34 protein-coding genes (1 of these 34 cut by a window edge) are annotated in these 44,597 nt (G+C 54.9%); 19 read left to right on the top strand and 15 right to left on the bottom strand.

Annotation, left to right across the window (positions count from 1 at the left end; all coding sequences use genetic code 11):
* Nucleotides 1-1,865: 1,865 nt before the first annotated feature.
* From ACR8BF_RS21400 to ACR8BF_RS21370, 7 genes are all read left to right on the top strand, one after another.
* Nucleotides 1,866-3,068 (top strand): AAA family ATPase, encoded by a 1,203-nt coding sequence (locus ACR8BF_RS21400; RefSeq protein ID WP_179899134.1) that lies wholly within the window; start codon nucleotides 1,866-1,868, stop codon nucleotides 3,066-3,068.
* Nucleotides 3,065-4,036 (top strand): ParB family protein, encoded by a 972-nt coding sequence (locus tag ACR8BF_RS21395; protein ID WP_434746254.1) that lies wholly within the window; start codon nucleotides 3,065-3,067, stop codon nucleotides 4,034-4,036. Before ACR8BF_RS21400 ends, ACR8BF_RS21395 begins: the two co-directional genes overlap by 4 nt.
* Before the next feature lie 223 nt (nucleotides 4,037-4,259).
* A complete protein-coding gene (locus tag ACR8BF_RS21390) occupies nucleotides 4,260-5,186 on the top strand; it encodes an aminoimidazole riboside kinase (RefSeq protein ID WP_313537211.1) in 927 nt (308 codons plus the stop codon).
* Between the two features lie 159 nt (nucleotides 5,187-5,345).
* The gene (locus ACR8BF_RS21385; RefSeq protein ID WP_434746253.1) at nucleotides 5,346-6,881 is read left to right on the top strand and encodes a carbohydrate porin; all 1,536 of its coding nucleotides are present in this window, start codon (nucleotides 5,346-5,348) and stop codon (nucleotides 6,879-6,881) included.
* 67 nt (nucleotides 6,882-6,948) lie between these two features.
* A complete protein-coding gene (locus tag ACR8BF_RS21380; RefSeq protein WP_179899130.1) occupies nucleotides 6,949-8,319 on the top strand; it encodes a sucrose-specific PTS transporter subunit IIBC in 1,371 nt (456 codons plus the stop codon).
* Complete coding sequence (locus ACR8BF_RS21375; protein ID WP_434746252.1) at nucleotides 8,319-9,728, top strand: sucrose-6-phosphate hydrolase; 1,410 nt, start codon at nucleotides 8,319-8,321, stop codon at nucleotides 9,726-9,728. The genes ACR8BF_RS21380 and ACR8BF_RS21375 overlap by 1 nt, the downstream gene beginning before the upstream one ends.
* A gap of 29 nt (nucleotides 9,729-9,757) precedes the next feature.
* The gene (locus ACR8BF_RS21370) at nucleotides 9,758-10,762 is read left to right on the top strand and encodes a substrate-binding domain-containing protein (RefSeq protein WP_434746251.1); all 1,005 of its coding nucleotides are present in this window, start codon (nucleotides 9,758-9,760) and stop codon (nucleotides 10,760-10,762) included.
* 34 nt (nucleotides 10,763-10,796) lie between these two features.
* Here the strand turns inward: ACR8BF_RS21370 and ACR8BF_RS21365 are convergent, their stop codons facing one another.
* The 3 genes from ACR8BF_RS21365 to ACR8BF_RS21355 form a co-directional block, all read right to left on the bottom strand.
* A complete protein-coding gene (locus ACR8BF_RS21365; RefSeq protein WP_434746250.1) occupies nucleotides 10,797-11,987 on the bottom strand; it encodes a cytochrome P450 in 1,191 nt (396 codons plus the stop codon).
* Nucleotides 11,988-12,009: 22 nt separating this feature from the next.
* Nucleotides 12,010-12,555, bottom strand: a complete 546-nt coding sequence (locus ACR8BF_RS21360; protein WP_434746249.1) for a chorismate mutase — start codon at nucleotides 12,553-12,555, stop codon at nucleotides 12,010-12,012.
* Between the two features lie 605 nt (nucleotides 12,556-13,160).
* Nucleotides 13,161-14,072: a GNAT family N-acetyltransferase gene (locus ACR8BF_RS21355; protein WP_434746248.1), complete on the bottom strand. Its 912-nt coding sequence runs from the start codon at nucleotides 14,070-14,072 to the stop codon at nucleotides 13,161-13,163.
* Nucleotides 14,073-14,546: 474 nt separating this feature from the next.
* On the opposite strand from ACR8BF_RS21355, the gene ACR8BF_RS21350 reads away from it, so the two are divergent.
* Together ACR8BF_RS21350 and ACR8BF_RS21345 are read left to right on the top strand one after the other, a co-directional pair.
* Complete coding sequence (locus tag ACR8BF_RS21350) at nucleotides 14,547-14,756, top strand: hypothetical protein (RefSeq protein ID WP_179899124.1); 210 nt, start codon at nucleotides 14,547-14,549, stop codon at nucleotides 14,754-14,756.
* 411 nt (nucleotides 14,757-15,167) lie between these two features.
* Entirely contained in the window at nucleotides 15,168-16,736 is a 1,569-nt protein-coding gene (locus ACR8BF_RS21345) for a diguanylate cyclase (RefSeq protein WP_434746247.1), read from the top strand.
* 24 nt (nucleotides 16,737-16,760) lie between these two features.
* Here ACR8BF_RS21345 and ACR8BF_RS21340 read toward each other — a convergent pair whose 3' ends face one another.
* Nucleotides 16,761-18,542 carry a sensor domain-containing phosphodiesterase gene (locus tag ACR8BF_RS21340; protein ID WP_314985691.1) on the bottom strand — a complete coding sequence of 594 codons (1,782 nt, stop codon included), beginning with the start codon at nucleotides 18,540-18,542 and terminating at the stop codon, nucleotides 16,761-16,763.
* Between the two features lie 347 nt (nucleotides 18,543-18,889).
* Here ACR8BF_RS21340 and ACR8BF_RS21335 point away from each other — a divergent pair, with 347 nt between their 5' ends.
* The 3 genes from ACR8BF_RS21335 (at nucleotide 18,890) to ACR8BF_RS21325 (ending at nucleotide 23,502) form a co-directional block, all read left to right on the top strand.
* A complete protein-coding gene (locus ACR8BF_RS21335) occupies nucleotides 18,890-20,326 on the top strand; it encodes a methyl-accepting chemotaxis protein (protein WP_434746246.1) in 1,437 nt (478 codons plus the stop codon).
* Nucleotides 20,327-20,694: 368 nt separating this feature from the next.
* Complete coding sequence (locus tag ACR8BF_RS21330) at nucleotides 20,695-20,934, top strand: transcriptional regulator (RefSeq protein ID WP_179899120.1); 240 nt, start codon at nucleotides 20,695-20,697, stop codon at nucleotides 20,932-20,934.
* A 423-nt stretch (nucleotides 20,935-21,357) separates the two neighbouring features.
* The gene (locus tag ACR8BF_RS21325) at nucleotides 21,358-23,502 is read left to right on the top strand and encodes a sensor domain-containing phosphodiesterase (RefSeq protein WP_313537385.1); all 2,145 of its coding nucleotides are present in this window, start codon (nucleotides 21,358-21,360) and stop codon (nucleotides 23,500-23,502) included.
* 41 nt (nucleotides 23,503-23,543) lie between these two features.
* On the opposite strand, the gene ACR8BF_RS21320 is transcribed toward ACR8BF_RS21325, so the two are convergent.
* Nucleotides 23,544-24,113 carry a GNAT family N-acetyltransferase gene (locus ACR8BF_RS21320; RefSeq protein WP_434746245.1) on the bottom strand — a complete coding sequence of 190 codons (570 nt, stop codon included), beginning with the start codon at nucleotides 24,111-24,113 and terminating at the stop codon, nucleotides 23,544-23,546.
* 256 nt (nucleotides 24,114-24,369) lie between these two features.
* Between ACR8BF_RS21320 and ACR8BF_RS21315 the strand changes: the two genes are divergently transcribed.
* The 5 genes from ACR8BF_RS21315 to ACR8BF_RS21295 all read left to right on the top strand — a co-directional run bounded on the left by ACR8BF_RS21315 (nucleotide 24,370) and on the right by ACR8BF_RS21295 (nucleotide 30,423).
* Nucleotides 24,370-24,939: a pyridoxamine 5'-phosphate oxidase family protein gene (locus ACR8BF_RS21315; protein ID WP_434746244.1), complete on the top strand. Its 570-nt coding sequence runs from the start codon at nucleotides 24,370-24,372 to the stop codon at nucleotides 24,937-24,939.
* A 270-nt stretch (nucleotides 24,940-25,209) separates the two neighbouring features.
* Nucleotides 25,210-26,688: a YsnF/AvaK domain-containing protein gene (locus ACR8BF_RS21310; RefSeq protein ID WP_434746243.1), complete on the top strand. Its 1,479-nt coding sequence runs from the start codon at nucleotides 25,210-25,212 to the stop codon at nucleotides 26,686-26,688.
* A gap of 230 nt (nucleotides 26,689-26,918) precedes the next feature.
* Entirely contained in the window at nucleotides 26,919-27,218 is a 300-nt protein-coding gene (locus ACR8BF_RS21305; protein ID WP_313537176.1) for a type II toxin-antitoxin system HigB family toxin, read from the top strand.
* A complete protein-coding gene (locus ACR8BF_RS21300; protein WP_313537173.1) occupies nucleotides 27,218-27,610 on the top strand; it encodes a helix-turn-helix domain-containing protein in 393 nt (130 codons plus the stop codon). Before ACR8BF_RS21305 ends, ACR8BF_RS21300 begins: the two co-directional genes overlap by 1 nt.
* A 275-nt stretch (nucleotides 27,611-27,885) precedes the next feature.
* The gene (locus tag ACR8BF_RS21295; protein WP_434746242.1) at nucleotides 27,886-30,423 is read left to right on the top strand and encodes an excinuclease ABC subunit A; all 2,538 of its coding nucleotides are present in this window, start codon (nucleotides 27,886-27,888) and stop codon (nucleotides 30,421-30,423) included.
* 73 nt (nucleotides 30,424-30,496) lie between these two features.
* Here ACR8BF_RS21295 and ACR8BF_RS21290 read toward each other — a convergent pair whose 3' ends face one another.
* The 7 genes from ACR8BF_RS21290 to budA form a co-directional block, all read right to left on the bottom strand.
* Complete coding sequence (locus ACR8BF_RS21290) at nucleotides 30,497-30,751, bottom strand: Txe/YoeB family addiction module toxin (RefSeq protein WP_179899112.1); 255 nt, start codon at nucleotides 30,749-30,751, stop codon at nucleotides 30,497-30,499.
* Entirely contained in the window at nucleotides 30,748-30,999 is a 252-nt protein-coding gene (gene yefM / locus ACR8BF_RS21285; protein ID WP_179899111.1) for a YoeB-YefM toxin-antitoxin system antitoxin YefM, read from the bottom strand. Before yefM ends, ACR8BF_RS21290 begins: the two co-directional genes overlap by 4 nt.
* A 329-nt stretch (nucleotides 31,000-31,328) precedes the next feature.
* Nucleotides 31,329-32,642, bottom strand: a complete 1,314-nt coding sequence (locus ACR8BF_RS21280; RefSeq protein ID WP_179899110.1) for a CitMHS family transporter — start codon at nucleotides 32,640-32,642, stop codon at nucleotides 31,329-31,331.
* A 337-nt stretch (nucleotides 32,643-32,979) separates the two neighbouring features.
* The gene (locus tag ACR8BF_RS21275) at nucleotides 32,980-34,431 is read right to left on the bottom strand and encodes a flagellin (RefSeq protein ID WP_434746241.1); all 1,452 of its coding nucleotides are present in this window, start codon (nucleotides 34,429-34,431) and stop codon (nucleotides 32,980-32,982) included.
* A 205-nt stretch (nucleotides 34,432-34,636) separates the two neighbouring features.
* Nucleotides 34,637-35,410 (bottom strand): (S)-acetoin forming diacetyl reductase, encoded by a 774-nt coding sequence (locus ACR8BF_RS21270; RefSeq protein WP_313537382.1) that lies wholly within the window; start codon nucleotides 35,408-35,410, stop codon nucleotides 34,637-34,639.
* Between the two features lie 21 nt (nucleotides 35,411-35,431).
* Nucleotides 35,432-37,111 carry an acetolactate synthase AlsS gene (gene alsS, locus ACR8BF_RS21265; RefSeq protein WP_434746240.1) on the bottom strand — a complete coding sequence of 560 codons (1,680 nt, stop codon included), beginning with the start codon at nucleotides 37,109-37,111 and terminating at the stop codon, nucleotides 35,432-35,434.
* Nucleotides 37,112-37,125: 14 nt separating this feature from the next.
* Nucleotides 37,126-37,908 carry an acetolactate decarboxylase gene (gene budA, locus ACR8BF_RS21260; RefSeq protein ID WP_179899107.1) on the bottom strand — a complete coding sequence of 261 codons (783 nt, stop codon included), beginning with the start codon at nucleotides 37,906-37,908 and terminating at the stop codon, nucleotides 37,126-37,128.
* 104 nt (nucleotides 37,909-38,012) lie between these two features.
* Here budA and ACR8BF_RS21255 point away from each other — a divergent pair, with 104 nt between their 5' ends.
* Nucleotides 38,013-38,918, top strand: a complete 906-nt coding sequence (locus ACR8BF_RS21255) for a LysR family transcriptional regulator (protein WP_434746239.1) — start codon at nucleotides 38,013-38,015, stop codon at nucleotides 38,916-38,918.
* Between the two features lie 71 nt (nucleotides 38,919-38,989).
* The gene (locus ACR8BF_RS21250; RefSeq protein ID WP_013356609.1) at nucleotides 38,990-39,235 is read left to right on the top strand and encodes a hypothetical protein; all 246 of its coding nucleotides are present in this window, start codon (nucleotides 38,990-38,992) and stop codon (nucleotides 39,233-39,235) included.
* Nucleotides 39,236-39,294: 59 nt separating this feature from the next.
* On the opposite strand, the gene ACR8BF_RS21245 is transcribed toward ACR8BF_RS21250, so the two are convergent.
* From ACR8BF_RS21245 to ACR8BF_RS21235, 3 genes are all read right to left on the bottom strand, one after another.
* On the bottom strand, nucleotides 39,295-42,339 hold the full coding sequence (locus tag ACR8BF_RS21245; protein ID WP_434746238.1) for an efflux RND transporter permease subunit: 3,045 nt from the start codon (nucleotides 42,337-42,339) through the stop codon (nucleotides 39,295-39,297).
* On the bottom strand, nucleotides 42,336-43,469 hold the full coding sequence (locus ACR8BF_RS21240) for an efflux RND transporter periplasmic adaptor subunit (protein WP_179899104.1): 1,134 nt from the start codon (nucleotides 43,467-43,469) through the stop codon (nucleotides 42,336-42,338). The genes ACR8BF_RS21245 and ACR8BF_RS21240 overlap by 4 nt, the downstream gene beginning before the upstream one ends.
* 93 nt (nucleotides 43,470-43,562) lie before the next feature.
* On the bottom strand, nucleotides 43,563-44,597 hold the 3' portion of the coding sequence (locus ACR8BF_RS21235) for a sensor histidine kinase (protein WP_179899103.1). It continues 135 nt past the right edge of the window; the window shows 1,035 of its 1,170 coding nt (coding positions 136-1,170); its start codon lies beyond the right edge, outside the window; its stop codon occupies nucleotides 43,563-43,565.

Here is a 44,597-nt window from a genome sequence, read left to right as displayed (position 1 = left end):
TAGGAAGATCCGTGATGTGAACAGGCCAGAGCCGCTGTTACTCGATACAGTGGATACTATCACTCACTACAGCGGTTAATCTACTTACCATAGTGGTTATTTCTCTCGATACAGTGGTTACTTTACTCGCTATAGTGGTTAATGAACCTGTCTCAAGGCAGGCATACCGTGGCCTGGCGCTCTGCAGGGATCTTTAAGGAACTTATTAGGATCTTAAGAGGATCTGTTATTGGATCTATTCAGTGGATAACCCGGTAAAAATGCCAGCTGCAGGATGACTCAGGTTCCCTGCCTTTTCCCTGGATCATCGTCTTTCATCGCAAACGGTCAGTAAATCCCGAAAGCTGGACCTGCTCACTGTTATACACACGCTAAAAGGCCATTTACTCGCTACAGTGGTTGTTGCGTACTCGCCAGCGCGGTTGCTCTTCTCGCTATAGTGGTTGTTATACTCCCTATAGTGGTTATTCTTCTCGCTACAGTGGTTACTGACACCCTCTCAGGCCTTATGCCACAAGGCTTCAGACACTGTGGGGATCTGTTAAGGATCTCAATTTGATCTATTAGGGATCGACCCATTGGATCTGACCTGTGGATAACGGGGATAAAAGAGACAAAAACAAACTAATCGTGGAGTCGCAGATTTAATAAATTTCTTCCTGCTGTAGTGCAGTCATGATTAGCCACGAACAGTGGCTCAGCTGAAGATTAACCGTGAGGTGGTTTAACCCAAATGCCAGGTATAACTGCGATCTGCATTCACTAATGACAGATTAACGATAAGATAATTGAATTTTGATAGAAGACTCTGACGATCTGACAGTATTTTCACCCTGCATAAAATTCATTATGTTATTGATATATAATGATTTATTTTATTTTTTCATGGTGAAAAAACCCTATGATTCGACATGCGAGATCACCTCCCTGATATCACAGGGGTAGATAGAGTACTAAAACATAGGAAGTTTTGACGTGGAAGCCGACAATATATGATTTGATCAGAAACATCGGGTAATAAAGCCTGCTCACAGGAAATACGCCCATCAGCATAATGAATCTCTCTGGAAGAAGATCTGAAGTGTGAATGCCATGATTATTATGCAGGTGAAGCCAGTCACTCATAAGGGGAAATACAGAGATAACGGCCTAATGAAATTGGACTGGATACTATAGAACAAAGAATTGGAGCTTACGAAATTTCTGAATCACCGCTAACTGTATTGTTGAGAGTTCATACTCGTATTGTGATTACAAGTCCTTTGCCCTCGTTCATAAGTTTCAATGTGTTTGCTGCCAGATTAACGAAACGACTAAAGTGTTCGGGTAGAATATATTCCAATTATTTTGCTCTGACCTCCCCTGATTAAAGAACGCAATCATCCACTAGCACAAGAAAGATTGCTGCAAAGCAGTGTTAAAAAGTCGTCATCCAGCCAGGGTATGAGAGGGTCATGATACAGAAAATATGGCAAGAACAGATTAGCCAGATATGATCTACGTTAATCGATGTCAGCAGCGCCCCTTATATCAACTCACTTTACTATCAAACGCGAAAGTGTAAGCATAATGAGATGCTGTTTAAACGAAAATTTTCACCGTGCTGTTTAAGTTTTATGTAAATGATTTATAACGACTTTTATGCTATTTTCATCGTGAAAACACCCTCCGCAACACATCAGAAAACGCCATTAACCTTTTTTACTGACATGACCAGAATCCTTAGCCTTTTAAAACTCACCTGACTCTCTCTTCTCCATTTCAACATCACGGACAAGAAATCCAGGTTTTTGTCTTTTTTCTTATAAATTGGCAGGTAAACCCTTTTTGTGTAGTATGCAAAAAACATTAACGCAGAGGGTCTTATGAAGCGTGATTATGGTGGAGTGCTGGAAATGGCCACACGGGCCAATTCCATGTTACATGGATTGAGTAGCCACATTGAGCAGCAGCGTCAGGAATTTAACCAGACCGGTTTTTATCAGACCTTCTCGCGCAATGCTGTCGCGAATATGCCTTTGCTGAGTAAGCATGCTGTTGTCGCTGCCATTAATGATATGGAAGCAGCGGGCTATCAGTTTGGTAAGAAACAGACCGGTAGTACATCGCAATATGCCCTGACCATCGAAAACGTGGTCGATATCTATGCGCATCGTAAAATACCGAAATATCGCGATCGCCACGATGGTCCCTTTGTTGTCTTTGTTGTCAGCCTTAAAGGCGGCGTTTCTAAGACCGTCAGCACCGTCACACTGGCTCACGGTATGCGCGCCCATCCTTCTATGCTTCACAATGATCTGCGCATTCTGGTGATTGATTTGGATCCACAGGCATCGAGCACAATGTTCCTGAGCCACACCAACAGCGTAGGTTCCGTTCTGGAAACGGCAGCGCAGGCGATGCTTAACGATCTTGATGCAGACCAGCTTCGTGAACAATTTATTAAGCCAACCGTCATGCCAGGCGTAGATGTGATCCCGGCTTCTATCGACGATGGTTTTGTTGCCAGCGACTGGGAAGAGTTGGTAGCTGAACATCTGCCAGGTGTTGCACCTTCAGAGGTCTTACGCCGCAATGTGATTGATCGCCTGGCGGGAGATTACGATTTCATATTCCTTGATACGGGTCCTCATCTTGATTCCTTCATGCTGAATGCAATTGCAGCCAGTGATGTGTTGCTGACACCAACGCCGCCGGCGCAGGTCGATTTCCACTCCACCATGAAGTATCTGACGCGTCTGCCTGAAATGCTGGAACGTATAGAGTCCGAAGGTATCGAACCCCGACTCAAAGCTAATATCGGCTTTATGTCTAAGATGACCTCAAAACACGATCACCTGACTTCGCAAAGCTACGCCCGCGAAGTGTTTACCAAATCGATGCTGGACTGCAGCTTACCGCGACTCGATGGATTTGAACGCTGCGGAGAATCTTTTGATACGGTAATCAGCGCCAATCCTTCCTCCTATCCGGGCAGTGCAGACGCTCTGCGCAAAGCGAAATATGAAGCCGAGCAGTTCTCAAGAGCTGTGTTTGACCGCATCGAATATATCAGGAGTACCCTGTGAGCAAACCTATACAGCGCATTGGCCGCAAGTTTGGTGATTCTGCTATTGCAAACATGATTGACAGCAGCAGCCAGTCGCGCACCTTTACGCTGAAGTCGGGTGCTAAGGCGACCTTTGTCCGCCAGCTCATCCTGCATGATGATATTGAGGCCCGAACCAGCGTTGATCCAAAAATTAATGGCCGTGACCAGAGTACGCTGACGCCAGAATCACTTCAGGAAATTACCCGCACCATTACGCTGCAACAGTTCTTTCCGGCTATTGGTCGTGTCAACGGTGACAAAATTGAGATCATGGATGGCTCGCGCCGTCGTGCAGCGTGCATTCTTTCCGGTGCCAGTCTGGAAGTACTGGTCACCGCGGATGAACTGAGCCTCAGTGATGCGCGTCAGCTGGCCGCAGATATTCAGACTGCGAAGGAGCACAACCTGCGCGAATTAGGTTTGCGCTTTATGCTGATGAACGAAAATGGCATGAGCAAATCAGAAATTGCAAAGGCAGAAGGCATCTCTAACGCCAAAGTCTCACGTGCGTTCCAGGCAGCATCCGTACCCGCTGAGTTTATCGAACTCTTTCCGGTTGTCTCTGAGCTGACTCTACAGGATTATCAGTTGCTGCTTGATGTCTGGGAAGAGGCGAAAGCGGAAGCGGTTGAGGCCTCTTCACTGGTCAGCGAGATCCAGCAAAAGCTGAATGAAGATGTTTCCCTGCAAAGCACTAACGCAGATGATAAGAAAAGCGCTATCCTGAGTGGCTTCAAAAGCGCCCGTCGTCAGTTAAAAAAGCCGGTGCCCGTCAGCAAAACCGTGACAGAGAAATTGGCAACATTTTCCACGGCCAATACCTATGCACGTCGTAAGACTAATGATGAGAAGCGCACTGTCCAGTATGAATTCAGTCGTCTGCCAAAAGAGATAGCTGAACAGATCGATGCATCCATCAGACAAATACTCTCAACACTGAAGTAATCGTCATCACACGTGTGTAATGTCTGAACCGGCCGCTGTGCCGGTTATTTTTTATTCCACCCTCCACCTGCCTGTCTGAAGCATTATCCGTGCCTGACATCTTCACCCGATAAACTTCTCTGTTAATTACGCATCACTTTGGCACTGTAACGCTTGAACTCGTCACGGTTTAACGCTATAGCTAAAACGGTTTAGCTTTCGGGTTTAATTACAGGAGTCTTTTATGTCTGTTCGCGTATGGTGCCTCGGGGATGCCGTGGTCGATTTACTACCGGAAATGCCGGGTCGTCTTATGCAGTGTCCGGGCGGAGCACCCGCCAATGTCGCCGTTGGAATTTCCCGTCTGCAGGGAAACAGCGGTTTTATCGGTCGGGTAGGCGCTGATCCCTTTGGTGAGTTTATGCGACAGACGCTCAGTGAAGAGAAGGTCGATACCCGCTACATGATCGCTGATTCACAACACCGCACCTCAACCGTGGTGGTCGGGCTGGATGAGCAGGGCGAACGTTCCTTTACCTTTATGGTGCGGCCCAGTGCCGATCTGTTTCTTAAAACGTCCGACCTGCCGGAATTCCAGCGCGATGAATGGCTGCACTGCTGTTCGATCGCCCTGGCGGGAGAACCTTCCCGTACCGCGACGCTGACCGCGATGAAACGGATCCGTGCTGCAGGGGGGCATGTCAGCTTTGATGTAAATCTGCGTGAAGACCTCTGGCCCGATCAGGCACAGCTGCATGCGGTGGTCAACGAGGCGCTTAGTCATACCGACGTGGTCAAACTCTCAGACGAGGAACTTGATTTCCTCTGTCCGGGCCAGGAACCGGCTGTCAGCATGCCGCTGCTGGCCGAACGATTTGGCATTCGCTTGTTACTGGTGACGCGGGGCAGGGAAGGGGTGATCGCCTGCTATCAGGGCGAGATAACTCACCATGCCACTACGCCGGTGGACAGCGTTGATACCACAGGTGCAGGAGATGCCTTCGTGGCCGGTTTACTCTGGGGACTGGCGAAGTCAGGTCTGCCTGACGATGAATCAACGCTGACCATTTGTCTTGCCACAGCACAACGTTGTGGCGCGCTGGCAACCACCGCGAAAGGTGCCATGACAGCGCTTCCCTGGCTCCACCAGTTGGGCGATCTGGCCAGCTAATCGTCATGTAATGCTCCTGTTTTGAGAGCTATCTCACAATCACTAAACCGGTTTAGCTATTTTCATTGCAGAGGGAAATTACCCCTGGCTATGATTTGCGCCTAAACCGGTTTAGCAAAAATACCGGTGATGATAGCCTCTCCTCAGGGATATAAAAAAATGAAAAAAAGCACGTTAGCAGTCGCCCTATCTTTAATTTTAATTTCTCCATCAGTCTGGGCCGATCCCAGCATGAGCAGCATTGAAGCACGCCTTGCGGCGATGGAACTGCGACTGCAGGCAGCCGAGCAGCGGGCAAATGTCGCTGAAACCCGCGCTGAGGTTGCCGAAAAGCAGGCACAGGTGGCGGAGAAGCAGGCTCAGCAGTTGGCTACCGTGCAGCAGCAGACCCAGAATTCTACTGCTGACGTTGCTCAGCGCACCGCGAAGCTGGAACAAAAATCTGCCGATGAAGGTGGCTTTGAGTTCCACGGTTACGCCCGTTCCGGATTGCTGATGAACAGCTCAGCTGCCAAAACGCAGGGTGGCCCGACGGTCACTCCTGCCGGTGAAACCGGCGGTCACGTTGGACGTCTGGGTAATGAACCGGATACCTACGTTGAGCTCAATCTCGAACATAAGCAGACACTGGACAATGGCGCCACCACCCGCTTCAAAGCGATGCTGGCCGATGGACAGCGCACCTACAACGACTGGACGGCCGCCAGCAGCGATCTCAACCTGCGTCAGGCGTTTGTCGAACTCGGTCAGCTTCCAACGTTTACCGGCGCGTTCGATAACGCAACCGTATGGGCTGGTAAGCGTTTTGATCGTGATAACTTTGATATCCACTGGATCGACTCCGATGTGGTGTTCCTTGCCGGTACCGGTGCTGGTATTTACGACATGAAGTGGAGCGATCAGACGCGTAGTAATATCTCGCTGTATGGCCGTACCTTTGGCGACATCGAAAACAATGAAAATATGGCGCAGAACTACATCCTGTCGCTGAATAACTTTGTCGGCCCGGTGCAAATGATGGTCAGCGGTATGCGGGCGAAAGATAACGACGATCGCCGGGATATCGACGGGCTCAGGGTCAAAAGCGATGCGGCTGAAACCGGCGTACATGCGCTGCTTGGTCTGCATAACGACAGCTTCTATGGGCTGACAGAGGGCACATCGAAAACCGCACTGCTCTATGGTCATGGCCTGGGCGCAGAGGTGAAGTCGATTGGTTCTGACGGCGCACTGCTGCCAGAAGCGAACACCTGGCGGCTGGCGAGTTACGGGATCACCCCGCTGGGCGGTGGCTGGCACATTGCACCTGCCGTACTGGCACAGCGCAGTGACGATCGCTACGTCAAAGGGGACAGCTATGACTGGGCGACAGTCAACCTGCGGCTGATACAGGAAATCACCCAGAATTTTGAAATGCAGTATGAAGGATCTTATCAGTACATGGATCTGCGTCCGGAAGGCTACAACAACCGTAATGCGGTCAGCGGCAGCTTCACCAAACTCACCGTTGCACCCACCCTGAAAGCCGGTGACGTCGGTGACTTCCTTAAGCGTCCGGAAATTCGACTGTTTGCCACCTGGATGAACTGGGATCACCGGCTGGATAACTATGCCAGTGACGACGCGTTCGGCAGCAAAGGCTTTGACGCCGGTGGCGAATGGAACTTCGGCGTACAGATGGAAACCTGGTTCTGATCGGGTGGCCCCGGATGCCGGGGCCTTAAATCCACGCGGATAAAAACATAACGAGACTGAGGTGTGTATGGACTATGTAAAAATATCGCGGGCACTGTTGCCTCTGCTGGGTGGCAAAGAGAACATTGCCAGCGCAGCGCACTGTGCGACACGGCTGCGGCTGGTGCTGGCAGATGATGAGAAAGCGGACACCACGGCGATTGGCCGGATTGAAGGCGTTAAGGGCTGCTTCCGCAATGCGGGACAGCTTCAGGTTATCTTCGGCACCGGCGTGGTGAACAAGGTCTACGCCGCCTTTATCGCCGAGGCGGGTATCAGCGAATCGAGCAAGTCTGAGGCCGCGGATATTGCTGCGCGTAAGCTCAATCCTTTCCAGCGCATCGCCCGCCTGCTGTCGAACATCTTTGTGCCGATCATTCCGGCGATTGTGGCGTCAGGTCTGCTGATGGGCCTGCTGGGGATGGTCAAAACCTACGGCTGGGTTAATCCGGAAAATGCACTCTACATCATGCTGGATATGTGCAGCTCTGCGGCCTTTATTATTCTGCCGATCCTGATTGGCTTTACTGCAGCGCGCGAGTTTGGTGGTAACCCATTCCTCGGGGCGACGCTGGGCGGCATTCTGACCCACCCGGCGCTGACCAACGCCTGGGGCGTCGCAGCCGGTTTCCACACCATGAACTTCTTCGGCATTGAAGTGGCAATGATCGGCTATCAGGGTACGGTGTTCCCGGTGCTGCTGGCGGTCTGGTTTATGAGTCTGCTGGAAAAGCAGCTGCGTCGGGTTATCCCGGATGCGCTGGATCTGATCCTGACCCCGTTCCTGACGGTGATTATCTCCGGCTTCATTGCGCTGCTGATTATTGGCCCTGCGGGTCGTATGCTGGGTGATGGTATCTCCTTTGTCCTCAGCACCCTGATTGCGCACGCTGGCTGGCTGGCGGGACTGGTGTTTGGTGGGCTTTATTCGGTCATTGTCATCACCGGCGTCCATCACAGCTTCCATGCGATTGAGGCAGGACTGCTGGGCAATCCTTCGATCGGCGTGAACTTTCTGCTGCCCATCTGGGCGATGGCGAACGTGGCTCAGGGTGGGGCCTGTCTGGCGGTGTGGTTCAAAACCCGTGATGCGAAGATCAAAGCAATTTCGTTGCCCTCAGCGTTTTCAGCGCTGCTGGGGATCACCGAGGCGGCGATTTTTGGTATCAACCTGCGGTTTATGAAACCTTTTATCGCCGGATTAGTGGGGGGCGCACTGGGCGGAGCGTGGGTGGTTTCGGTTCATGTTTATATGACGGCGGTCGGACTGACGGGTCTGCCGGGCATGGCGATTGTCCAGGCTGGCTCTCTGCTGAATTATGTTATCGGCATCGCCATCGCCTTTACTACCGCGTTTGTGATCTCTTACCTGCTCAAATACAAAACGGATGCTGAATAATGGCCTCATCAACACGTCTTGCCGCCATTCTCCAGGCGGTGATGAAGGGTATGCCGAAGGCGCTTAGCGACAGCCATTATCCAGGCTGGCATCTGGCGCCGGTAACCGGGCTGCTTAACGATCCCAACGGCTTCATTCATTTTGACGGCCACTTTCATCTCTTCTACCAGTGGAATGCGCTGGGCTGTGCGCATCAGCACAAGTGTTGGGGACACTGGCGCTCAGCCGATCTGCTGCACTGGGAACATCAGCCCATCGCCCTGATGCCGGATGAGGCGTATGACCGCAGCGGCTGCTACTCCGGCAGCGCGGTAGACGACAACGGTCGGCTGACGCTGATCTACACCGGCAACGTGAAGTTTGATGATGGCTCGCGAACGGCGTGGCAGTGTCTGGCGCAGCAAAATAGCGCGGGGGGGTTTGATAAACTCGGCCCGGTCATCGCCGTGCCAGAGGGCTATACCGGCCACGTTCGCGATCCCAAAGTCTGGCGTCACAAAGATGACTGGTACATGGTGCTGGCCGCGCAGAATACGCAGCTGCAGGGCAGGGTGCTGCTGTTGCGTTCTGCCGACCTGCGGGAGTGGGAGAATCTCGGTGAGATCGCGGGCAGTGAACGGGGTGGTCTGGGTGCCGCGGGCTACATGTGGGAGTGCCCGGATATGTTTATGCTTGGCGACAGCACCTATCTGATCTGCTGTCCGCAGGGCATCGCGTCTGAAGAGAAGCGCTATCTTAACAGTCACGCCTGCGCCTGGCTGAGTGGCTCGCTGGATTATCAGCAGCCTGCATACCCGCACGGGCCGCTGAATGAAATGGATGCCGGATTTGAATTTTATGCACCGCAAACCACGCTGACCGCAGATGGCCGGCGTCTGCTGGTGGGCTGGATGGGGACGCCGGATGGCGAAGAGATGGCTCAGCCCACTGTCGCGCAGGGCTGGATCCATCAGATGACGTGTGTGCGTGAGCTGAGTTCACACAATGGGCGGCTCTTTCAGCAGCCCGTGGCGGAGCTGCAGGCGTTGCGGCAGAAAGAGCAGCACTATCAGGGTCGCGCCGATCATACACCACCGATCGGCGCACAGCGGCTGGAGCTGGAACTGGAATGTCAGGGCGACATTGAACTCAATTTCGCCGATACGCTGATCCTGACGTGGCAACAGAATGAACTGCGGCTTGCCCGTCGCAGTCTGGTGACGGGCGAATGGACATACCGTTACTGGACTGGCACAGCACGCCGGTTGCAGATCCTGTGTGATCACTCCAGCGTTGAGATCTTCATCAACGGTGGGGAAGGTGTGATGAGCAGCCGCTATTTTCCGGACCAGCCGGCACTGCTGACCCTGCGCGGGCGCGCAGAACTGCAGGCCCGCTACTGGTCGTTACGTCGCTGCATGGTAGAATAAGCGCTTGTTTCATTAACCGATGCCTTGCTGTGAGAAAAACAAAACGCGTTACTATCAGTGACATTGCTGGGCTGGCTGGCGTTTCAAAAGCCACTGCAAGCCTTGTGCTCAACGGTCGTGGCGAAGAGTTACGGGTTGCGAAGGAGACGCGTGAGCGGGTTCTGTCACTTGCCCGTGAACACCACTATCAGCCCAGTATCCACGCCCGGATGCTGCATGATGCCCGCAGTCATACGCTGGGGCTGGTGGTGCCGGAAATGACTAACCACGGCTTTGCGGCCTTTTCTCACGCGCTGGAAAATCTCTGCCGCGCGGCCGGTCTGCAACTGCTTATCTCCTGCACTGACGAAAATGCCGGGCAGGAGATGGCCGTGGTCAACAATCTGGTGTCGCGTCAGGTCGACGGGCTGATTGTGGCTTCCAGTATGCTGAACGACAGCGACTATGTCAGCCTCAGCGAACAGCTTCCGGTGCTGCTGTTTGACCGCCATATGAATCACACGCAGCTGCCGTGGGTCATCACCGACTCGGTGACGCCAACTGCTGAGCTGGTTGAAAAGCTGGCCCGCACCTCTCCGGAGGAGATCTACTTTATGGGCGGGCAGTCCGATCTCTCACCGACACAGGATCGTCTTGCGGGATTCAGAGAGGGACTGTCGCGGGCGGGCGTGACGCTGCAGCCGGAGTGGATTATTCAGGGTAACTACCATCCCGGCAGTGGCTACGAGATGTTTGCTGCACTCTGTAAGCGGCTGGGACGTCCACCTAAAGCGATGTTCACCGCCGCCTGTGGCCTGCTGGAGGGGGTGCTGCGCTACATTAGCGAGCATAATCTGCTGACCAGCGACATCCGTATCGCCAGTTTTGATGACCACTACCTCTATGATTCACTCTCCATTCCCATCGACACCGTGGAGCAGAATGTCCCGGCACTCGCACAGGCCTGCTTCTCAATGCTGACCACCATGATCGCCGGTGAAGATCCGGTTAACAGCCAGCTTATCCTGCCCGCTACGCTGCGGCTGCGTGGCTGATCGCCGGGCGCTTCTGGCCCGGCAATACCGTATCTCACCACTCGACCGGCAGGGCGCTGACGCCGCGCAGGTTGGCCCTGTGATTGCGGCGAACGCCAGCGGTCACAGGGCGCATCTCTGGCAGTCGGGTCAGCAATACCTCTAACGCCACCTCCATTTCCGCCAGTGCCAGCCGATAGCCCATGCAGTGATGAATCCCGCCCCCGAATGCCAGGCAGCGTCCTTCATTCCGGCGGATATTTACCCGCTCCGGCGAGGTAAAGACCAGAGGATCGTGATTGGCTGCGCCCAGACTCAGAAAGAACCGCGTTCCGGGGGGTATCAGCTGGCCTGCTACCTCAATTTCTTGCAGAGTGGTGCGATAAAGCATCTGAACCGAACTGTCGTAACGCAGACATTCCTGAATGGCATCGGGTATCAGCCCATGATTCTGCTTCAGGCACGCCAGTTCCTGCGGATGGTCATGCAGGGCCAGAATGGTGTTGCAGAGCATATTTGACGTTGTCTCATGACCGGCAAGAAAAAGCAGTATCACATTGGCAATAATCTCATCGTGACTCAGCCGGTCGCCATCACTGCCGCTGCGCAGAAAAAGCGACACCAAATCACTGGCGGTGCTGTGACGCCGGGAGACGATCAGTGCGCTGAAGTAACTTTCCAGCACGGAAAAAGCATCAGCGGCGGCCTGCAGATCCGCCGGGCTGATTTGTGGGTCGAAAACCTTGACCAGTGCTGAGGTAAGGCGGCCCAGTTCAGGCGCATCTGACTCTGAGACATCCAGCATCCTGCAGATAATGCGCACCGGAAGCGGAAAAGCAAACGCCTGAGCCAGATCGCAGGTGCGATGGGCAGCCAGAGCATCTACCAGTTCATTGGCTACTGTCAGCGCCATCTCCCTGAGAGGTTTAATCTCCCGGGCGCTGAATGCCTTCATGACCAGTCCTCTTAACCGGTTATGATCCGGCGGATTGAGCACCAGAAACATTCTGCTGATCCCCTGAAACAGCGGCATGTCGGCGGCATCCTCACCAAATCTTAGCCTGACACTTTCCATATAGTTCTTACCGACCCGCCGATCGTTCAACAGGGCGTCCACCACCGCATGACTGCCGCTGATGATGATCCTGTTTCCTGCAGGGATAAGCGGTCCCTGACGATGGAGTTTCCGATAAAGCGCAATAGGATTGTCAGCATAATCGGGGTTCATGAGTTCATGAAGTTGCATAGCTCACTCTGCTCCGGATGTATTAATACAGACGCTGAATGCGGGAGAGGGCAGCACAAAGGCTGTTTTTATCATTTTCACTGAGGTGGGATGCCGTGAGTTGTGACATCAGAAACGCGTTGTCATCCTGCGAGAAGGTACCGGTCATCAGGCGCTGGCTGATCGCAGTCAGGATTTGGGTATCAAGCCGCTCTATCTGCTGGCGGGTCTCGGCCAGATCCGTGACCGGGAGGTCACTGTCCGGTGATGAAAGCCAGTCAGCCCGATAGCGATACTGAATCGCTTTACTGGCATTCATCAGCGCATGAACAAACGGCCCCACGGAGTGCGGCTCAAGCCCGGCATGCTGAGCGTTCTGCAGCATATGATCCAGCACCACCTGCTCCCTTGGCAGATCCTCGACAGGCAAATGATGCAGTGCTTTGTAACCCGCTACGGCTTTCATCACCTGCATCCGTTCATTGAGCGCGGAAGACAGTGATCCAAGAGAAACAGAAGAAACCGAACCTGCAAAAACGTTACTACACATAAACAGTGAAGAGAAAAAGATTGCCACAAAGTGAGTCATTTGCCTGCTCCGTTGATAGAACTGGCACTAATTTATGCATGAAAATGTCACCTGATGTGATTATTTTGTTTTCAAAATGTGAATCGCAAGGCAGGACAGTGAGATGAAGGCAGGTAACTAATTTTGAAGTTTTTTTTTATTTTTTCGGTCATGAAAACTTCATATTGATCTGCAACACTGCCTGGTTAGCTGCTGATACAGCTGGGCTGATTTGACTCTCCTGAAGCGATCCGCATCGCGCCAGCAATTATCTGCGACGCCACGAAGGCGTTTACGCGGCGTGTTTCATCGTGCGCACAGGGATCAGGGATACGATGTGCCGCGAGTGTGGCGCTTTTAGCAGCAAAAAGAGGGTGATATGTCGGTAACTCAGGTTATTGTTGATGGTAAAAGTGTCGTGGAGTTCGTTAAGCGTCTGGGAAAACAGGCGGCAAACCGGGTAGATATGAACGGGCATAGAGGGCTAAAAACAGCACCAAAATCGCCCAGGAAAAAGTAAATAGTGCGTTTGATGCAAAATGGATCAGCGCAGAAGAGAGCCTGAGCCTGAAGCAGCGCGTTTACAGCGTTCAGGATAAGTTGATTGAACTGGCATTAGGGTGATTTTAAATAACGACATGGTTCGGCGCTAAATCAGCAGGGGTTAAAAACTGATATTTCAGCACGCAGCGCCGTCCGGCATTTTGTGCGCTTCGCAGTGAAGGCGTATTACCGGGCAAAATGGTGCCTGTCAGCAGCGCTCTCTCACCATAGTGATGATGAAGCTGCTGCAGCAAATGCTGCTGAGCGCGTGCGGCGAGTCCACGGCCCTGATAAGCAGGCATAATCACTTCATCCATGATCTGAAATCCCTCAATAAAGGTCAGTCTCCGGCGAACACATATCATCATTCCTGCCACCGTTCCCTGCCAGACAATCAAAAGCACATGTCCTCCGGCGATATCTTCCCGTAACTCCTGCCTGCTCGATGCCATCAGCTGATCACGCAGATGCGGCAACGTGTGCCAGCTGGCGCGATAGGCGTGGTTAATCGCCTGGATACAGGCGGAATAATCTTTCCGTCCGGCTTTCACCAGTGAAATGTCTTCGTCGGGGGGCGCAGCGAGTGTAGCCGGATCGCTTATGAATATCAGTTGATCGGTTAAACCGATATCCGGATGGCTTGCGGGCAACAGGATACGCAGCTTTAAGGGGTTAATCTTCTGCCACGCCTGCATGATGACAGAAGCGATCGTGTAATCGATGGGACCATCACGGGCCACGATCTCAATAAAAGGCTGGGCAGGATCGCCACCCAAATAGCGTGGCCCGGTGAGATATCGCTGGCCGTTCACCGTCAGTTCACGCTGCAAAAAGGTGTGCTGGGGCAGACCTGTTTCACGCCAGGGAAAGTTGGCAGAGAAATGATGATCGTGGCATCGGGTCTGCTCCTGCGCCAGCCAGCTGGCAACCCAGTCGCGGAGGCAGTCAGATGAGACAGGAACAGTACGGTAAAGCGACACCATATAATCCAGCATAAGATTCCTTATTGCCCGCCGTCAGTGGTCTCCTGCCTCTTTCCGCGATCTGTCTGAACCATTGCCAGTGTGCAGATGAGGCTGCTGAGAGTGTAAACGATGTGCTCTGTTAAAGACCATCTCAACCTGCCAGCCAGCGCCATTCCTTTCCTGCAGCATGAAAGCCGGACGGTATGAGGCTGAAAAGGTGAGCAGTTAAATATCATCCTTTGCGATCACGTCTTGTTGCCACTTCCGGTACTGATTTAAAAGCAGGCAGAAAGAGTTTTTCGACTCTGACCGGAGGCGAAATAGATGGTCAAATTAATTGACTAAATAAGGCAAGGTTGCCCAAAAAAATAAATGAGAAATAAAATACATAATTTTTACGTAAATATTACGGAATCAGATAATCGGCAGGCAATAAATGGATTATGCTAAAGGGGCTGTTCAATAATTATAAAATATCCGATCCTTTTAACACCCGGGGGTTACATGGTTCATATTGATTTATGCACCAAAGAGGGCGTGATGAAAGCATATGCTTTTCAGACGCCTATGCAGGCAATGACCCTGCTCGAAACCATTAAAAATGATGATTTTCAGTGGTTTAATCTGGAGTGGGACGGGCGTCGTTTTAACTGTCCACATCAGTTTATTAAAAGACTCAGCAGCCGTTCGTATATCAAAGCATTCTGGCGTTAAGCAATTTAAATGTTCATGCCTATTCATAATTACCTGTAGCTGATGCTGGTTTAATTAAACTGTTCGACGCCCATTTTAGTCGTGATGATAAATGGGGCAGACTCTGCCCCGTTATTTTAAACCTGCGGAAGCCGTTATCGTCGCGGTCGACACGAATAATAGCGCGTTCTCTGCACAGATCCTGAATCAGTTAGTTTCATTATTACCGCTTAATCATTTTCTGCTGATTAATGTCATGGCCCTCTGAACGCTGAACCCGGCTTTATGTAACGCCAGGCGATTTTGTGCTGCGCCCGGCAATACGTCGTAATTCTCACTAAATCCTCTTCTATTCGGCCCTTGACCGGAAGCGTCAACTGTTACACTTAAATGACTCTTAATCCGGATACTGACCGCAATGCCCCATGAAAAATGCGCCTTCGTTCACTGCTGACTCTGCTTTCCATTGGCGGCGTTATTCTGACTTCCGGTCTGCTGCTGAGTGCGCTGCTGCTGTTTCAGAAGGCTAATATCGAAGACAGCCTGCTTGAAGGGAACATTGCCTATGCCCGTAAACTGGCTGATACCACCGATCGTTATCTTGCGACAGCGCAACGTGAACTGGCCTGGAGTGCCTCGCAGATCAAGGCGCTGAGCAATATTGACCAACTGAAAGGGGAGACCGAACGTCTGCGAATGCAGTCGGGCTTTTTTAATTCGGTGCTGGTGGTCAATCATGATGCCATCATTGCAGCCACCTCACCCGACAGTCTTAATCTGATTGGCATAAAGCTGCACTCGGCTGCCAGCCTGCAGGCCATTGCGACCCAGAAGCCCTTTATATCTGCACCATTTACCTCTGCAGCGGGTAACTATGTGGTGTTTTTATCACAACCCTTGTTCAGCGAAGAAGGCCACTATCTGGGCTACATTGGCGGCACCATCTATCTCAAAAAACAGAGCATGCTGAGTGAGATCCTGAGTCAGCATTTTTATAACAAAGGATCAACGGTCAGCGTGGTCAGCAATGATGGACTGATTATTTTCAGTCACGACCCGGCGCTCGTCGGAACAAAGATGCTGCTCAGCCTGGCATTACAGAAGCGCCTTGCTAACACTGAAAGCGGGCACTTCACGCTGGAGAATAACGGACAGAGCTACCTGACCGGTTATGGCACGCTGCATAAAACTGGCTGGAATGTATTTATTACCGGCACTTCTGAAACGGTCAGGCATATTCTGATGCGCACGGCGGAAAGCGCAGTCTGGTTCGTTCTGGGCATTATTATTGTGACAGCGGGCGTTATTGCTTTTATGGCAGGGCGGATTGCTTCTCCACTGGAAAAGCTGGCGGACAGAGTGCGCGATGGTGGCAGCGAAGCGCAGGCGGAATCACTCGCCACGGTTAAAACCTGGTATTACGAGGCAGACCGGCTCAAAGAAGCGGTGCAGGCGCATCGCCACGCCGTTGCGGGCCATATGGCCGCGCTGAATGATGAAGCGATGACCGATCCACTGACCGGGCTTTGCAACCGCCGCGGGTTTTCGGCGCTCGCGGCGCAGTCAGACAGCGAGCATGAACAGTGTGCCATCGCTATAGACATTGACCATTTTAAAAAGATTAACGACTGGTACGGGCATGACGCAGGCGACGCAGTACTGGTTAGCCTGGCGACCTTGCTGCGTCAGCTCTGCCGCACCGGCGATATCGTCAGCCGGTTTGGTGGCGAGGAGTTTATTCTGCTGCTGCCACACACCACGCTGGCAGATGCCGCGCGCACGGCAGAACGCATCCGTGAAACTGTCAGCACCACGACCTTCCCGTTTGCCGGAACGGTGACGATATCAGCAGGCGTGGCTTTCCGGGGTGAACAGGCTGGCGATCGCGAAGCGCTGCTGCGGCGTGCCGATGAAGCGCTCTACGAGGCAAAAGCTGCCGGGCGCAATACCGTGATGATTGCCAGGGCAGAGGGCTTCCACGCCATTGAGTCGGTCAGGTAATAATCGGGGGCTGGTGGAGGAGGCTCAGCACTTACTGCGTAATCGCCAGCCGAGCCACTCATCCAATGCCGCTTCCGGCAGCGGCCTGGAGTAGAAAAATCCCTGTGCCTGGTCGCAGCCAAACTCAGTCAGCGCCGTGACGGTTTCCGCATTCTCCACCCCCTCAGCCAGCACCATGTAATCGAGATCCTTGAGCATCGAAATAATACTGCGGGCGATGACGCGCGATGCGGTGTCAGACGAAATTTCGCTAATCAGTGAACGGTCCAGCTTGATCACGTCCAGTGGCATACGTCGAAGATAGCTGATGTTGCTGTAGCCGGTGCCAAAGTCATCCAGTGAAATACCAAATCCACGAAGCTTTAGCATCTCAAGACCCTGCATTGCAGTCGGGCTTTCCAGAATCCGTTCTGTCTCCAGGCACTCAATGCCCAGCAGCGAAACCGGCAGCTTCTCCCTGATCATCCGCTCTTCCAGATCGTCGGCAAAACCGTCGCGGGAAAAATCACTGCTGCTGACGTTAATGGTGATGGGCAGCTGAATATAACTGTTACGCAGCCGGGAGAGCCTGGCGATGGCGTGCTCTGTGACCCATGTCGTCAGCTCACTGAGTAGCTCGGTCTGGCCGGCAAAAGGTAAAAACTGTGCAGGCGATAGTTCACCGTGCTGCGGATGCTGCCAGCGGATCAGTGCTTCCAGTCCAATCGGCTTGCCGCTGTGCAGACAGATTTTAGGCTGATAGGCGAGCCACAATCCCTTATCCTGGCGTATAGCCATGGCCAGGTCATGCATCAGAGTGAAATCCTGGGTGTGGCGCGTATCGGTGGCCTCACTGAAAGGCATCGAGGCCACGTTGCGGGTAATGGCCTCATGCAGCGCGCTGACTGCACGCCGCAGGATCTCCTGAGCGGGCATCTCTCCGGTGTTGAAGCTCGCTTCCCCGGTGTAGGTCATCAGTGCAACCGACAGCCCATCGCCAATATCCGCACTGATTCCGGCCAGCTCCGTTGCCACCCAGTCGGCATTGAGTCTGCTCTCCTGACGTGTCAGCAGGGCAAAGCGTCCGGTTGCAACGGTATAGAGCATCTCACCCGGCGCAGGACGCAGGCGTAGCGGCAGCAGTGTCGCCACATCTTTCAGCAGGCTTTCAACTGGCCCCATGCCCATTGAGCGCGCAAGCTCATAAGCCCGCGGCATATCAATACAGTCAATCAGCACCAGCCGCCGTGGCGTCGTGTCTCCGGAGGCGGCAAGAAACTGCAGGTCACGAATCAGACGCTGACGGTTGGGCAGGCCGGTTACCGGATCGGCAAACCCCGCCGAGTGCCAGGCATCAAGAAATGACATCACCAGTGTCGCCAGCATTTTTAGCATCGCCACCTGATCGTCACTGAAAAGATGAGGAGCCGTGTCGGTCACGCATAACGTACCCAGGATCAGACCCGTGCTGCTTTTCAGCGGAACACCGGCATAGAAGCGGATATAAGGCGCACCAGTAATCAGCGGATGTGAAGCAAAGCGGGTATCCAGCAACGTATCGGGCACGACTACAGTGCTGTCACTGTCCACTGCATGCCGGCAGAGGGAATCCTGCCGTGAGGATTGGGTGAGGGTGAAATTGTGCGCAGCCTTAACATGCTGCATCTCATCATCCAGAACAGAGATAAAGCTGCCGGGAATACCGAGTGCCTGGCTGGACAGCCGGACGAACTGTCGCAACACATCGTCACGACTTTCGTCGTTACTGCGAAGCGCATGCAGGGTTCGCGTACGGCATTCGTCGCCGCCGCTATGGCTCATAAGCATGGATTCCTCCGCACCGGCTGATTACGGCACGAAATTAAACAGAAAAATTAAAGGGTATGGTGTTATGACTACAGGCTATTTCCGAAAAAGGAAAGCGCTTTAACGTTTATTTTTGTATCGCGCTGCCCGCCACCGCTGGTCAGAATAGCAAATCCTTTTTCTTTAATGAAATATTTTCGTAATGTCGATTCTATTATTTCGTCGTTAAAAACTATTAATTTCTGAAATATCCTGCCAGTATAAAAAGCATAAACATAGTGCACGATATAATAACGCATTAAAGTAGATGATATAACTTATTTTTGTTTAATTTTAACGACACCAATGACAACATCGGGGAAAACCTCATGAATTCACTCAGGCATTTCACTATCCGGCGCGTTGTGCTGTGGATGATGATCGTTTCACTGGGCGTGGTCGCGCTGGCTGGCGGCTTCAGCAGCCAGGTGGTGCGCGACATCTATCGTCAAACCGATCGCACAGAGGCCCTGACGCAACAACTGAGCTTCCTGGCGCACAGCGCTATTGTTATGCAGAGCGGGTCGCCAGCCGATAAAAATGCGCTCATTGCATTAACCCCGGCCGATGCTGACTGGGATAGCTTTCGCACCACCCTCACAACCGCGCCAGCAGACTATGCAACCGTTGCCCGCGCGCAGCTGGATAAGGTGACGCAGCAGCTGGCTGAAACTCAGGCCCCGCTGAAAGCTGACCGTCATCGTCTGGAGAGCGTACTACTGGCAGCGCTGGTGGCAGCAGTGGCATTACTGTTGTTCTGTGACCGCTATCTGGTTGTTCACCTGGTGCGTCCGGTAGGTAAAATTCGCGGTCATTTAAAAATTATTGCCGACGGTGATCTGACGCGTGAGCCGGACGATCTGGGGCGCAACTGTGTCGGGCAACTGGTGCCGCTGGTCAAAGAGATGCAGCACAGTCTGCTACAGACGGTCAGTGCTATCCGGGACAACGCCGCCATTCTGCATCGTGAAGCAGGCGACATCGCAGCGGGTAACGCCGATCTCTCTGATCGGACATCAACGCAGGCCGCTGCACTGGAGCAGACTGCAGCCAGCATGGAGGAGATCACTGTCACCGTGCGTCATAATGCACAGAATGCGCGTGAAGCGCGTGAACTGGCCGCCAGCACCACGAATACCACGCATGAGGGTGTGGAACTGGTTCAGAGGGTATCGGCAGCCATCGCCAGCATCGCGCAGGGATCAGAAAAAATCCGGCAGTTCACCGCGACCATTAATGGAATTGCATTTCAGACCAACATTCTGGCGCTGAACGCCGCCGTAGAGGCCGCCCGTGCGGGTGAACAGGGTCGTGGCTTCGCGGTGGTTGCCAGTGAGGTCCGTTCACTGGCGCAGCGAAGTGCGGTGGCCTCTAAAGAGATCGAAGAGTTGATTGCTGATACCGTGGCACGCGTCGACGATGGCCGTCAGGCTGCAGAGAGTGCGGGTACCACCATGGCAGCCGTACTGCGCGGTGTCGGCGGCGTCAATGAACTGATTGGACAGATTGCGCTGGCCTCGGATGAGCAGAGCAAAGGCATTGCCCAGGTCACCGTAGCCGTTGCTGAACTTGACCGTGTGACACAGCAGAATGCCACGCTGGTTCAACAGGTTTCGGCGACGGCAGGTAGCCTCAGCGGCCAGACCCAAACGCTGGGCAGCGTGATTACGCGCTTTACTCTCCCGCATCAAACCGTCCCCGTGGCGAATAAAGGCGTGACACCTGCTGAGCCCAGGGGTGGCTGGGTGACGTTTGGCAAAGCATAGCCTGCTCGGGTATCAGAAGGATTCTGATCACGAAAGTTATATAGGCCGGAAATACATTCCGGGTTCAGTGTGAGGTTTTGCAAACTGAATGAACAATTATTTTTCAGGGTTTTGCCGGGTGTTGATTAACCTCCGGCTGCCGTAACGTTTAAGAAGGGGTTTCTATTATTCAGATCGATTCATGCCCTATTCGGCGATCGCTTTAAATACAATCTGCATTATTTCCTGAGCTTATAGTGATGCATCACGCTTTCACGGCAGGAAGAAACTGGCAGGCCGTTAACACTTAACTCAAATTTATGCTTTGGCCGCGGACGTACGCTTTTTCCCGGCCAGCTTACCGGAGCTCCGCAGGCGGAGAGTTTCATATGGGAAATCAGATTTTACAGCGGCCTGTTGCCGTACAGCACAACGTGCGTGAACTGCGCGTTGCCGCTGGTCTCTCTCAGGAAATTGCAGCAGAACGTTTTGACCTAAGCCAGCGCGTCTGGCAGACCAAAGAGGCATCGAAAAATCCGGCGCTGCTCAGTCAGGGGGAGTATGAACTGCTGATGCTGCTGGCCGGAGAGCATCCGCATTATGAACTGGTACCCAGGCTGAGAAAGTAAGGCCGCCAGCCTCTGTTTTCTCTTAAGTAAAGTCATCCCGGGCCGATATACTACACAAGCGAAGCGTATTTACTGCTCGTCTGACAAGCCTGGCCAGATGATTCTGGCGTGGTCCGCCATAAGCCGCTGATCCGCCACACCCTCTCTGCCAGGCCTATCGTATTCACTGGCGCTTCTTTGTCTGCGGTGCCAGCTTCATCGGGCTCAGCGCAGCAACCTGTTGCTGCAGAGTTCACTGACGGGCCTTTCTTCCGGCAGCGGGTCGGCAGCAAATTCTGCATGTCCTGTCTGAGTGAACGTGTCCTCTTTACGCTGTGTCATGCCGGCGACAGCAGATAACATCAGAGGGGAATTACGCTGAAACGTCCCGTTTATCATGATGCCGAGGCGGCTCGTCTCGACGCACTTAAGCAGTATAACCTGATGGATTCTCCGCCGACTGATGCGCTGGATCGTCTCACCACGCTTGCTGCGCGGCTGTTTCGGGTGCCGGTTGCTTTTGTGTCGCTTATCGACGAGAAGCGACAGTTCTTCGCCTCCCGCTACGGTTTAAATATCTCAGGTACCTCGCGCAACGTCGCGTTCTGTCATCATACGCTGGCGAAGGGCGATATTCTCTGCGTGCCGGATACGCTGAAAGATCCGCGCTTTCGTGACAGTCCGCTGGTTCACGGCTACCCCTTTATCCGCTTTTATGCGGGCATCCCGCTCTCTACCCCTGATGGCCATCACATTGGCACGGTCTGTCTGACCGACAGCCATCCGCGTGAACCCCTGACCGCTGAGGATCAAAAGCATCTGACCGACATTGCCGCGCTGGTGATGGATCGCATGGAGATGCATCGTCTGGAGTTACTGCGCTACACCAGTCAGCAGCGGCTTCAGGCCATCTCCACTACGTCACCTGACGCTATTGTCTGCACAGATCTGCGGCGCGGTATCACCTTCTGGAATCCGGCTGCCACGGTGCTGTTTGGTTACACAGCAGAGGAGATGAGAGGTCAGTACATCAGCGAGCTGATTCCGGCGCGCTGCCAGACTGACTACCGCAATGAACTGGCCCGGCTAACCTCTGACGAAGTGGCTATCTCGCATCCACGTTCGCTGCAGATATGGGGTGTCACGCGCGACGGTCGTGAGTTCCCGGCCGAGGTCTCTTTTTCGGGCTGGCGTGAAGACGGAGAGCGGCTGGTGGGCATGATCATCCGCGATGTCACGGCCCGCTATGAGAGTGAGGCACGACTTTGTGAGCTGGCCTCAATGGACATGCTGACGCGTCTCGCCAGCCGTAGCGCGTTTATGGACCAGGTCGGACAGCTGACCACTGCGGATGTGCCCTATACATTACTGATGACCGATCTTGATGGTTTCAAAGAGGTTAACGATACGCTGGGACATGCCGCCGGAGATGCGCTGCTGTGCCACGTCGCTGAACAGATTCGCACGGTGTGCGCGAGCGCCGTGACCGCTGCGCGGCTGGGCGGTGATGAATTTGTTATCCTGTTAGCGGGCGGCAGCGCAGAGGCCGCAATAACGGCGGAAAAACTGATTGCGGCCGTACAGACGCCGTTCCGCTATCACGACTCGCCGGTCGTCGTCGGGGCCAGTACCGGCATCGCCTCCTACCCGGAGCACGGGCGCGATCCTTCTGCGGTAATGTCCGCCGCTGACCTGGCGCTCTACCGCGCCAAAGCATCAGGCAAAGGCCGCAGTATTCTGTTCATGCCTGCGTTTCGTGAAGCGGAGCAGCAGCGCCGACGCTTTGAGCGCGAACTGGAAACAGCAGTGCGCCAGCAGCAGTTCACGCTTTACTATCAGCCGCGCTTCGAGGTTGAGAGTGGAAAACTCACTGGCTGCGAGACGCTGGTGCGCTGGCAGCATCCGACGCGCGGTCTGCTGTTGCCTGCCGAATTTATCGGCATGCTGGTTAAGAGCCCGCTTTCGGTGACACTGGGCGAGTGGATCATCCGCAGTGCTCTGACCCAGGTCCGGCAGTGGCAGGTGCGCGCGCCTCAGCTTCGCGTCAGCATTAACCTGTTTCCGCGCCAGCTGGCAGGCAACAGTCTGGAAGCGGTGATACGTGAGAGTGCTGGCGGTGATGCCGGTTTTGTTGAGCTGGAAGTGGATGAGCCATTACTGGCTGTGCTGGTACAGGATATGCCGGTTCAGATTGAAGCGGTGCGCCGTACCGGTGCCACGTTCGTGATCGATCATTACGGACGGACGCTGGGAGCGATTAACCTGCTGCGTCATAGCTTTGTAGCGGGCTTTAAAATTGATAAGTCGCTGACGCACGAGCTGGGTTCCAGCATGCGGGTACGGATGATGTTCCGGGCCATGACTGCGCTCGGCAAAAGCCTGGGTATTCAGGTGGCTGCAGAAGGGGTGGAAGACAAAGAGCAGATCGCTTTTGTCACCACCGCCGGGTGCGACATCATGCAGGGCAATGGCCTGTGCCGGCCAATGACGCCTGCGGACTTTGAGGCGATGCTGTGCGGACAAGAGCACTATCTACCCGCGGTCGCCGTCGCCAGCGGTCACGATGTCACGCCACGCTTATCGATCTGACAGAAACAGGGTGAACGATGCCAGTTCCTATGCCTGTCAGTTCAGCGTGATAGCGGGTATTCCTGCTTCAGCAAGCCGAAGATCCAGTCATCCTGCCACTGGCCATCGAGAAAGAAGTTCTGCCGCAAGGTTCCTTCCTGAATAAAACCTGCTGAAATCAGGGTCTGGCGTGAGGCTGCATTGCCTGCCGTCACCGTGGCGGTCAGTTTACGATAAGCCTGCTGCTCAAAGCAGAACGTGATGGTGGCATGCAGTGACTCCCTGCCATAACTTTTGCCCTGCGCATCTGCCGCCAGAATGAAACCAAACTCCGCAATACCGTCTCCGCGATCGATAAATCCGCAGAAACCAGCCGGCAGACCCGAAATCTTTTCCTCGATCACCAGACACAGCCAGTGTTTGCAGCCCGGATACCAGGTGGGCAGGCGGACATCAAATGAGTGGGTTCTGATCGCTTCCACGCTGCGCGGGTCGCTGATGTACTTCATCACCGATCGATCCTGACTGACCGCCAGATAGAAGGGCCAGTCTTCCTCGCGCAGCACACGGTAAGTCAGGCGTGGCGAGGTCATTTGCGCTGGCATTGCGGGTGGTAAATCTTCTGTGGACATCCTGCCACTCTCTGCGTGTCGAATCGGTAAGGCAACGGCGTAAAAATAGCACAACGTCTCTGACGGGCGTCATGCGTTTTCGCGACGCTGCAAGGGCAAGACGGAGAAGTTTTTAACCGCTTCACGGTTTCGTACGTCAGGCTTCGGTTTTTGCAGGGTATATCGGCTGTTAACGCTCTCCTGCAGGCCATCTGCTCACTTCGTTGCTACTCTTTTAGCCACATGAACTCAATTGACCCGATGAGAGTAATTCCCTATGGTTTTGAAAACGTTTGAGGCCGGAGCCTGGGCTGCACTGAAGGAGGCTGCAACCGATCCGCAGGCCGGATTTCGTTATCTGATGCTCTGTACGGTCGATGCTCTGGCGCAGCCTCAGGCGCGAACCGTGGTTCTGCGCCAGTGTGCCGACGACCACAGGATGCTGACATTTCATACGGATGTACGCAGCCCGAAGTGGCAGGAGATGGCGGCGAATCCGCAGGTCACCGTGCTGGGATATTGCCATCAGCGTCGCCTGCAGCTGCGGCTGGCAGGCCGGGTTGAGTGCTATGCGGCGGGAAGTGATGTTGCCCGGAAGGCCTGGCGTGCCTTACCGCAGCATACGCGGCAGACTTACACCGGCGGACCTCCAGGGGATGCGCGGACAACGGCTAACGAAGCGTCTGACCCGACGGCAGCGGAAACGGGAGAATCCCGCTTTGGCGTAGTGATCGTGCGGGTCAGTGTGCTGGACGCCTATCAGCTTCAGCGAAACGAAAATCAGCGCGCCCTGTTTCACTACTCCTCTATGGGCGCGTTGCAGGAAAGCAAGTGGCTCAACCCCTGATTAACGTCAGGTCAGGTTAATGGCTGATTGCGCCTCTTTTCACACACGGCATAAAAAAGATTTCACTGTCTTCCGCTTCGTTAGCTTTTTTATCTGCCGCACCGCTTAATCGATTTTAGCACCACGTTATCTTCATATAATGGCATTTTTCTGCTTTTTCCTATCTTTTGTCATTGTTTGTGCCAGGCTTTAATTAGCCTAAAAGCAGTGACTTATGCTTAAGGTAAAGAAAAGTACAAATGATCGCTCTGTATCACAGGCAGGTTAAACATGAACAATCAACCTCCTGAAAAGCCAGGGTCAGAGGGTAGCGACCAGGTCATAAGCCTGGCGGAGGAAACCGTTGAGATCTCTAAGCAGCGGGTCATTGACGGTTATGTCAGGGTTACCCGACAGGTCACTGAGCATCAGCAGAAAATTGCGCTGATGCTCCGGCATCAGACAGCGGAAATAGAACGCATTCCCAGGTCGGAACGGCTGGCTGAGATGCCGGCAATCCGTGAAGAGAATGGTGTGCTGATCATTCCGATTGTCGAAGAGGAAGTCGAAATTGTTCGTCATCTGGTGCTGAAAGAGGAGTGGCATATCCGCAAGGTTGTCAGTGATGAAGCCACAGAACAGGTTGTTTCCCTGCGCAAACAGCACGCTCACCTGACCCGAACACCCTATTCAGAGCCGTCCGAATCCATCACCGAGGAACACAACATGGCGCGTGAAACAATCGTAACAATGTTCAGCAATATCTCACTGGCAGAAGGCGCAAAGCGTAACCTGATTAAGGCCGGGTTCCTGGATGATGACATCGATATCATCTCCGGTGATCGCTTGCGTACCGAAGGTCATGAGGCCCGTCACCCCGGCTTCTGGCAACGCCTGTTTGGCAATACGCTGGAGGAGGATCAGGCCGAAGTGTATGAAGATGCGATGCGGACTGGCGGAGTGGTGCTGTCGCTGCGGGCCGATGAAGATGCGTTGCCGCGTGCCCTGGGCATCCTGGATGCACATGAAGAACTTACCGAGCGCAGCGCGGCGTTACCCGATGATGACGCGCCGGGTTACGCGACCAGCGATGGTCTGACTGCACCTGCCAGTGGAACGCTGCAGGATAATGTCGCCGTCGATCCACTCTCTACCGATCCTGCCCATCGTGGCGCTGCCCGTACTGCCCTGACCGGTGACGAAAGCGACGAGGATGTATTGCGTCTGGCCGAGGAGCGACTGGAAGTAGGTAAACGTCTGGTCAGCGAAGGGTCGACCCGCGTACGCCGCTACACTGTCACCGATCAGGTGTCACAGAACGTCTCGTTGCATGAGCAGCACGCTGAAATCTTCCGTCGTCCGGTCAGCGAAACCGGCTCAACGGCTAATGTTGACTGGTCTGAAAAGACCGTCGAAGTGGAAGAGACGCATGAGCAGCCCGTGATCAATAAGACCGCGGAGATTATTGAAGAGGTGGTGTTACGTAAAGAGGCCAGCGATCGGGTCGAAATCATCAACGATTCGGTACGCCGTCAGGAAGTGGATATTGACCATGCCAGTACGGATCCTCTCGGTGCAGACCGGATGACAGGGAATCGTACGGTGGCCGATCCGTTGCTTGAGAGCACGCGTCAGGCCCGTGATGACCACGATAGCCGCCCGTTGACGCCAGGCAGCGAGCCAGCGCATAAAGAGGGTTTCGCGGAAAAGACCGGTGATAAAATCGCCGAAGCGAAAGAGAAGGTTGAGGACAAGTTTAAAAAGCCGTAAAGCTGCTACGGTGATTGTCGCCTTTCAGGCCTGAAAACCCGTCACTGACGGGTTTTTTTGCATTAAAGAAGCTTAAAAATTGCTAGCGTCATGGAGCGCTAACATACCCATTCTTCTGTTTTATAAAAGTTTATTCACACTGTTTTCCTGAAAACAAAATGTGGCTTAGCCTTGAAGTCCCGAATTGGGACTGCTATATTAGTCCCGCCATGGGATAACAGGGAACGTCAGTGCGAATTATATCGATCGCGTCTCTCAAGCGATTCTGGGAGACCCATAATCAGGCGGAGCAGCCGTTAAGAGCATGGGTAGATGAAGTCAGTAAGGCTCAGTGGAAAACGCCGCAGGATATTAAGGATAAGTACAGAACGGCAGATTTTCTGAGCAACAATCGGGTGGTGTTTGATATTAAAGGCAATCACTACCGTTTAATTATTGCAGTGGCTTACAGGTTTCAGGCGGTCTACATAAAGTTTGTAGGTACGCACGCCGAATACGACAGAATAAACGCAAATACGGTGGAAATGTGATGGCTTATAAAATCAAACCGATTCACTGTGAAGCAGATTATGAAGCCGCTCTGTCTGCCGTATCTCCCCTGTTCGATAACGAGCCAGAACCGGGAAGTGAAGCCGGGGACTTTCTGGAAGTCATGATCCTGCTTATCGAAAAATACGAGCAGGAACATTATCCGATTGAGGCACCCGATCCGGTAGAAGCGATTAAATTCCGCATGGAGCAGATGGGGCTGACAGCGAAAGACTTAGTGCCGGCGATTGGACGCCAGAACCGCGTCTATGAGGTACTGAATCATAAGCGTGCGCTGACGCTGCCAATGATCCGGAATCTGCATAAAATGTTCAATATTCCGCTCGCATCCCTTGTAGGCTCTGCCCAATCCCAAAGGATAAACGTCCAGTAACTGAGGCCCGCCATATGCGGGCTTTTTTTTTCCTGCGGTATTTTATTGAATTCTGGACCAGCCAGATCTGTGACGGCATAAACGACAACGTCCCGGACCAGCAAGTTCTGAATCACCTCCTCGCGTTGTGAACACCGCAATCCCTGACTACCCTTGCTGTTGTTTCCATCCCCAGGCGGGCCAGATAGCCCGAACGCCGGATTTGCATCTGCAATTTTTTAGTCATTAACGGCAGGCCATCATGAATCTGCCGTGCATTATCAAACAGGGAAATCATGACAGAACAACGCAACGCCGATCATTACCGCGCTGATGAGCACATCGACCCTTATGTCTCGGTGCAGGGTGCAAGAACGCATAATCTCAAAGATGTTTCGCTGCGATTTCCCCGAAATGCCATGGTGGTGTTCACCGGGGTTTCAGGCTCCGGTAAGTCGTCCCTCGCCTTTGATACCCTCTATGCGGAAGCCCAGCGCCGGTTTATCGAGTCGGTCTCGCCACACGCCCGTCGCCTGATCGATCAGGCCGCTGCGCCAGATGTGGATAATATTGACGGACTTCCGCCTGCGGTGGCGCTTCAGCAGAGCCGGGCGGGGGCGCAGGAGCGTTCAACGGTGGGCAGCCTCACCCGAATTTCTGTCACGTTGCGCCTGCTGTTTTCCCGTGCAGGCGTAAGGCCAGAAAGCGTGCCCTTTATGACCGCCGATTATTTCTCGCCCAACAATCCTGAAGGCGCCTGTCCGCATTGCCAGGGACTGGGAAGGGTTCACACCGTCAAAACTGAGTCGATGGTGCCGGATGGCGCGCTGAGCATCCGGCAGGGTGCCATCGCCTCCTGGCCCAGAGGCTGGCATAACAAAAACCTGCGAAGCATCCTTGAGACGCTGGGTTACGATGTTGATGCGCCCTGGCAGACGCTTTCAGCCCGTGACCAGCAGTGGATACTGCTGACTGACGAGCAGCCCTCGGTGCCGATTTTTGTCGGCCTGAATGCTGAGCAGCGTGAAAAAGCGCTGGCGGCAGGCGAAGAGCCCGCCTATACCGGGACTTACACCAGTGCAGCAAAAATCGTGCTGCAGAGTTATTCAGGTGGCAGTGAGACGACGAAGAAACGGCTGGCGCGCTTTGTAACGGTGACTCCCTGTGCTGAATGCCACGGTAAAAGGCTAAACCGGGATGCGCTGTCCGTGACGTTTGCCGGTCATGACATTGCCAGCCTGAGTGAGCTGTCGGTCTCAGAACTTGCTGAGCTGTTTAAGCCTTATGCGACAGGTGCCTCCCGGGACCTGCCTGCCGAGGCGGCGCTGCAGGAAGCGGTTATCCGGATGACGTCGGATATTGCTATGCGGCTCAATCAGCTTGAAACCCTGGGTCTGGGGCATCTTGCGCCGGGGCGGCGCACCACCATGCTCTCCTCTGGCGAGCTGCAGCGCGTGCGTCTCGCAACCCAGTTAATCTCGCGATTGTTTGGTGTGCTTTATGTGCTGGATGAGCCTTCAGCCGGCCTGCATCCCGATGATGTCAACGCGCTGCTCGCGTCCCTTAAGAACCTGGTTCGCGCAGGTAATTCGCTGGTGGTCGTCGAGCATAACCTCGACCTTATCGCCGAGGCCGACTGGCTCATCGAGGTCGGCCCCGGACCGGGCACGCATGGCGGCGAAATCGTCTATAACGGTGAACCGGCAGGACTTGAAGACGTGATTGCGTCGCCTACTGCGGGTTATCTCTTCTCCCGCAGCTATACCGGGCTGCGCCAGCGTCGACCCGCAGAGAGCTGGCTCAGATTTGAACAGGTCTATTGCAACAATATCGCCGGAATGGATATCGCCATCCCGCTGGGGAGAATGACGGCCGTCACAGGCGTGTCCGGCTCTGGAAAATCGACGCTGCTGAATCGTGTACTGCCGGAAATGCTCGGACGTTTTGATAAAATGCCTGACAGTGAAGAGGGTGAGGAAGACGATCTGGTGCCAGACGTTAAAGGCAAGATTGTCAGCGGAAATGAGGCTATTGGCCGACTGGTCAGAATCGATCAGCGTCCTATCGGGCGCACACCTCGCTCAAATCTGGCCACGTACACCGGATTTTTCGACATCGTTCGCAGGCTATTTGCTGACACCCCTGCGGCGAAAGCCAAAGGCTTCAGCGCCAGCCGCTTTTCCTTCAATCTGCCAGCCGGACGCTGTCCTGCGTGTGAAGGGCAGGGACAGATTTCAATTGAGCTGCTCTTTATGCCCAGCGCCACCGCAACCTGCTCAGTCTGCGCGGGAAGCCGTTACAACCCTGAGACGCTGGAGGTGAAGTGGAACAACCTGACGATAGCGGATGTGCTTAATCTCACTGTGGACGATGCCACTGAGGTATTTCACGGCTATGACGGGATCCAGCGTTCGCTGTCGGCACTGACATCACTGGGGCTGGGATACCTGACGCTGGGTCAGCCCGCCACTGAATTGTCCGGTGGAGAGTGTCAGCGCATCAAGCTGGCCTGGGAACTGCAGCGCGTCCAGCGGACGGCTACGCTCTATCTGCTTGATGAACCCTCGACAGGCTTGCACCCGTCTGATATGGACAAGCTGTTGATTGTTCTGGATGAACTGGTGAAGCGCGGCCACACCGTGATTATGGCGGAACACACCATGCGCATTGTGGCAGAAGCGGACTGGGTAATTGATTTGGGTCCCGGTTCGGGGCTGAAGGGCGGAAAGATTGTTTCATCCGGCTCACCGGAAGAGGTCAGCAATTCTGCAGAGAGTCTCACTGCGCCCTGGCTTTCTACACAGCTGAAAAAGAGGGCGGGCGATCCGGGTTAACCGGATTGCGGTTGATGACGCCGCTGCTGAAACGGGTGTACTGAAAGGGCTCAGGGGTAAGCTCCTGAGCCCGTCAATAATGATATCGGCATGAGGCGATTAACAGAGCGTCTCCACTGACGGCATAAACCAGCCGATGTTCTGCCGTAATTCTGCGTGACCAGAAACCTGCAAGGTTATGTTTTAATGGCTCGGGTTTTCCTTTGCCTTCAAAAGGCGTCCTGCTGGTATCTTTTAGCAATTCGTTAATCTTTTTGACCGTTTTTTTATCGGTATCCTGCCAGTAAAGATAATCATCCCAGGCTTCTTCTGACCATGTCAGCTTCACTCAATAATATCCCTTTCAGTCCCGTTACCGCTTTGCAGGCTTTCGATGGAATCCATCAACCTGCGAGCATTTTTAGGTGACCGCAACAGGTAGGCTGTCTCTTCCAGTGAGTTATATTCTTCAAGCGACATCAGCACGCAGGATTCACCGTTCTGGCGGGTGATTAATATCGGCGCTTTATCTTCAACCGTCTGAACCATAGTGGCAGACAGGTTCTGTCGGGCTTCGCTGTAACTGATCGCTCTCATAGGACCTCCGTAGTAAGTAATACAAGTTATTGTACAATGATAGGCTATGACAGGGAAGCAGCAGACAGTGACAGACAAGATGTGCTTTCAGGCCTTTACTGAATCTATCCTGGAACGCGCCGCCCAGCGGGCACATACAGCCACAGTTAAGGTGATGAATTTTATCGGGCCTCCATAGGGGCAATGGGGATATTTCTGTGAGGCTACGGCCTGTCTGGCGCGCAGCACATCAGCCTGGCTATAGAGTGTAGAGAGTGATGAAGCAGAAGGCGGAGCGGTGAAGCGGATAACCGGGCAACAAAAGCCGGTTATCCGCCGGAATCAGAGGATTAACGGTGGAACAGCGGGAACGCGCCGGTCAGCAGGCCGCCCGCCATCAATACCAGACTGACCAGGATCCCCCACTTGATTGCAAAGCGCTGGTGGTCGCCGATGTCGACTTTTGCCAGACCCACCAGCAGATAGACTGACGGCACCAGCGGACTCAGCAGATGGAATGGCTGGCCGACAATCGAAGCGCGCGCAATCTCTTCGGCGGTAATGCCGTAGCTGGCCGCCGTCTGAGCGATAACCGGCAGGATGCCGAAGTAGAATGCATCATTCGACATGAAGAAGGTGAACGGCAGACTGACCAGTGCGGTGAACACCGCCAGGTAAGGCCCGAAGCTGTGCGGGATCACTGCCAGCAGGCTCTTCGCCATCGCATCTACCATGCCGGTGCCGGAGAGGATACCGGTGAAAACACCGGCGGCAAAAATCAGCGCGGTCACCGCCAGTACGTTCCCGGCGTGGGAACTGATGCGAGCTTTCTGCTCCTCCAGGGTCGGATAGTTGAGCATCACCGCAATCGCAAATGCCAGCATAAACAGGATCTGAATCGGCATTAAACCAATGACCAGCAGCACCAGCAGCACGGTGGTCAGAATGAAATTAGGCCAGAACATTTTTGGACGACGGTTGGCAGCGCACTCTTCGGCATCGCCCAGCCCCAGCTCAATGTTGTCGAGATGGTGATCTTTCATGGTCATCACGCCAAGACGCTTACGCTCACGCAGGCCAAACAGCACCGCCATCGCGACCAGACTGACACAGGCCAGCAGCATGGCTGGCAGCATCGGAATGAAGATGTCGAGTGCGTCAATGCGCAATGCCGCCGCTGCACGGGCAGTTGGGCCACCCCAGGGTGAAAGGTTCATAATGCCGCTGGCGAGGTTGACCAGACAGGTCATCATCAGCACGTTCATGCCCAGTCGGTGATAAAGCGGCAGGAACGCGGCGATAGCGATCATGTAAGTCGTCGAGCTGTCACCATCCAGTGAGACAAGCAACGTAAGCACCGCCGTGCCGACCAGCACTTTCAGGGGATCGCCGCGCACCATCCGGAGAATAAAGCGGACCAGCGGGTCAAAAAGCCCGGCATCGATCATCATACCGAAATAGAGAATGGAGAAGGTCAGCATCACGCCGGTAGGAGCCAGCTTTTTGACGCCATCCAGCATCATGGCACCCAGGCCTGCGTAAAAGCCGCCAATCAGCGCAAATATGGTTGGTATCAGGATCAGCGCAATTAAGGCTGACATACGTTTGGTCATGATTAAATACATGAAGCAAACGACCATCGAAAAACCCAGTATTGTCAGCAAAAGAACAGCCCTCGCATGGCGTAAAAGTAATGGAACGGTGACATAAAGGCAGGAAAATTCAGGTTATTACTTAGCGTGGTAACAATTAACCTGTTGTTTTAATTAACCCTGCACTCAAGGATGATATTAAATTGTTGTCAGGATTTAGCATTTCTTTAACAAAAAGGGTGATCACGATCATCTTTAAACAAATCTTAAACGAGTTTGTGTGACTGGGATCAAAGCGTGATGGAGTGTAACCGGGAATTTCGGGCCAGCAGGGGGAGGAATCAGACGGGCAGGGGAGTATAGAAACAGGGTAAACGGCTGTGGCAGGACGCTCAGCCGGTTAAAAGTATTAACTGCCTAACAGCTGAATGATCATTTCAGGTGTTTTGTTCGCCATTTTACTGACGGCAGTCTGGCCCTGCTGAATAATCTGGTTACGCGCCAGCTGACTGGCTTCTTCGGCATAGTCCGCATCCTGTATGCGGCTGCGTGCCGCTGAGGTATCCACGCCCTGTTGTGCCAGCACATTACGGTTTGATTCGTAACGGTTAATTTTTGCGCCATAAGTGGACTGATAGCCACTGATCTTCGCCAGCGCACTATCCAGCGCCTTCATGGTGCTGGATATGTCATCACTGTTCAGCAGCGTGGTATTGTTCAGTCCCAGGGTTTTGGTATCTGACGGGGTAGCGGGGATGCTATCCGACTGCACCGGCTGACCATAATCGGCGCTGGTGACCACTTCCAGAGGGCGACTCTCATTTGGCGGCGTTGCAGGCACGCCTTTAGGTTCAGGCAGGTTTCCCCAGGTCAGATTACCGGTGAACGAGCCATTGCCCACCACCACTACAATCAAATCTTCGTTCACAGTATCCAGCGTGATGCGCTCAAGCGGGTGACTGGTGAGAGTCCCGTTGTTGAAATCGCCGCTGGCGACATCTTCATAGCGGTCGCCGTCACCGCTATAAGTGATGTTCATGCCGTTATAAGTGCTGCTGTTACTGCCCGCCAGCGCCCAGCTCGGGCCACCTTCCAGCAGTTGCGAACTGTCATACGCGGCACCGCTGCCAAAACCGTTAGTGCTGGTCAGCAGGTTAGTATCGGCGGTAGCCGCATTCGTAATGCCTTTGCTGGCCCAGGTGTAATCGGGCGCAGCGCCATCCAGCGGTGTACCAACCAGATGTTTACCGTCGCGGGTAAAGAGCTGGAGATCGTCATCCAGATTCAGCGAGTCGATGGTGATGCTTATCGCTGTCGAGCCTGCCGGAATGTAGGCCAGCGGGATCACGCCAGAGGTAAAAGAGTAATTCTTGCCCGGAACCGGAAACTTCGTGTTGATAGGATCAACGTTACCCAGTTTCGCGGGGGGCAGATCGGGATTATTGGTCGCCAGCGGATAACGGCCGAAAATCTCGGTGTGATCCGCGATGTCGTTGATGCCTGCCAGAATCTGCTGATAGGCACCGTTGACACTCTGCCGATCCGCGTCCGATAGCGTGCCACTGGCTGCCTGAACCGACAGCGTGCGGGCCTGGATCAGCAGATCGACGATGCTGCCCAGGCCTCCGCTGGCGGTCTGGGAATAGCTGATGGCGTCATTGAGGCCGCGCGCCACCACCGCATCGGCATTGATATTGGCCGTCATGCGGTTGGCAATCGCCTGACCCGCTGCGTCATCTTTTGCACTGTTAATCCGCATCCCTGATGATAGCCGTTCAACCGTTCGTCCCAGAACAGAGTCAGTGCTGTACCGCGTTTTGTTCGTAATGGCGGCGGGTTCGTTATGGTTGATCGTTAACATGGTCGCTTCGAACAGGGAAAGGAGTCTCTGTTTTATCGGCAGGATAATAAGCAGCTTTACTCTGTGCGGCGATGAAAACGCAGGGCTGGCGCGCTTAAACGGTCAACAGGCTGATGGCTAACCGTTTTTAAGATAAAAGAAATTAATGTTTAAACCGGCGCTGAAGCAGAGCCTGCTGCGCCGGGACGCAGCAGGGGAGGGCAGATCAGTTAAAGACCATGCCGCCATCAATCAACAGTGACTGACCGGTCATGTAATCGGAGTCGGGACTGGCCAGATAGGCGACGCAGGCCGCCACATCGTCCGGCTCAGACAGACGCCCCAGTGTAATGCGTTTCGCAAACTCCTCCGTGCCATATCCGGCCGGTTTTCCGGCGGCTTCAGAGATCTGCCGGTCTATCTCTTCCCACATTGGCGTTCTGACAATGCCAGGGCAGAAGGCGTTAACCGTGATACCGGCTGGTGCCAGATCGCGCGCGGCAGTCTGGGTCAGGCCGCGCACGGCGAACTTACTGGAGCTGTAAACCGCCAGTTCCGGATTGCCAACGTGCCCCGCCTGCGAACAGGCATTGATGATTTTGCCGCCGTGACCTTCTGCTGCAAACGCTTTGATCGCGGCCTGCATACCCCAGATCACCCCTTTAACATTGACGTTGTAGACCTTGTCGACCACTGCTTCGGTGATCTCAGCAATCGGCGTGGAGGGCGCAATCCCCGCGTTATTGACGATGACGTCAAAGCCGCCCAGCGTACGACGCGCCTCTTCTACGGCGTCCATCACCTGATCGCGCTGTGAAACATCGACTTTCAGCGCGATCGCTTTGCCACCCTGCTGGTTAATCTTCTCTGCAACCTGGCGGGCGGTTTCCTGATTAAAATCGGCCACCGCGACCGCCAGCCCATCTTTCGCCAGACGCAGGGCGATCGCTTCACCAATGCCCTGGCCTGCGCCGGTCACAAATGCCACTCTGTTTTTCATCATGATGTCCTTTTTGAGAAATTAAAGAAGCTGGCTCAGATGCAGCTGACCCATCAGCAGCGGGTTGTCGGCGTAATCGACCGGCACAGCCACCACCGCAGGACCCTGAACATCCATCGCTTTACGTAGCGTCGGCTCCAGCTCTGCCGCGCTGGTCACCGCAAAGCCCGCTGCTCCAAACGCTTCAGCATAGGCTTTGAAATCAACCGGACCAAAATTGACGCCCGAGACGCGGTGATATTTTTTCTCTTCCTGCATCGCCACCATGTTGTAGGCGTTATCGACCCAGACGATGTGCAGAATATTGGCTTTTAACCGGACAGCCGTTTCCAGCTCCATGCTCGATTGCAGGAAGCCGCCGTCGCCTGAAACCGACACCACTTTGCGCTGCGGGTCGACCAGCCAGGCACCAATCGCCCAGGGTAGTGCCACGCCCATGGTCTGCTGACCGTTGGAGATCATGATCTGACGAGCGCGGAAGCTGTAGAGATAGCGGGCGATCCAGATATGGAAGCTGCCCATGTCGACGGTAAGACTGACATCGCTGTTAATGATGTCCTGCATAGCGCGCACGATGCGTAGCGGATGCAAGGCAAATTGGTTGAGACTGGCACCCTGCATCGCCAGCAGTTTGCGTTGCTGCTGACGATCCTCAAGGATGCTTGCCGCTTCTGATGTCAGCTGCAGCGGAGTAGTAATGCGCGCCGCCAGTTTACGCACCGTGGCAGCGATATCGCCCACCAGTTCTGCATCCGGCAGATAGCGGTTGTCGGTCTCTGCGGGTATCACGTCAATGTGAATCAGGGTCGCGTTACCGCTGTTCCACATCGCCGGTTCATATTCCACCGGGCTGTAGCCGATGGTGATAATCAGGTCAGCCTGTTGCAGCAGGCGATCGCCCGCCTGGTTGTTGAACAGTCCGACGCGTCCGGCAAAGCGAGAGAAGTGATCCTGTCTGACCGCACCCGCAGCCTGATAGGTGCTGGTAACAGGAATGTGACTGCGGGTCAGCAAATCGTGAATCGCTTCGCTGTTTTCCGACTGGCTCGCCATTAATCCCAGCAGAATGACCGGATTTTTAGCCCCGGCAATCGCCTCGCTGACCGCATCTATCATCGCATCTGGTGCGGCACCCAGCACCGGACGACCTTTGCTGCTGAGCGCTTTGCCGGTGACCGGCTGGTCAACAATATCCTGTGGCAGGCTGATAAAGGCCCCGCCGCCCCGGCCATGCTCGGCGTGGCGAAACGCATTCGACAGACATTCAGAGAGCGCAGAGGGATCGGTCACTTCAACCGCATATTTGGTGATCGGGCGAAACATTGAAACGGTGTCCATACTCTGATGAACCTGCTTGGCGCTGTCGGAGCGTTTCACCTGGCCGCCGATAGCAACCACCGGATCGCCTTCGCTGGTAGCGGTGGCCATGCCGGTAATCAGGTTAGAGCAGCCCGGCCCTGACGTAACCAGCGCCACACCCGCGTTGCCGGTGAGACGGCCCACTGCGGCGGCCATAAACGCGGCATTGGCTTCGTGGCGAACCGGGATGGTCTGAATGGATGAGTCCAGCAGCGAGTCAAAAACCTTATCGATCTTTGCACCTGGGATGCCAAAGACATGCTGGACGCCCTGCGCCTCAAGCTGCGAGACCACCAGGTCTGCGCCGCAGGTCCAGAGCGTAGTATCGGTTGGAGTTTTCATCGTCATTCCTCTGATTAGCTTTCTACCGCACGGATCGCGGCGTCAAGATTGGCGGGGTTCAGGTCGGCATTGAGAAAGTCACTGTCCTGCGGCAGATCCACGACCAGCTTGCTGATGGCACCAAAGGTCAGGGTGCCCTGTTCCAGCGCGTAATCGAGAATGTGGCCGCCGCCTTCGCGGTCGTCGGTGATAAAATGTTCGTGATAGCCCGCAACGTTAATGCCCTGCATATATTGTGGTGTCCGGAATCCGATCAGTTCGCCCGCGCGCTGGCGGAAGGAAAAGGTCGGCTGATCGCCCAGCACTTCCGGCATGGCGCGATAGGGACGGCACTGGCACGGCACGGTGCGAGTATCAACGCGGCTGAAACGACCGCTGATGCGCAGCGCGCAGAACTGGTTATCGGAGGTGATTTCGCTGTCGATCACCCGATGGATTTCCTCACGCGACAGGGGGCGGTCAAACTCAAACAGGTGCTGCGGTTTGAAGAAGGTCATTACCGCAAACGGGGTTTTCTGCGACGGATCGGCCGGGTGCGCGCTGCCATCTGAGTGCAGCTGATAGACCTTGCTGTCAAACGCAATCATTTCGCCATCCAGCCGGTTAAAGGTACCCAGGCCGAAATCACCTTTGCGCAGCAGGTCAGCAATCCGGACGTTGCCGTCGTATACGCCGCTCAGCAGCGCACTCATTAAAGAGGTCTGATAGATAACGCTTTCTGGTGCATCCTTAGAAAGTGTTAAGACAGTATGTTTTAGTTGATCCTCACAGGAACAATCAGTTACACAATTGCTCATTGAATGCCTCGTCGATTAACCGTTAAGCCGTGTTAACCTAATGGTGAACCGATTCAGTCGGTGGGTCCAATAGCGAAACCTGTTAACTTTGAGACGTTTTTGATATGGAACTTCGCCATCTGCGTTATTTTGTTGCCGTAGCCGAGACGCTTCACTTCACCCGGGCCGCTGAAATGCTGGGAATTTCTCAGCCGCCGTTGAGTCAGCAGATATTGCGGCTGGAGCAGGAAATTGGCACACCGCTGCTGAAGCGACTGACGCGCGGAGTAGAACTCACCGAAGCGGGGGAAGCGTTTCTGGCGGATGCCCGACAGATTGTGCAGCTGGCCGATCAGGCGCTGGAGAACGCGCGCGGCATTGCGCGCGGGATCAGTGGTCAGTTGTCGCTGGGGTTTGCCAGCTCAGTAGCGTTTAATCCACGCATTTTCACCCTGATCCGTCAGTTTAAAGAACGTTATCCGGCGATGGAGTTGCTGACCCGCGAAGAGAATATGTCTTTGCTGATGCAGGATTTGCAGGAAGGCTTGCTGGATGCGGCCTTTATCCGGCTGCCGTGCGAAAGCAGCAAGGCCTTCAATCTGCGCGTGATCTCTACCGAAAAAATGCTGATTGCGCTGCCGCGTTCCCATCCCCTCAGCGGCACGCCCACCGTGCCGCTCCCGGCGCTGGCGGGCGAAACCCTGATAATTTTCCCGCGCGATGTCTCGCCGAGCCTGTATGAGCTGATTGTCACCGCCTGTCTGCGGGCCGGCTTTTCCCGCCACACCTTCCAGCAGGCGCCGCAGATCACCACCTCGCTGGGCATGGTCGCGGCGGGCTGCGGGATTGCGCTGGTTCCGGAGTCCATGCGTTGCGTCGATAACCCCGACGTGAGCTTCTGCGAGATCGAAAACAACACGCTGTTTACCGACGTGGCTTTTGCCTGGCGTCGGCTTCATCCGTCAAAAGCGGTGCTGCATCTGCTGGCGCTGCTGGCGGCCCAGCCTGCGGCACCCGACAATGCGGGTTGATAAGCACCAGCTATTGTACTGAAAACAATAACCAACTGGCGGCGCGGGGCCGGGATGCCAATAATCGGTGCATGACTACATACCGCGTAAGAGTCGGGTATCACAACCCGTCAGCCCTGACATTCAGGCAACTGGATGAAATTCTGGAGCCGCAGCGATTCTGGAGAACAGATTCGGCGGGCGGCCAGTTCCGCTATTTCATGGAGTATGAGTACCAGTCTGACGTGCGTGACCTTTGTTCGGTCTGCTCGCTGGCCTACAGTCAGGCCTGTAAAGTCAGAAAGTGCCCACTGATACTGGTCGAGGTGATGAACTGAATGTGTCCGGCAATTCCGCTGCGCAGCCAGGATTGCCGGACATTGTTTTAATGAACGCTTTAACGTCGACGGCGCTCCATCATCAGACTTAACGCAGCAGGCAGCACCGTAAGCGTCACCAGCGTGCCGCTGACCAGTCCACCAATAATCGCCAGTGCCATTGGCCCCCAAAAAACCTGATGGGCGATGGGGATCATGCCAAGGATCGCGGCACAGGCGGTCAGCAGGATGGGACGCGCCCGGTGATGGGCAGCCTGTCGTATGGCTTCACCGGCAGGCAGTCCGGCATGGGTGTTCGTATCCACTTCACTGATCATGATCACCGCGTTGCGAATGATGATCCCCGCCAGCGCAATAATCCCCAGCAGCGCCACAAAACCCAGCGGTGTGCCAGCCGGTAGCATCGCGGATACAATGCCGGGCAGGCCAAACGGAGCCATGCTCAGCGCCAGCAGCATGCCTGAGAAGCGTTGCAGCTGAATCATCAGCAGTACCAGCATGGCGCAGATCGTCACTGGCAGCAGGGCAAAGACTGAACCGTTGCCTTTATCCGATTCCGCAGCGACGCCGCCTTCCTCAATGCCATACCCGGCAGGGAGTGATGCGCGCAGCGCGGCGACATCGGGCGCGAGCTGTAGCGAGACACTTTCAGCCCGCTGACCGGGCGCGATATCGGTCTGCACCGTGATGTAAGAGAGTCGCTGACGTCGCCAGATCACCGGATCATCCACACCCCAGTTCAGGGTCGCTACCTGGCGCAGTGGAATTTTCTGTCCGCTGGCGTTGGTGATCATCAGTCCTTCCAGCGTGTCCGTGTTCTGCCGTTCCGTATCATTGCTGCGCAGTACCACATCGATCAGCCGGTTGCGATCGCGCAGCGTGGTCACGACGCTGCCGGACATCAGAGTGTTCAGCGCGGTGGCGATGGTGTCTGATGAGAGTCCGGCCGCGCGCGCTGCGGTCTGGTTCACTGCCAGCGTCATGACGCGTTCTGGTTCCCCGGCCGTGAGATTGACCCCACGTGTTAACGGCGAGCGGGCGAGCACTGCCGCCAGCCGATTAGCGGCCTGTCGTACCTGGGCATTGTCCGGGCCGGTAATGCGGTATTTCAGCGGCCAGCCGACCGGTGGGCCGAGCTCCAGCGGTGAGACGCGGGTGGTGATGTCATTAAAATCGGCTGCCAGTTTTCGTTCCAGCCGGCTGCGCAGCCGATCGCGTACGTTGAGATCTTTCGCTACCACAACCAGCTGTGCGATGTTTTCATTATCCAGCAGCACATCCATCGGCAGATAGAAACGTATTGCACCTGAGCCAACGTAGCTGGTGAAGTTCGCCACATCCCGGTCATTCTGGAGCATTTTTTCAAGTTGTACGGTACGACGCGCGGTTTCCGCCTGGGCCGCATTGGCGGGCAATGTCAGGCTAACCAGCAGTTCGGGACGATCTGACGCCGGGAAAAACTCACCCTGCATAAACGTGGTGGCATAAAGGCTGGTCAGCAGCACCGCCAACGCTATGCCCATCGTCACCAGTCGGTTGTGCAAAATCACCTCCAGCAGCCGGTGATAAGCGCGCATCAGCACGCCCGGCTGCTGGTGGGCCTTGATGTGCTTTGCCGACAGCAGCCAGCAACCAGTGAGTGGAGAGAAGATGACCGCGACCACCCACGAGCAGAGCAGTGCCAGCGCGACCACCACAAACAGCGAATAGCAATACTCTCCAGCACTCGAAGCAGCGAAACCGACCGGAATGAAACCGGCAATCATCACCAGCGTACCGGTCAGCATCGGGAATGCGGTGGTTTTAAACGCATAGGTGGCAGCCTGCCATTTGCTGTCGCCCGCTTCGAGTCGTGCCACCATCGCCTCGACCGTAATCATCGCATCATCCACCAGCAGCCCCAGCGCAATGATCAGCGCACCCAGCGAAATCCGTTGCAGACCGATACCTGCGAGTAACATGCCGGTAAAGGTCATCGCCAGCACCAGTGGAATTGCCGCTGCGACCACCAGACCGGCGCGCAGCCCCAGTGACACAAAGGAGACGGCTAACACGATGATGACCGCTTCGCCCAGTATCCGGACAAAGCCGCTGACCGCGTTTTTCACCACGGAAGACTGGTCGGCCACGCGGGTCATGGTGATACCGTGCGGTAACTGACTGGCCAGCATCTGCATGCGCTGATTAAGCTGCTGACCGAAATCGAGCATGTTGCCGCTGGCGGCCATAGAGATCGCCAGTCCGATAGCCGGAACGCCATTAACCCGGAACGTGGGCGCCGGGGGGTCGGCAGGTTGCAGGCTGAGGGTCGCCAATTCAGTCAGCGGGATGAAACGCTCCCCGATATGCAGCGTAATCGCCCGCAGATTTTCGACCGAGATCAGGTTGCCGCTGACCCGCAGCGCGATGTTCTCGCGATCGGTTCGCAGGCTGCCAGCGGGTACGACGTCGTTCTGGGCTTTAATGGCGTCGCTGACCTGTTGTAAATCAAGCCCCATGCCATTTAGCTTACGTGGTGAAAAGGCAATAACCACCTGCTGCTCCTGCACACCCAGCAGGGTGGTTTTTCCGATGTCGGGCAGGCTGGTCAGACTGCGCCGCAGGTTGTCGACCCGATCGCGCAATTCTCTGTCGGTAAAACCATCCGCGGTGAAGCCATAAATTGTGCCGAAGGTGTCATCAAACTCATCGTTAACTGCCGGACCCTGCACGCCCTGAGGCAGTGAAGAGGCCACATCCTTCATCTTTTTACGCAACTGATACCAGATGCCCGCCACCTGAGAGGGCGGTGTATCATCACGCAGGTTGACATAAATCACCGTCTGTCCGGCGCGGGTTTCACTCTCTACCGCGTCCAGTGACGGAATCTCCTGTACCTTCTGTTCCAGCACGTCAGTGACCAGTTGCACAGTATTGTCCACGTCAGCGCCCGGCCATTGAGCTGAGATGACGGCGGTTTTGATAGTAAACGCCGGATCTTCGTTGCGCGACAGACCTTGGTAGCTCAGCACACCCGCAGCCATTACCAGCAGCATAAAAAAGATCACCAGCTGTTGATGCGCCAGCGCCCAGCCAGAAAGGTTAAAGCCAGCCGTTTTTCTCATGGTGCCTCCTGCGTAAGCGTCACTTTTTCGCCGGGCTGCAGGGTGCTGACACCGGCCGTAACAATGCGCTCGCCCGGCTGGATCCCGGCAGTCACAAAGATTTGCTGCGCGTTAAAGCGGGCCAGTACTACCGGACGAAGCTGTAAGCGTGACGTGGCATCAACGACCAGCAATGCAGGTTTGTCTGCGAAACGGGTCAGGGCGCTGGCAGGCAGGGCGATCACTGGCGGTTGTGCATCCGGCAGGCTGACGGTGACCGTGGCGCCGGGTGCCATCGCCTCAGGTGGATGACTCAACGATATGCGCAGTCGCCACGTGCGCGTCTGTGGATCGGCCTGTGGGCTGATATCTCGTACCGTACCACTGGCCTGAATGGCGGGATCGGCCAGCAGCGTAACTTTCAGCGGTGTCAGATTGTCAGGCCGTAACAGCGCAGGCGCGGTCAGGTCAAACACCGCATCGCGGGCATCACCTGCGGCCAGCGTCATCACGTTTTGTCCGGCGCTGACCACCTGACCTGGCTGAACCGTAATGGCGGTGATCCGGCCTGCGGTGGGTGCAGTGAGCTGAGTCCAGCTCAGGGTATCCTGGGCATTTTTCAGTGCTGCTTCGCTGCTGAGACGGCGGGACTGCGCGCTTTGCCAGTCCCCCTGGGCGCTGTCAAGCTGGCTGCGGGCAATAGCACCACCGGGCATCAGTAGCCGCATTCGATGCAGGTTAAGTGCGGCAACCCGTTCAGCGGCGCGGGCGCTGTCAAGATCGGCACGCGCGCTGCTCAGCTGATTTCGTGACTGATTATTTTCCAGCGCAGCCAGCGGTTGTCCGGTGCTGACACGGTCGCCCAGTTCAGCCGCACGACTCACGACCCGCCCATCCAGCCTGAAGGCCAGTGCGACCTCTTCATGCGGGCGGATTTCGCCCGTCAGCACCAGTGACGAATCATTGCTGAGTGGCGGGGCAATCACCGTTTTAACGGGGCGGAGCGGGGCGGCAGGCGGGGCCGAATTATTATCCCGGCAGCCGGTCATGATGAGCACGCCGAGCAGCACAAACACCACTGGCGCAAAGATCTGAACACTGAAGAGATGACGCCACACCTGGCGGGCAGCATCCGGGATTAAATCAGTCATAGCCGGGTTCCTTTAATGAGTTGTGCTCATTGAACCCGGCTTGTGTCCAGAAACGTTGCATGAACCATCAAGAAATGGTCAAGCCAGAACAATTTATCTCCCCGGCAGCGTTACCCCGATTAACAGGCCGCCGTCGGCGGGTAACGTGGCGCGAAGTGACCCGCCGTGCGCCTCGACGATCGCTTTGGCTATCGATAGCCCCAGACCACTGCCGCCGGAGTGGCGGGCACGTGAGGAGTCGGCCCGGGTAAAGCGAACAAACAGCTGCGGCAGGAAGTCCGGCTCTACACCCTGACCATAATCGCGGAAAGTCAGGGTAACCGCCTGATCGTTCTGGCTGGCGGTGATCAGCAATGCACCCCCATCCGCTGCGTAGCGCAGTGCATTTTCACAGAGGATAGTCACCACCTGGCCCAGGCGGAACGCATCGGCATCGAGCATGAGAGCCTCTGGTGCGATCACGCTGATGGTCACACCTGCCTGTTCTGCCTGCGGCAGCAGCCAGCCCGTACGCTCGCGCAGTAACTCACTGAGATTAAACCGCTCCCGGTTCAGGACCAGCTGACCGGCATCCGCCAGTGACAGCAAATGCAGTTCATCGATCAGTCGGCTGAGCTGCGTCAGTTGCTTCATAATCATTGCCAGTTGCTGTGGCTCCGCTGGAAAGACGCCATCCAGAATACCCTGCAACCGGCCCATCGCCGCCGTCAGTGGTGAGCGAAGTTCATGTGCCATCGCCACATGTGAGGTGCGCAGCTCGCGCTCGTAACGCGCCAGTTGCTGGGTCATCTGATTAAAATCTTCGGTAAAGCGCACCAGCTCCTGCGGAGCTTCTTTCACCACTGCCGCCGTTCGGCCAAACTCCCCTTTTGATACCGCTCGCGCCGCAGTCGCCAGCTGGCTGAACTGCGTGGAGAGTGGACGCGCGAAACGCAGTGCCATAAACACCATAAACGGGATGGTGACGGCCACCAGCGCAATCACAGTAAACCAGTCCGAGGAGGCCAGCGACGGATCAGAAAACGTGAGCCCCCACCATTGATCAACGATCTGGTGAAAGCGTGCCGGGTCGCTGGCAGGATGGCGGCGTAGCTGTGAAAACTCTTCCAGCAGTGCGGGTGGCATACG

It is taken from the genome of Candidatus Pantoea rara (assembly GCF_051136265.1).
Lineage (GTDB): Bacteria > Pseudomonadota > Gammaproteobacteria > Enterobacterales > Enterobacteriaceae > Pantoea > Pantoea rara.
Note: the sequence above shows the minus strand (reverse complement) of the source record. Positions and strands in the feature narration are given on the sequence as shown.

What these genes read in the sequence shown, in the direction of transcription:
- ACR8BF_RS21400 (WP_179899134.1), top strand. Translation starts at nt 1,866, where the DNA reads ATGAAGCGTGATTATGGTGGAGTGCTGGAAATGGCCACACGGGCCAAT.
- ACR8BF_RS21390 (WP_313537211.1), top strand. Translation starts at nt 4,260, where the DNA reads ATGTCTGTTCGCGTATGGTGCCTCGGGGATGCCGTGGTCGATTTACTA.
- ACR8BF_RS21385 (WP_434746253.1), top strand. Translation starts at nt 5,346, where the DNA reads ATGAAAAAAAGCACGTTAGCAGTCGCCCTATCTTTAATTTTAATTTCT.
- ACR8BF_RS21380 (WP_179899130.1), top strand. Translation starts at nt 6,949, where the DNA reads ATGGACTATGTAAAAATATCGCGGGCACTGTTGCCTCTGCTGGGTGGC.
- ACR8BF_RS21375 (WP_434746252.1), top strand. Translation starts at nt 8,319, where the DNA reads ATGGCCTCATCAACACGTCTTGCCGCCATTCTCCAGGCGGTGATGAAG.
- ACR8BF_RS21365 (WP_434746250.1), bottom strand. Translation starts at nt 11,987, where the DNA reads ATGCAACTTCATGAACTCATGAACCCCGATTATGCTGACAATCCTATT.
- ACR8BF_RS21360 (WP_434746249.1), bottom strand. Translation starts at nt 12,555, where the DNA reads ATGACTCACTTTGTGGCAATCTTTTTCTCTTCACTGTTTATGTGTAGT.
- ACR8BF_RS21355 (WP_434746248.1), bottom strand. Translation starts at nt 14,072, where the DNA reads ATGCTGGATTATATGGTGTCGCTTTACCGTACTGTTCCTGTCTCATCT.
- ACR8BF_RS21350 (WP_179899124.1), top strand. Translation starts at nt 14,547, where the DNA reads ATGGTTCATATTGATTTATGCACCAAAGAGGGCGTGATGAAAGCATAT.
- ACR8BF_RS21345 (WP_434746247.1), top strand. Translation starts at nt 15,168, where the DNA reads ATGCGCCTTCGTTCACTGCTGACTCTGCTTTCCATTGGCGGCGTTATT.
- ACR8BF_RS21340 (WP_314985691.1), bottom strand. Translation starts at nt 18,542, where the DNA reads ATGCTTATGAGCCATAGCGGCGGCGACGAATGCCGTACGCGAACCCTG.
- ACR8BF_RS21335 (WP_434746246.1), top strand. Translation starts at nt 18,890, where the DNA reads ATGAATTCACTCAGGCATTTCACTATCCGGCGCGTTGTGCTGTGGATG.
- ACR8BF_RS21330 (WP_179899120.1), top strand. Translation starts at nt 20,695, where the DNA reads ATGGGAAATCAGATTTTACAGCGGCCTGTTGCCGTACAGCACAACGTG.
- ACR8BF_RS21325 (WP_313537385.1), top strand. Translation starts at nt 21,358, where the DNA reads ATGGATTCTCCGCCGACTGATGCGCTGGATCGTCTCACCACGCTTGCT.
- ACR8BF_RS21320 (WP_434746245.1), bottom strand. Translation starts at nt 24,113, where the DNA reads ATGTCCACAGAAGATTTACCACCCGCAATGCCAGCGCAAATGACCTCG.
- ACR8BF_RS21315 (WP_434746244.1), top strand. Translation starts at nt 24,370, where the DNA reads ATGGTTTTGAAAACGTTTGAGGCCGGAGCCTGGGCTGCACTGAAGGAG.
- ACR8BF_RS21310 (WP_434746243.1), top strand. Translation starts at nt 25,210, where the DNA reads ATGAACAATCAACCTCCTGAAAAGCCAGGGTCAGAGGGTAGCGACCAG.
- ACR8BF_RS21300 (WP_313537173.1), top strand. Translation starts at nt 27,218, where the DNA reads ATGGCTTATAAAATCAAACCGATTCACTGTGAAGCAGATTATGAAGCC.
- ACR8BF_RS21295 (WP_434746242.1), top strand. Translation starts at nt 27,886, where the DNA reads ATGACAGAACAACGCAACGCCGATCATTACCGCGCTGATGAGCACATC.
- yefM (WP_179899111.1), bottom strand. Translation starts at nt 30,999, where the DNA reads ATGAGAGCGATCAGTTACAGCGAAGCCCGACAGAACCTGTCTGCCACT.
- ACR8BF_RS21275 (WP_434746241.1), bottom strand. Translation starts at nt 34,431, where the DNA reads ATGTTAACGATCAACCATAACGAACCCGCCGCCATTACGAACAAAACG.
- ACR8BF_RS21270 (WP_313537382.1), bottom strand. Translation starts at nt 35,410, where the DNA reads ATGAAAAACAGAGTGGCATTTGTGACCGGCGCAGGCCAGGGCATTGGT.
- alsS (WP_434746240.1), bottom strand. Translation starts at nt 37,111, where the DNA reads ATGAAAACTCCAACCGATACTACGCTCTGGACCTGCGGCGCAGACCTG.
- budA (WP_179899107.1), bottom strand. Translation starts at nt 37,908, where the DNA reads ATGAGCAATTGTGTAACTGATTGTTCCTGTGAGGATCAACTAAAACAT.
- ACR8BF_RS21255 (WP_434746239.1), top strand. Translation starts at nt 38,013, where the DNA reads ATGGAACTTCGCCATCTGCGTTATTTTGTTGCCGTAGCCGAGACGCTT.
- ACR8BF_RS21250 (WP_013356609.1), top strand. Translation starts at nt 38,990, where the DNA reads ATGACTACATACCGCGTAAGAGTCGGGTATCACAACCCGTCAGCCCTG.
- ACR8BF_RS21245 (WP_434746238.1), bottom strand. Translation starts at nt 42,339, where the DNA reads ATGAGAAAAACGGCTGGCTTTAACCTTTCTGGCTGGGCGCTGGCGCAT.
- ACR8BF_RS21240 (WP_179899104.1), bottom strand. Translation starts at nt 43,469, where the DNA reads ATGACTGATTTAATCCCGGATGCTGCCCGCCAGGTGTGGCGTCATCTC.